The sequence below is a fragment of the uncultured Clostridium sp. genome (assembly GCF_910588715.1).
GTDB lineage: Bacteria > Bacillota > Clostridia > Clostridiales > Clostridiaceae > Clostridium.
This window is the reverse complement of the sequence record NZ_CAJURG010000003.1, coordinates 173,015-230,685: the sequence shown is the minus strand read 5'-3', so window position 1 is coordinate 230,685 and position 57,671 is coordinate 173,015. Positions and strand designations below refer to the sequence as shown.

The 57,671-nt window shown below is 25.5% G+C and carries 42 protein-coding genes (2 of these 42 running past the window's edge); 34 read left to right on the top strand and 8 right to left on the bottom strand.

Annotated elements, in window-relative coordinates; all coding sequences use genetic code 11:
• The 10 genes from QZ321_RS07485 to QZ321_RS07440 form a co-directional block, all read left to right on the top strand.
• On the top strand, positions 1 to 1,592 hold the 3' portion of the coding sequence (locus QZ321_RS07485) for a histidine kinase (protein WP_291747248.1). Its footprint begins 151 nt before the window's first position; the window shows 1,592 of its 1,743 coding nt (coding positions 152–1,743); the start codon falls outside the window, past its left edge; it ends in the stop codon at positions 1,590 to 1,592.
• Positions 1,593 to 1,595: 3 nt separating this feature from the next.
• Entirely contained in the window at positions 1,596 to 2,690 is a 1,095-nt protein-coding gene (locus QZ321_RS07480; RefSeq protein WP_291747246.1) for a response regulator, read from the top strand.
• A 220-nt stretch (positions 2,691 to 2,910) separates the two neighbouring features.
• Positions 2,911 to 3,921 carry an ABC transporter permease subunit gene (locus QZ321_RS07475; RefSeq protein ID WP_291747244.1) on the top strand — a complete coding sequence of 337 codons (1,011 nt, stop codon included), beginning with the start codon at positions 2,911 to 2,913 and terminating at the stop codon, positions 3,919 to 3,921.
• 19 nt (positions 3,922 to 3,940) lie between these two features.
• Positions 3,941 to 4,900 carry a carbohydrate ABC transporter permease gene (locus QZ321_RS07470; RefSeq protein ID WP_291739765.1) on the top strand — a complete coding sequence of 320 codons (960 nt, stop codon included), beginning with the start codon at positions 3,941 to 3,943 and terminating at the stop codon, positions 4,898 to 4,900.
• A gap of 81 nt (positions 4,901 to 4,981) precedes the next feature.
• Complete coding sequence (locus tag QZ321_RS07465) at positions 4,982 to 8,113, top strand: alpha-mannosidase (protein ID WP_291747242.1); 3,132 nt, start codon at positions 4,982 to 4,984, stop codon at positions 8,111 to 8,113.
• 170 nt (positions 8,114 to 8,283) lie between these two features.
• The gene (locus QZ321_RS07460) at positions 8,284 to 11,079 is read left to right on the top strand and encodes a discoidin domain-containing protein (RefSeq protein ID WP_291747239.1); all 2,796 of its coding nucleotides are present in this window, start codon (positions 8,284 to 8,286) and stop codon (positions 11,077 to 11,079) included.
• A 202-nt stretch (positions 11,080 to 11,281) separates the two neighbouring features.
• On the top strand, positions 11,282 to 12,715 hold the full coding sequence (locus QZ321_RS07455) for an ABC transporter substrate-binding protein (protein WP_291739818.1): 1,434 nt from the start codon (positions 11,282 to 11,284) through the stop codon (positions 12,713 to 12,715).
• A 57-nt stretch (positions 12,716 to 12,772) separates the two neighbouring features.
• Positions 12,773 to 13,720, top strand: a complete 948-nt coding sequence (locus tag QZ321_RS07450) for an ROK family protein (protein ID WP_291747237.1) — start codon at positions 12,773 to 12,775, stop codon at positions 13,718 to 13,720.
• A 54-nt stretch (positions 13,721 to 13,774) separates the two neighbouring features.
• Positions 13,775 to 14,266 carry a hypothetical protein gene (locus tag QZ321_RS07445; protein WP_291739755.1) on the top strand — a complete coding sequence of 164 codons (492 nt, stop codon included), beginning with the start codon at positions 13,775 to 13,777 and terminating at the stop codon, positions 14,264 to 14,266.
• Positions 14,267 to 14,499: 233 nt separating this feature from the next.
• Entirely contained in the window at positions 14,500 to 17,085 is a 2,586-nt protein-coding gene (locus tag QZ321_RS07440; protein WP_291747235.1) for an SEL1-like repeat protein, read from the top strand.
• Between the two features lie 155 nt (positions 17,086 to 17,240).
• Here the strand turns inward: QZ321_RS07440 and QZ321_RS07435 are convergent, their stop codons facing one another.
• Positions 17,241 to 18,416: a cation diffusion facilitator family transporter gene (locus QZ321_RS07435; protein ID WP_291739751.1), complete on the bottom strand. Its 1,176-nt coding sequence runs from the start codon at positions 18,414 to 18,416 to the stop codon at positions 17,241 to 17,243.
• A 246-nt stretch (positions 18,417 to 18,662) separates the two neighbouring features.
• Between QZ321_RS07435 and QZ321_RS07430 the strand changes: the two genes are divergently transcribed.
• Positions 18,663 to 19,958 (top strand): M18 family aminopeptidase, encoded by a 1,296-nt coding sequence (locus QZ321_RS07430; protein WP_291747232.1) that lies wholly within the window; start codon positions 18,663 to 18,665, stop codon positions 19,956 to 19,958.
• Between the two features lie 177 nt (positions 19,959 to 20,135).
• Here QZ321_RS07430 and QZ321_RS07425 read toward each other — a convergent pair whose 3' ends face one another.
• The gene (locus QZ321_RS07425) at positions 20,136 to 20,552 is read right to left on the bottom strand and encodes a type II secretion system protein (RefSeq protein ID WP_291739816.1); all 417 of its coding nucleotides are present in this window, start codon (positions 20,550 to 20,552) and stop codon (positions 20,136 to 20,138) included.
• 979 nt (positions 20,553 to 21,531) lie between these two features.
• On the opposite strand from QZ321_RS07425, the gene QZ321_RS07420 reads away from it, so the two are divergent.
• Together QZ321_RS07420 and QZ321_RS07415 are read left to right on the top strand one after the other, a co-directional pair.
• Positions 21,532 to 22,671, top strand: coding sequence for a nucleotidyltransferase family protein (locus QZ321_RS07420; protein WP_291747229.1), 1,140 nt, complete (start codon positions 21,532 to 21,534; stop codon positions 22,669 to 22,671).
• Positions 22,672 to 22,890: 219 nt separating this feature from the next.
• On the top strand, positions 22,891 to 25,221 hold the full coding sequence (locus tag QZ321_RS07415; RefSeq protein WP_291747226.1) for an EAL domain-containing protein: 2,331 nt from the start codon (positions 22,891 to 22,893) through the stop codon (positions 25,219 to 25,221).
• Between the two features lie 79 nt (positions 25,222 to 25,300).
• On the opposite strand, the gene QZ321_RS07410 is transcribed toward QZ321_RS07415, so the two are convergent.
• Both QZ321_RS07410 and QZ321_RS07405 read right to left on the bottom strand, forming a co-directional pair.
• Complete coding sequence (locus tag QZ321_RS07410) at positions 25,301 to 25,468, bottom strand: hypothetical protein (RefSeq protein WP_291747224.1); 168 nt, start codon at positions 25,466 to 25,468, stop codon at positions 25,301 to 25,303.
• Between the two features lie 74 nt (positions 25,469 to 25,542).
• Positions 25,543 to 25,737 carry a hypothetical protein gene (locus QZ321_RS07405; RefSeq protein WP_291742728.1) on the bottom strand — a complete coding sequence of 65 codons (195 nt, stop codon included), beginning with the start codon at positions 25,735 to 25,737 and terminating at the stop codon, positions 25,543 to 25,545.
• Between the two features lie 324 nt (positions 25,738 to 26,061).
• Between QZ321_RS07405 and QZ321_RS07400 the strand changes: the two genes are divergently transcribed.
• The 5 genes from QZ321_RS07400 to QZ321_RS07380 all read left to right on the top strand — a co-directional run bounded on the left by QZ321_RS07400 (position 26,062) and on the right by QZ321_RS07380 (position 32,319).
• Complete coding sequence (locus tag QZ321_RS07400) at positions 26,062 to 27,012, top strand: type I phosphomannose isomerase catalytic subunit (protein WP_291747221.1); 951 nt, start codon at positions 26,062 to 26,064, stop codon at positions 27,010 to 27,012.
• Positions 27,013 to 27,150: 138 nt separating this feature from the next.
• A complete protein-coding gene (locus tag QZ321_RS07395) occupies positions 27,151 to 27,750 on the top strand; it encodes an ATP-binding protein (RefSeq protein WP_291747219.1) in 600 nt (199 codons plus the stop codon).
• A gap of 228 nt (positions 27,751 to 27,978) precedes the next feature.
• On the top strand, positions 27,979 to 28,422 hold the full coding sequence (locus tag QZ321_RS07390) for a MarR family transcriptional regulator (RefSeq protein WP_291747216.1): 444 nt from the start codon (positions 27,979 to 27,981) through the stop codon (positions 28,420 to 28,422).
• Positions 28,423 to 28,589: 167 nt separating this feature from the next.
• The gene (locus QZ321_RS07385) at positions 28,590 to 30,323 is read left to right on the top strand and encodes an ABC transporter ATP-binding protein (protein ID WP_291747214.1); all 1,734 of its coding nucleotides are present in this window, start codon (positions 28,590 to 28,592) and stop codon (positions 30,321 to 30,323) included.
• Between the two features lie 49 nt (positions 30,324 to 30,372).
• Positions 30,373 to 32,319, top strand: a complete 1,947-nt coding sequence (locus tag QZ321_RS07380; RefSeq protein ID WP_291747293.1) for an ABC transporter ATP-binding protein — start codon at positions 30,373 to 30,375, stop codon at positions 32,317 to 32,319.
• 67 nt (positions 32,320 to 32,386) lie between these two features.
• Here the strand turns inward: QZ321_RS07380 and QZ321_RS07375 are convergent, their stop codons facing one another.
• Positions 32,387 to 33,196 carry a hypothetical protein gene (locus tag QZ321_RS07375; protein WP_291747211.1) on the bottom strand — a complete coding sequence of 270 codons (810 nt, stop codon included), beginning with the start codon at positions 33,194 to 33,196 and terminating at the stop codon, positions 32,387 to 32,389.
• A 392-nt stretch (positions 33,197 to 33,588) separates the two neighbouring features.
• Between QZ321_RS07375 and QZ321_RS07370 the strand changes: the two genes are divergently transcribed.
• The 3 genes from QZ321_RS07370 to QZ321_RS07360 all read left to right on the top strand — a co-directional run bounded on the left by QZ321_RS07370 (position 33,589) and on the right by QZ321_RS07360 (position 37,147).
• Entirely contained in the window at positions 33,589 to 35,184 is a 1,596-nt protein-coding gene (locus QZ321_RS07370) for a peptide chain release factor 3 (protein ID WP_291747209.1), read from the top strand.
• Between the two features lie 322 nt (positions 35,185 to 35,506).
• The gene (locus QZ321_RS07365; RefSeq protein WP_291747206.1) at positions 35,507 to 36,283 is read left to right on the top strand and encodes a thioester domain-containing protein; all 777 of its coding nucleotides are present in this window, start codon (positions 35,507 to 35,509) and stop codon (positions 36,281 to 36,283) included.
• 108 nt (positions 36,284 to 36,391) lie between these two features.
• On the top strand, positions 36,392 to 37,147 hold the full coding sequence (locus QZ321_RS07360; RefSeq protein WP_291747204.1) for a CpsB/CapC family capsule biosynthesis tyrosine phosphatase: 756 nt from the start codon (positions 36,392 to 36,394) through the stop codon (positions 37,145 to 37,147).
• A gap of 53 nt (positions 37,148 to 37,200) precedes the next feature.
• Here the strand turns inward: QZ321_RS07360 and QZ321_RS07355 are convergent, their stop codons facing one another.
• Positions 37,201 to 37,812, bottom strand: a complete 612-nt coding sequence (locus tag QZ321_RS07355) for a sigma-70 family RNA polymerase sigma factor (RefSeq protein WP_291747201.1) — start codon at positions 37,810 to 37,812, stop codon at positions 37,201 to 37,203.
• A gap of 538 nt (positions 37,813 to 38,350) precedes the next feature.
• Here QZ321_RS07355 and QZ321_RS07350 point away from each other — a divergent pair.
• Positions 38,351 to 39,001, top strand: coding sequence for a sugar transferase (locus tag QZ321_RS07350; protein ID WP_291747199.1), 651 nt, complete (start codon positions 38,351 to 38,353; stop codon positions 38,999 to 39,001).
• Between the two features lie 172 nt (positions 39,002 to 39,173).
• On the opposite strand, the gene QZ321_RS07345 is transcribed toward QZ321_RS07350, so the two are convergent.
• Entirely contained in the window at positions 39,174 to 39,455 is a 282-nt protein-coding gene (locus QZ321_RS07345; RefSeq protein WP_291747196.1) for a hypothetical protein, read from the bottom strand.
• A gap of 153 nt (positions 39,456 to 39,608) precedes the next feature.
• Here QZ321_RS07345 and QZ321_RS07340 point away from each other — a divergent pair, with 153 nt between their 5' ends.
• The 12 genes from QZ321_RS07340 to QZ321_RS07285 all read left to right on the top strand — a co-directional run bounded on the left by QZ321_RS07340 (position 39,609) and on the right by QZ321_RS07285 (position 55,599).
• A complete protein-coding gene (locus tag QZ321_RS07340) occupies positions 39,609 to 40,424 on the top strand; it encodes an ABC transporter permease (protein ID WP_291747193.1) in 816 nt (271 codons plus the stop codon).
• A 14-nt stretch (positions 40,425 to 40,438) separates the two neighbouring features.
• Complete coding sequence (locus QZ321_RS07335) at positions 40,439 to 42,598, top strand: ATP-binding cassette domain-containing protein (RefSeq protein WP_294196494.1); 2,160 nt, start codon at positions 40,439 to 40,441, stop codon at positions 42,596 to 42,598.
• An 86-nt stretch (positions 42,599 to 42,684) separates the two neighbouring features.
• On the top strand, positions 42,685 to 43,074 hold the full coding sequence (tagD, locus tag QZ321_RS07330) for a glycerol-3-phosphate cytidylyltransferase (RefSeq protein WP_291747187.1): 390 nt from the start codon (positions 42,685 to 42,687) through the stop codon (positions 43,072 to 43,074).
• A 33-nt stretch (positions 43,075 to 43,107) separates the two neighbouring features.
• Entirely contained in the window at positions 43,108 to 44,103 is a 996-nt protein-coding gene (locus QZ321_RS07325) for an NAD(P)H-dependent glycerol-3-phosphate dehydrogenase (RefSeq protein WP_291747184.1), read from the top strand.
• A gap of 127 nt (positions 44,104 to 44,230) precedes the next feature.
• Positions 44,231 to 46,603 carry a glycosyltransferase gene (locus QZ321_RS07320; RefSeq protein WP_291747181.1) on the top strand — a complete coding sequence of 791 codons (2,373 nt, stop codon included), beginning with the start codon at positions 44,231 to 44,233 and terminating at the stop codon, positions 46,601 to 46,603.
• 3 nt (positions 46,604 to 46,606) lie between these two features.
• On the top strand, positions 46,607 to 49,219 hold the full coding sequence (locus QZ321_RS07315) for a glycosyltransferase (RefSeq protein ID WP_294196491.1): 2,613 nt from the start codon (positions 46,607 to 46,609) through the stop codon (positions 49,217 to 49,219).
• Positions 49,220 to 49,307: 88 nt separating this feature from the next.
• On the top strand, positions 49,308 to 49,577 hold the full coding sequence (locus tag QZ321_RS07310) for a hypothetical protein (protein WP_294196490.1): 270 nt from the start codon (positions 49,308 to 49,310) through the stop codon (positions 49,575 to 49,577).
• Positions 49,558 to 51,291 (top strand): DUF6270 domain-containing protein, encoded by a 1,734-nt coding sequence (locus QZ321_RS07305; protein WP_294196488.1) that lies wholly within the window; start codon positions 49,558 to 49,560, stop codon positions 51,289 to 51,291. Before QZ321_RS07310 ends, QZ321_RS07305 begins: the two co-directional genes overlap by 20 nt.
• 68 nt (positions 51,292 to 51,359) lie before the next feature.
• Positions 51,360 to 52,553, top strand: a complete 1,194-nt coding sequence (locus tag QZ321_RS07300; protein WP_291747173.1) for a CDP-glycerol glycerophosphotransferase family protein — start codon at positions 51,360 to 51,362, stop codon at positions 52,551 to 52,553.
• Positions 52,554 to 52,574: 21 nt separating this feature from the next.
• Positions 52,575 to 53,681, top strand: coding sequence for a CDP-glycerol glycerophosphotransferase family protein (locus QZ321_RS07295; protein ID WP_291747171.1), 1,107 nt, complete (start codon positions 52,575 to 52,577; stop codon positions 53,679 to 53,681).
• A gap of 15 nt (positions 53,682 to 53,696) precedes the next feature.
• Positions 53,697 to 54,494: an LCP family protein gene (locus QZ321_RS07290; RefSeq protein ID WP_291747168.1), complete on the top strand. Its 798-nt coding sequence runs from the start codon at positions 53,697 to 53,699 to the stop codon at positions 54,492 to 54,494.
• A gap of 130 nt (positions 54,495 to 54,624) precedes the next feature.
• Positions 54,625 to 55,599 (top strand): LCP family protein, encoded by a 975-nt coding sequence (locus QZ321_RS07285; protein WP_291747166.1) that lies wholly within the window; start codon positions 54,625 to 54,627, stop codon positions 55,597 to 55,599.
• A 51-nt stretch (positions 55,600 to 55,650) separates the two neighbouring features.
• Here the strand turns inward: QZ321_RS07285 and QZ321_RS07280 are convergent, their stop codons facing one another.
• Positions 55,651 to 57,671, bottom strand: the 3' portion of a protein-coding gene (locus tag QZ321_RS07280; protein ID WP_291747163.1) for a glycoside hydrolase family 2 TIM barrel-domain containing protein. 1,003 nt of this gene lie beyond the right edge of the window; the window shows 2,021 of its 3,024 coding nt (coding positions 1,004–3,024); the start codon falls outside the window, past its right edge; its stop codon occupies positions 55,651 to 55,653.

The following is a 57,671-nucleotide window of genomic DNA, read 5'->3' as shown; positions in this document are numbered from 1 at the left end:
AAGATATTGAATTAGAATTAATAAAAAATAATAATTCCGTAGATAGAATAGTAAACGGAATTTATGATCAAAGCTTTATTGCAACTGATCTTGTAAATTTATTAAATAATGATTCAACAACCTACTTAAAAATGAAATTGGATTATTTATCGCAATCGGATTTAGAATTTTATAATGGAATTCAAAGATATGTTATACAAGCTTTTGATACCTATAGGCAAATTGTAAGTATTAAATTTGTATCTTATTCAAGAAAGGAATTAATTAATATTAATACAAGTGGATCAATAAGAAGATGGGAATTAGATAGAAGCATTGTAGAAAAAATGCAAAATCAAAAGATTATATCTAAAGATGATAAAATTTCTTATATAAAAGAAATTAGTAATCCTATAGATTTAAAAAAGGAAGGGTTAATTTTAATAACTTATGATAATAAAATAATTAGGGAAATAGTTAAATCTTATGGAGATAATGCTGTTATAATAGATCAATATGGAAAGGTTATATTTGATTCTGATGATGATTATGATAAGGAAAGATTACTTAACTATATTGGCAAATTATCAATAAGAGATAAAATAAGCTTGGATGGAAATGTTTACTATACTAACGTGCTTATAGACAAGCTTGGTAATATAATTTTAGGTAGAATTAATGGCTACGAAGCTACACGATTATCATTAAGCTATTATGTTATGTTGATATTTATAGATATTTTAGTTTTATTAATCTCAATTTCTATAATTTATTTTAAACTAAAAAATTTAAGTGAGAGAATGAATAATATAATAACTAGTATGGATGAAGTAAAAGCAGGGAATCTTGATATAAGAATTAATATTACTGATGATAAAGATGAGCTTAATTATATTGCTACTCAATTTAATAATATGTGTAGAGATTTAAAAAAGTATATAGAAATTAGCTATTTGGCTGAAATGAATAAAAGGGAAGCTGAACTCAGCAAAAAAAATGCTGAAATGTTATCATTACAAAGCAAAATAAATCCTCATTTTTTATATAATACCTTAGAGTCTATAAGAATGAAGGCTATATCAAACGGAAATAGAGAAGTTGGAAGAATGTTATTTCTTTTAGGAAATTTATTTAGAAATCAGTTAAAGGAAGATGATGTAATAACAATTGGAAAGGAAATTATATATTGTAAGGAGTATTTAGAATTATTTAAGTTTAGATATGACGATAAATTTAATTATTATATAGATTGTGAAGAAGAGTTATTAAATAAAGAAATAATAAAATTTATATTACAACCATTAGTTGAAAATTATACTGTTCATGGAATAAGGAGGGAAGATTATGATAATGAACTTTATATACATATTTTTAAATATGATAATAATATAAAGATTGTTATTGAAGATAATGGTATTGGAATAGATAAAAATAGAATTATTGAAATAAATAAAAGAATAAGAGAAAAGGATTTCTCAGGGAAATCTATAGGAATAGCTAACACACATGAAAGAATAATGCTTCTTTATGGTGAAGGTTATGGAATAAGAGTGGATGAAGAATTTGAAAGTGGTACAAGAATTATTTTAGATATACCAATGAGAGGAGAATAAAAAATGTATAAATTAATGTTAGTTGATGATGAAAAATTAATTTTAGATGGATTAAAATATATTTTAGATTGGAACAGTATGGGTGTAAAGATTGTTCATGAAGCTAAAAATGGAAAAGAAGCTTTAGATAAATTTAAAGAAGAACCTGTAGATATTATAATAACAGATATTAATATGCCTATTATATCTGGTCTTGATTTAATAAGTGAAATAAAAAAAATAAATAATACAGTTAGATTTATAGTTTTAAGTGGATATGATGAATTTTCATATGCACAAAAAGCAATAGGTTTAGGTGTTGATAATTATATTTTAAAGCCGATAGATGATATAGAATTAGAAAAAACAATTAAAGGTATTTGTAAAAATAAGATGGAGCTAGAAAAGAGTAATAATTTAGAGGAACAATTAAACAAACTATTGATTAATGGAAGTTCAAATGATGAAAAGTATAAAAAATTAAGTTTCGAAGAAGAAATAGACAAGCTACATAAATTAATTATGGAAAAGGATAGATTAAAAATTATAGAATATCTAGAAATATTATTTGATAAAAATGAATTATCTACTAAAAATATATTTGATTTATCAGTTAAAATATTTTTATTAATGGATAAAATATCATATGAATTTAAAATTAATAATGTTGTTGAGGATAGTTTAATTAGTAATATAATAAAATTATTTAATGAAAAATCTAGAGAAAATATAAAGTATTTTATAATTTTAGAAGTAGATAATTTATTGAAAATTATGAATGCTAATACGGAAAAGTTTAGCCCTGTTATTCAACAGATAGTAAGAAAAGTTAAAGAGTATTATTATAAGGATTTAAGTCTTAAGGTATTAGCTAAAGATTTTAATATAAATAGTTCATATTTAGGTCAATTATTCACTAAAGAAGTTGGAATGTCATTTTCTGATTATTTAAATAAAGAGAAGAATAGTAAGGCAAAAGAATTAATATTAAATACAAATATGAAAATTAATGATATAGCAAAGCAAGTTGGATATGCAGATACTAGTTATTTTTATAGAAAATTTAAAAAATACTATGGGGTAAGTCCAGCGATGCTTAGAGAGTTGAAAAATTATTAATAAAAAAATCATCTCAATAGTTTAGTAGTGAAATACTATTCTAATGAGATGATTTTTTATTAATTAGATTTATATAAATAAGTATTTTAATGTTTTTTGTTAATAAGTGTATAAACTTTAATTAGTACAATAAATCTGTATATTTTCAACTATTAATAGAAATTTAGCCATGATATATTTTTATTATAGTAAAACGTTTACTAGGGAAGGGGAGTTGAAAATGAATGAAACGTTAGAAATTAAAAAATCTAGAAGGTCTAATATAAAGAAGAGCCAAAATATAAACACGGGTGTCACTTTAAAGAAAAAGACATTCTTTTCTACTTTAAAGGCAAATAAAGAGTTGTTATTCTTAACAGTTCCAGGTGCAATATGGTTTTTAATATTTGCATATTTACCGATGTTTGGAGTTACAATTGCGTTTAAGGATTGGAGAATACATGGTAGCTTCTTTGAAAGTTGGTTAAAGAGTGATTGGGTATGGTTAGATAACTTTAAGTTTTTATTTAAAAGTAGCGATGCTTGGTTAATTACGAGAAATACGGTTTTATATAATCTTGTATTTATTATATTAGGTATAGTATTACCAGTAACATTAGCAATATTACTTAAAGAAATATTTAATAAGAAACTTTCAAAATTCTATCAAACATCAATGTTTTTACCTTACTTTTTATCATGGGTTGTAGTTAGTTATTGTTTATATGCTTTCTTAAGTCCAGAAAAAGGTTATTTAAATACAATTTTTGCATCAATGGGAATGGACAAAGTATCCTGGTACACAGAATCAATTTACTGGCCTTTTATAATAATAATTATGAGTCAATGGAAAGGTGTGGGATATGGTACAGTTGTTTATCTTGCATCAATATGTGGTATAGATAAAACATATTATGAAGCTGCATTAATTGATGGTGCAAGCAAATGGCAACAAATTAAAAACATTACAATTCCTTTATTAAAACCAATAATAATAATTATGTTCATAACATCTATTGGAGGAATGTTTAGATCTGACTTTGGATTATTCTATCAATTACCTAAAAATTCAGGTGCATTATATCCAGTAACAAACGTTATTGATACTTATGTTTATAGAGGACTTATGAATTTAGGTAATGTAGGTATGAGTTCAGCAGCAGCATTATATCAATCTTTTGTTGGAATGATTCTTATAATAACAACAAATGCAATAGTTAAGAAAGTAGATGAAGAAAGTGCATTCTTCTAAAAGAAAGGTTGTGAATTAAATGGAGCTTAATATTAAAGATAAAATTTTAAATAGAAGTAAGGAAAATCTTAATGATACTGAAGAAAGATTTAATAGAGTAAGTAAAAAAACAAATTTTGCTTTAAATATAGTATTTGCACTATTAGCAGCAGCATGTATTATACCATTTTTATTTGTTGTGATTATTTCACTTACTAGTGAAGCATCATTAACAGCTAATGGATATAGGTTTTGGCCAGAAGAGTGGAGCTTAGAAGCTTATAAATATATTTTTTCTTCAGGCAGTCAAATAATTAGAGCTTATGGAATAACTATTATAGTAACTGTAGTAGGAACACTTTTAGGTTTAACTATTATGACAATGTATGCTTATGCATTATCAAGAAAGAATTTTGCGTATAGAAAATTCTTTACTAAATTAATATTTATCCCAATGTTATTTTCAGGTGGTATGGTTGCATCATATTTAGTAATGGTTAATTTCTTACAATTAAAGAATAATATATTAGCATTAATATTACCTTTATGTGTAAGTTCATTTAATATTATAATTTTAAGAACATTCTTTAAAACAACTATCCCTGATGCTGTTGTAGAGTCAGCCAAAATAGATGGTGCAAGTGAATGGTTACTATTTAGAAAAATTATATTACCAATGTCATTACCTGGTATTGCAACAGTTGGATTATTTTTAACACTTGGATATTGGAATGATTGGTTTAATGCAATGTTATATATAGATAGCAATAATTTAATACCAGTTCAATATTTACTTATAAAACTTGAAACATCAATGGAGTTTTTAAGTAATAATGCTACTAGTATGGGAGCAAATGCGATAGAAGTTGCTTCAAAGATGCCTAAAGAAACTGCAAAGATGGCTATTGTTGTAATAACAACATTACCAATAATATTTGCATATCCATTCTTCCAAAGATATTTTGTAAGTGGATTAACAATTGGATCTGTTAAAGAGTAATTAATTTAAGATAATTTTTAGAAATATAGAAGTTTAATAAACAATAAAGAATAAGCTAGATAAGTTTAGGAGGAATATATTATGTATTACTTATTAGAAAGAATTGATAAAATTTGTGGAGAGATATCAAAGAATATTTATAGAGATAGCATATCAATAGATAATTATAAATATATAGATGGGAATTATCATAATATTGACTTAATAAAAGAAGCTCCAGAAGAGGGATGGAGAGAATTTAAAACTGGAGACTTATGGGGTGGAAGAGATGCTCATGGTTGGTTTAAGTGTACAGTAGAAGTACCAGAACGTTTTGCAGGACAAACTATAGCATTAAATTTCAAAACTTTTGATGAAGGTTGGGATGCAACAAATCCACAATTTATACTTTATGTAAATGGAGAACAAATTCAAGGTGTAGATATTAACCATAGAGAAATAATATTAACTCATAATGCTGTTGCTGGAGAAAAGTATGAAATAGATTTACACGCATATGCAGGTATGTTAGCAGATAAATTAGCTACTTTAAGCGGAAATTTAGTAGTTATTGATATGGCATCAAGAGAACTTTATTGGAATTTAAAGGTACCAGTAGATGTTTGTAAAGAACTTGAAAAAGAAGATAAAAATAGAGTTGACATGATAACTGTATTGAATGAAGCAATTAATTTAGTTGATTTAAGAAGACCTAAGAGTGAGATGTATGATGAAAGTGTTAAAAAAGCAAATAGGTTTTTAGATGATAAATTCTATGGAGAATTATGTGGACATGAAGATGTTATAGCAACATGTGTTGGACATACTCATATAGACGTTGCTTGGTTATGGACAGTTGCACAAACTAGAGAAAAGGTTGCTAGAAGTTTCTCAACTGTATTAAAACTTATGGAAGAGTATCCAGAGTATATATTTATGTCTTCACAACCTCAATTATATAAGATGTTAAAAGAAGATCATCCAAAGATTTATGAAAAGGTTAAAGAGAAGGTTAAAGAAGGTGTATGGGAACCAGAAGGAGCTATGTGGCTTGAGTCAGATTGCAATGTAACTTCAGGAGAATCATTAGTAAGACAAATATTACATGGTAAGAAATTTTTTAAAGATGAATTTAATGTAGATAGTAAAGTTTTATGGTTACCAGATGTATTTGGGTATTCAGCAGCATTACCACAAATATTAAAGAAATCAGATGTTGACTATTTCATGACAACTAAAATTGCATGGAATCAATTTAATAAAATTCCTCATGATACATTTATGTGGAAAGGCATTGATGGTACAGAAGTATTAACTCACTTTATAACTACAACTGGACCAGGACAAGAAAGAGAATCTCATTTTACTACTTACAATGGACATATTCAACCAGATGCAGTAATGGGAGCATGGAGAAGATACCAAGATAAGAACTTAAACAATGATGTATTAATTTCCTTTGGATGGGGAGATGGTGGTGGTGGTGCTACTGTAGAAATGCTTGAAAATGCAAGAAGACTTTCAAAGGGTATACCAGGAGCACCAAAGGTTAAGATGGGAACATCTTTAGATTACTTTAAGAGATTAGAAGAAAAGGTTAAGAATAATAATAAATTATCTAAGTGGGATGGAGAACTATATCTTGAATACCATAGAGGTACTTATACTTCAATGGCTAGAAATAAGAGAGATAATAGAAAATGTGAAAATATGTACACAGCTGCTGAAAAGTTAAACTCTTTAGCAATGTTAGAAGGAAAATCTTACCCACAAGAAAATATTAACGATTCATGGGAAACAGTATTATTAAATCAATTCCATGATATTATTCCAGGTTCATCAATTAAAGAAGTTTATGATGTAACAGAAGTTGAATATAAGGAATTATTAGAAAATGCAGATTCAATGATTAATGAGACAAAAGGATTTATAGCTTCAAAGATTAATTTAAATAACAGAAGTGTAATTGTAAATAATACTTTAGGGTTTGAAAGAAGTGATATTGCTACTTTTGAAATACCATCAGATATAACTAATGTTGCTGTAGTTGATGAAGAAGGAAATAAATTAGTTTGTCAAAAGATTGAGGGAAATAAAGCTATATTCTTTGCTAGAGAAGTTCCTGCAAATGGATATAAGTCTTATCAAATAATTGAAGATAAGAATACTAATAGTGATTTAGTTAAATTAACTACTAAAGAAGCTGAAAATAAATTTGTTAAGATTAAATTTGATGAAAAGGGACAAATTATTTCATTTATTCATAAAGATCAAAATAGAGAGTTATTAAAGTCTGGGGCTATAGGAAATGAAATTCAAGCCTTTGAAGATAAACCAATGTGTTTTGATAACTGGGATATAGATATTTATTATAAAGAAAAGATGTGGAAGATTGATAATGTTCAAAGCATTGAAGTTGTTGAGCAAGGACCTGTAAGAAGTACTTTAAGAATAGAAAGAAAGTTCTTAGAATCAACAATAGTTCAAAATATTCATGTTTATAATGATATAGAAAGAGTAGACTTTGAAACAGTTATAGATTGGAAGGAAAAAGATGTTCTCGTAAAGACTGCATTTCCTATTGAGGTAAATACTAATAAGGCAACTTATGAAATTCAATATGGTAATGTTACAAGACCAACCCATAATAATACATCTTGGGAAGTTGCTGCATTTGAGGTGTGTGGACATAAGTGGGCTGACCTTTCAGAAGGGGATTTTGGTGTATCATTATTAAACAATTGCAAATATGGACATGATATTAAAGATGGAAATATGAGATTAACATTACTAAAATCTAGCTGTGATCCAAATCCTGATGCAGATAAAGAAGTTCATTATTTAACTTACTCAATATATAGCCATAATGGAGATTGGAAAGAAGGACAAACTTCACAAAAAGCCTATGAGTTAAATACTCCATTTATTACAACAGTTGAGGAGGCTCATAAAGGAGAATTACCAAGCAAATTAAGTTTAGCAAAGGTTGACAGAGATAATGTTATGATAGAAGTAATTAAAAAGGCTGAAGATTCAGATGATTTAATTATAAGAATGTATGAATTCCACAATAAGAGAAGTAATGTTACATTAGAATTCTTTAAGGATATAAAGGAAATAAAAGAATGTAATCTTTTAGAAAGAGATTTAGAGGAGTTATCTCCAGTTGGAAATAAGGTTAGTTTTATTATTAAGCCTTATGAAATCAAAACATTTAAGTTTAAATTAAGATAAGGATAAAGCAATTTAAGGAATAGCTCAAAAGGATTAATTATCATAAAATATAATTATTAAAATTTGGGTTATTCCTTAAATAATTTTAATTATTAAGTTATTATAAAAAATTTAAAATCTAGTTAATAACATAATTTTATTAGAGATTATTTAAGAAGAGGGGGATATAAATGATAAGAAGAAAAAAATACTTAAATAAACGTATAGTTATATTACCAACAGCAGTAGCCTTTACTTTGGCAGTAATGTTTACTGGATGTGGTGAAGCTAATACAGAAAATAGTAAAGCAGTTTATAAAATAACAGAAGAAGGAATTAATTTTAAGATGCAGAATACACCAATATCATCTTATTGGTTGCCAGAAGATTTATTAGGATGGAATGTTTCAGAAGATAAGGATGCTCCTTATAATGTAAGTACTATAGAATTACAAAAAAGAGTAGATAAAGAAAAATTACAAACAGTAAATGAAACTCAAAACAAAGATACAAAAGTAGTTGCATTATCAATTATGAATGCAAATACTAGTGGTAATCCTACACAGGGATCAAACACTTTTAACTCGAATACGTTTTCGTACTGGCAATATATAGACACTCTTGTATATTGGGGGGGATCTGCTGGTGAGGGAATAATTGTTCCTCCAAGTGCAGATGTTACAGATTCAGCTCATAAAAATGGAGTAGAAGTACTTGGAACAATATTTTTCCCACCAACAGAATTTGCAGGTAGATTAGATTGGTTAGATACATTCTTTACAAAAGATTCAAATGGAAACTTTGTTATGGTAGATAAGCTTATTGAAGTTGCTAAAGCATATAAATTTGAAGGATGGTTTATAAATCAAGAAACTCAAGGTACCGAAGAAAATCCATTAACAGCAGAATATGTACCTCTTATGCAAGAGTTTATAAAACAATATAAAGAAAAAGCAGGAGATTCTCAACAATTAATGTGGTATGATTCTATGACAAAAGATGGAGAAATAGATTGGCAAAACACACTTAATGATAAAAATGATATATTCTTGATTGATGGAGAAGGAAATAAAGTTGCAGATAGTATGTTTTTAAATTTCTGGTGGACAGAAGATAAATATGCTCAAGATGAATTGTTAAAGAAGGCTGAAGAACATGCAAATCAAATGGGATTTGACTCTAAGGAAATTTATGCAGGAATAGATGTACAAGCTAATGGTACAGCTACACCAATTAAATGGGATTTGTTTGAAAAATCTGAAAATGAAACACATACTTCATTAGGGTTATATTGTCCTAGTTGGACATATTTTTCTTCTGATACAGTAGATTCATTCCAAGAAAAAGAGGCTAAGTTATGGGTAAATGAGTTTAATAATCCATCTAAAGCTACTGAAGCAACCGGAACTACATGGAGAGGAATATCAACATATGTAGTTGAAAAATCAGCAGTTACATCATTACCATTTAAAACAAACTTTAGTATGGGGAATGGTTATAATTTCTTTATTGATGGTGAAAAAGTATCAGCTTTAGATTGGAATAATAGAAGTTTGGCTGATGTTATGCCAACTTACAGATGGATAATTGAAAATGAGGGAGAAAATCAATTAACGCCAAGTTTAGATTATTCAACTGCATATTATGGAGGAAATTCAATAAAGTTATTAGGAAAATTAGAAGCTAATAAACCATCTACAATTAAATTATTTAGTGCAGATTTAAAACTTGAAAAAGGTGTAGAATTTACAACAATGGCAAAGGCGGATTCAGAAATAAAATTAGACTTAGTATTAGAATTTGATGATGGAACTGTGGAAACAATATCGGGGGATAAATCTCTGGAAAATGAATGGACAAAAATAACTTATGATGTTGAAAAGTTTATGGGTAAATCAATAAGAACAATTTCTTATAAAATGATATCAAATGAAACTTTAAATAATGTTGCAATTAATTTAGGAAATCTATCTATAGATGATGGAAAGATTGATAAAGCTGTAGATGTTTCTAATTTAAATGTTGAAAGTACTAGTTTTGAAGAGGATAGTACTTTGGCAGGAATAAGACTTACTTGGGATTCTACTGAGGGTGAAGGTGAACATCATTATGAAATATATAAGGTAAATAGTGATAAGAGTAAATCTTATTTAGGATCAACTTATAATACTAGATATTTTATAAACTCTTTAGAAAGAGAAACGGATGAAATGGAAAGCACTTTTGAAGTTGTTTCAGTTAATAATGATAATGTAAGAGGAAAATCAGCAAATGTTAAGGTTGAGTGGCCAGATAACACATTACCAAAGGCTAATTTTAGAGCAAAAAGTACTGTTATAGCACCAGGTGAATCAGTTACATTTGAAAATTTAAGTAATTTAGTATCTGATAATTATGAGTGGAAATTTGAAGGAGCAGATGTAGAAACAAGTACAGAACAAAATCCTACTGTAACTTATTCAAATGAAGGAACTTATGATGTAGTATTAAAAGCTAAAAATAAAAAGGGTGATGACGAAATAGTTATAAATGATTTAATAACTGTTACAAGTTCAGCAAAATCAGGATTAACTAATTTCTCAGTAAATAAAGCAGTAGAAGCATCAAGCTTTGTAAATGATGCAGAAGCACCTAAATATGCTCTAGATGGAGATTCATCTACTAAATGGTGTGCTGTAGGGCCTGATAAACATAATATTACTATTGATTTAGGTGAAGTTAAACAAATAAATGAGGTTCGTATTCAACATGCTGAAATAGGTGGAGAAAATCCAGATATGAATACAGAAGAATATATGATAGAGGTAAGTGAAGATGGTCAAAACTTTACTACTGTATCTTTAAGAGAGGGTAATGCTTTAGGAGAGACTGTTGATTCATTTAAGCAAGTAAATGCTAGATATGTAAAATTAACAGTACTGAAGGCAACTCAAGGGTCAGACTCAGCTGCTAGAATTTATGGCATAGATGTATTTGGACTAGAATAAGAAAATTTTATAAGTTTTAAGATGTTACTAGTTAATTATTTAAATGATTAACTAGTAATTTTTTTTAAAATTTTCTAAAAAATAACGTAAAAGTTTACAAATATGAAATTTTTATATTAAATATAAAATATGTACACTATAAACTATGACAAAATTAATATAAAATAGATTATGTAAACGATATAAATAAAGGGGAGAGGAAATTATGAAAATTAAGAAGCTTATTACTTTAGCAACAACTGCAATTATAGGTGCATCAATATTTACTGGATGTTCTAATACAGCAACAAATAAAAATAGCGATGTAGTAACCTTGAAATGGTATACAATAGGTGCTGAGCCTAAAGATTTACAACTTGTTGAGGACGAAGCTAATAAATACCTAGAAGGAAAAATAGGTGTAAATATAGATATGAATTTTATTGACTATGGTGAATATAGTCAAAAATTAGGTGTAATAATTAATTCAGGAGAAGCTTATGATTTAGCATTTACTTGTTCTTGGGCAGGAGATTATTTAGGAAATGCAAGAAAAGGTGCATTTTTAGATTTAACACCATATCTTGATACTACAGGTAGTGAAATGAAATCTGCAATAGATCAAAGATTTTGGGATGGTGCAAAAGTTGACGGAAGTATTTATGCTGTACCAAACCAAAAAGAAATTAGTACAGCACCAATGTGGGTGTTCACTAAGGAGTATGTAGATAAGTATAATATTCCATATACTGAAATACACTCATTAGAGGATTTAGAACCATGGTTAAAGCTTATAAAAGAAAATGAACCAGATGTAACACCATTATATATAACAAAGGGATTTTCAGCTCCACAATACTTTGAACAACTAGTAGAACCAATAGGAATTGAATACGAAGATAGTAGTCTTACAGTAAAAAATATGTTTGAAACAGATAAAATGAAGTCTACGTTAGAAACATTAAGAAAATATTATGAAGCTGGATATATAAATGCTGACTCTGCAACAGCTCAAGATGATAAAGCAGTTAAAAGATTTGTTACAAAAGGTGATGGACAACCTTATGCAGAAATTTTATGGTCAAAGGATTTAAAATATGATGTAGTAGCAAGCCAAATAACAGATTCTTATATTACAAATGCTTCAACAACAGGATCTATGATTGCAGTATCTAAAAATAGTAAAAACCCAGATAAGGCAGTTGAATTCTTAAATCTTTTAAATACTGATGAAACTATAAGAAACCTTTTAAACTATGGTATAGAAGGAACTCACTATGAAAGTGTTAATGACACACAAATTAAGTTAACAGATAAAGCTCAAGATTATTCTGTTGGTTATTATACTTTAGGAAATTTATTTATAACTAAGGTTTTAGACAATGAGCCAGTAACTAAATGGGATGAGTTTAGAGTATTTAATGATTCAGCTAAAAATTCTTTAGCACTTGGATTTAAGTTTGATACTTCAAAGGTAACAAATGAAATTGCAGCTATAAACAACGTAATTGAAGAATTTAAAGCTACTATATATAGTGGATCAGTTGATGTTGAAGAATACTTAAATAAATTAAATAAGAAATTAAAAGATCAAGGTATTGATAGAGTTATTGAAGAAATGCAAACTCAACTTAATTCATGGTTAGCTGAAAAATAATAATTAAAGGGGGAGAAATCCTCCTTTAATTATATTAGTAGTAAAGGAGAAAATAACATGAGCAAATTATTTATAGGTGTAGATTTAGGTGGAACAAAAATATACACAGCTTTATCAGATGAAAATGGAAATATAATAAAGGAAATTATAAAACCTACTGAAGCAAGCAAAGGATATGAACAAATTGTAGAAAAAATAAAAGAAAGTATAAGATATGTTAGTAGCGATATTGAGAATAATAAAATAATTTCAATAGGAATAGGTTCTCCAGGGCCATTAGATGTTAGTAATGGATTAATAGTAAATCCTCCTAATTTACCTTTTAATAATTTTAATATAGTAGATTGCTTGAAAGATGAATTTAAATTACCTGTATTTTTAGATAATGATGCAAATGCAGCAACATTAGCAGAGTATAAATTTGGAGCAGGAGTTGGAACTACTAATATGATTTTTATAACTGCTAGTACTGGAGTTGGAGCAGGAGCAGTTTTAAACAAAAATATTTATAGAGGAAGTACATCAAATGCTTTAGAACTTGGGCATACTACAGTTGATTATTCGGGAAATAAATGTGGGTGCGGAAATATGGGATGTGTAGAAGCTATGTCATCAGGAACTGCAATTAAAAATCAAGCAGAGGAGTTATTAAAGTTAGATGTTGAAACAAGTTTAAGAAAATATGATCTCGTTACTGCAAAAGAGGTATTTATTGAATCGAGTAATGGAGATAAGCTAGCAAGTGAAGTATTAAGAAAATCGTTAGGATATTTAGGAGTAGCAGTTTCAAATGCAGCAAATATATTTGATCCAGATATGATTGTTGTTGGTGGAGGAGTTAGTGATGGTGGACAAATAGTTTTTGATATAATTAATGAAGAAATGAAAACTAGATGTTTAAGTCCTATATTAAAGCATTGCATTGTTAAAAAAGCACAACTTGGTGGTAAAGCTGGAGTATTGGGAGCAGTAGCTTTAGCTATGATTGAAAGTAAAAATATATAAAAATAATTATAATAAAAAGGCAAGGTAAAAGAGAAGTAAAGGGGAGCAGCAGTCATGGAAGAATTTTATGAACAATATAATGGAAAAGACTATGGAAATTTTCAAAATATAATGAATTCTATAGAGTATGCGTCATTAATATTAGTAGCAGTTTATATATTAGGTTTTAGAACATTACTTATTGGGAGCTTTGTATTTTTAATTTATGTAGGAATAGTTTATTTTAATAGAAAAAAATTTGTTGCATATGAATATGAATTAACATTAGATAGTTTTGTTGTTTCAAAGGTAATGACTGAAAAGAGAAGAAAGAAGTTATTAGAATTTAATTTATCGGATGTTGAATGTGTAAGCAAAACACAAAGAAACGAAAAGAAATGTGAAATGATAAAAGCGTATATAAATGATAAGGAAAGTAATAATCAATATATATATGTAAAAACAGCAAGTGGATTAAAATGTTTGGTTTTAAATATGGATGAAAAACTAATATCTATGTGTTATAAGATAAAACCATCAATTTTTAAAGATTTAATATGTAAATAATTAAAGTTATAAAAGATTAAAATAACTATAAATATGTAAAATAAGTTATATTTTATTGGAATTTTTTAATTCAATAAGATATAGCTTTTTTATTATATAGAATTTATATTAAGGATTATTTTGATATATTCTAATTATTCTTTGTGTATTTTAAGTTATTACTGTATTTTATCGTAATAAAGGAATTATTAATATAATACACTAATAGTATAAGTAATAGCATAGGAGGATGTATGAATATAATCTTCAGTTATGATTTTTTGAAACTAGAATTTAAAGATATATATCAGGATATAGAAGAGTTAAAAAAAGAAACAACTGATGATGGCATAGAAGGAAATATTAATATTTTAATTGATGATATTATTTATTATATATATAAGAAAAATAATATATTATATAATGAAAAAATTAAATGGGATAAAAGATTAAAAGTTTTAAAGGATATAAATATTATATCAAATGAAATATTAGATATGATTATGCTTTTGGGGAAAGAATCAAAAGCAAATACTTCTAAGGTTGGTGAAAGTGAAAATTCTAAGATGAGAATCTTGTATGAGGTTTTGGTTTGGTTTGTAGTTAATTATGGAGAAGAAAATTATTCTTTAATATTAGACAATTTAATAAGTCCTCAAAAAGAGATTTTTGTAAAATATTTATCAGGAAATAAAGAGAAAATTATTAAGGGTGAAATTGAAAATAAAAATGGAGAATTAGAGGAAAAAGATGATATTATACGACAACTTGTTGAAAAGGGAGAAAACTATTATTTTGGTAGGGGAGTTAAGAGAGACAATAATAAGGCTTATAGATATTTTTTAGATGCAGCAAAATATAAAAATGAATATGCTGAAGCTTATCTTGGGTTATTTTATGAAAAGGGTATAGCGGTACGTAAAAACTATGAAATTGCATATCAATGGTATTATAAAGCTGCAGTAAAGGGAAATGCATTTGCACAATATTCTTTAGGAGTTTTGTACTCTGAAGGAAATGGAGTTAATAAGGATTATAATAAGGCATTTATCTGGTTTCAAAAAAGTGCGGAAAATGATTATGTAGGAGCGTATTATCAATTAGGACGAGCTTATTATAATGGATTAGGTGTAGAAAAGGATGAAGAAAAGTCATTTAAATGGCATAAAAAAGCAGCAGAAAATAATCTTCCAGATTCTCAATATGCTTTATCATTAATGTATAAAAATGGAGATGGTTGTGAAGAAAATTTAGTAAGTGCATATTATTGGGTTGAGAAAGCAGCAGAAAATGATTATGAAGATGCTTACTATATAATAGGAAGATCTTATTTAGAAGGAATATGTGTAGATATTAATTATAAAAGGGCATTTCATTATTTAAGTAAGGGATATTTAGCATTAGATACAAATTGTATAGAATCTCTTGCAGAAATGTATTTGAAAGGACTTTATGTAAAAAAGGATATTTATACTGCAATAGAATTATATACTAAAGCAATAGAATTTGGAGATAAAAGTGTTTACTTTAAGCTAGGAAAAGTATATGAAGATGAGGGTTTAATTAATCAATCAATTTTAATATATAAGCAAGGACATGAAGAGGGAGATTTAAAGTGCACTCAAAGGTTGGGTATAATATATTACAATGGAGAGGGTGTTGAAAAAGATTTAGAAAAGGCAATGGATTATATGGAAATAGCAGCGGCTAAAAAAGAACCCCATGCAATGTATGTATTAGCTGTTGCATATTATAGTTTAAATAAATTTGGAGATAAAACAGGAGATGTTGCTAAGGCATTATTAAAAGAAGCTTATGAATTAGGTTCACCTTATGCAGCAGATTATCTAGCTTATATAATTATTAATGAATTAAAAGATGGTAAAAATATAAATAGAAATGAACTTGTAACTTATATAAAGTTTGGGGTAGAAAATAATTTAAAAGAATCAATTTTTAAATATGGATATATATATGAAAAAGGTATTGGAGTAGAGCAAAGTTTCGAAAAAGCATACTATTATTATAATATGGTAGCGGAAAATAAATATGTTAAGGCTATGAATAAATTAGGGGATTGGTATAAGTTAGGAATTTTCTTGGGTAGAAATATAGACTTAGCAATTAAATGGTATGAAAAATCAGCTAAAGAAGATGATGTTGAAGCTATAGAAAAGCTTATAGAAATATATGAAAAAGGAATTGGCGGTAGAAAAAGTGATATAAAAGCTATTTATTATGTATTTAAGCTTATTGATTTAGATGCGTTGAAGGGAAAGAAAAAAATAGTATATTATTGTTTTAAGGGAATAGGAATTGAAGAAAATAAAGATAAGGGGTATGAACTACTTAAAGAAATTGAAGAAATAGATTTAGGAACAGCAAAATATATTAAAGCGTATTTAGGTGAAAATGAATTAATAGATATTAATAAAGAGAAAATTATAAATTTATATAGGGAAGGAATAGACCTTGGAAATTTAGAATGTTATGGTCAACTTGCTACTTATTTATATAATAATGGATTAAGCAAAAATGATGAATATAAGGAGTTATTTGAAATTGCTATAGAAGGAAAGAGCTTAGGTGTAAATAAGTGTAGATATATATTTTTAAAAAATAAATTAAAAGAAGTTCAAACTAGTAGTATAGTTACAGTTGAGGAATTGATAATTATTAAAAAGCTTAGTACATTAATAAATAGTGAAGTTTATGAAGTAATAAATGATTTAATTGAGTGGTATGATAATAGAAAACCGCAAGATAAAAGCATTTATTATGAATTACAGAATCAAGCAATTTATTATAATATTTTAAAGAAGCAAAAAATACTTCAATAAATTAAAAGAAGCTATATTCAATATAATATAGCTTCTTTTAATTATATAAAAATTTTATGAATTTTAATGTAAATCTTCTAAATTTTTAGATTATTTGACTGTTAAATAGTATATTTATATTTTATAAAATATTACTTTAGTAAAGGTGATTTAATTTACAATGCTAAGTCAACAGTAATAATACATTTATATTTTGGAGATTTTTCTTTAATGTCTTTTTCTATATTAGATAATAATTTAGATGAATCACTTTCATTAGCTAAGCACTTTGGAGAAACTTCTATATCAAAAATTAAGTTTTTATTATCTTGCTCTCCAACAACTCTAAAATCATGAAATGATTTAACTTCTTCATATTTTTTTAATATATTTTGAACCATGTTTCTAGCTTCAATTATTTCATCTGTGTCAACACAAATAGGATCCATATGAATAACTAAATAAATATTTAATTTCTTAGAAATATCTCTTTCAGCAGTATCAATAACATGATGTATTTCCATAATATCGATATTACTAGGGATTTCGGCATGAATAGAGGCCATAATTCTACCAGGACCGTAATTATGAACTATTAAATCATGAATACCAGTTATATGTTCATAAGACATTACCATATCTGTAATATCACTAACTAAAGCTGGATCTGGTGGTTCTCCAAGTAATGGACTTAAAGTTTCTTTAATTAGAGAGAAACCGGAGTAAACAATAGCTAATGCTACTACAATACCTATATATCCATCTATAGGAAGTGTGGTGAATTTACATATTAAAAAAGAAATAACAACTGTAGTTGAAGTAAAAACATCACCCATAGCATCAGTTGCAGTTGCTTTTAGAGTAGATGAATTAATTTTATTTCCAATCAATTTATTGAATTTTGAAAGCCAAAATTTAAATCCAATAGAAATGAGAAGTAAAATAAAAGGTAGTAATTCAAAGCTTACTGGAGTTGGATTAATAATTTTTTGAAAAGATGTTTTAACAAATTGTAATCCAACAAGCATTACCATAAAAGAAACAATCATAGCAGTTATATATTCAATACGTCCATGACCAAATGGATGCTCAGCATCAGCTGGTTTGTTTGCCATTTTAAAGCCTATTATAGTTATAATTGAAGAAGCAGCATCAGATAAGTTATTAAAAGCGTCTGCTAAAATTGAAATTGAATTAGAAAATAAGCCTACACATAGCTTTATTATAAATAGCATTAAATTTGTAATTATACCAATTATACCTGCAAGATTTGCGTAAGCTCCTCTTACTTTTACATCTGATACATTATTAGAATCTTTAACAAATTTTCTAATTAAGAAATTTGAAAACATAAAAATCCTCCCATTTATTTTATATTAATAATATTAAGTATATTATTAGTATGCTTAAATTTTTATTAATTAAGCTTATTACAATATGCTAGTTTAATGCCTTAAAAAAGTCAATTGCATATTAATTATAAAATATATTAAAATTAAATATAAGTTTTAACTAGAAGCTTAGAGAAAATAAATAAGTTGTGAAAAAATAGCAAATAAAGTATATTAAAAATAAAAAAGTTAAAAGGAGCAATAGATATGGAAAATAAGTTAGCTTTAGAATTAATAGATTTTTTATATGATAGTCCTAGTGCTTGCCATGGGGTAAAAGCAACACAAAAAATATTAAATGAAAATGGATTTATTGAAATAAAAGAAAGTGATAAATGGGATTTAAAAGCAAAAGGTAAATATTATGTTGTAAAAAATGACTCAGCATTAATTGCATTTGAAATTGGGAGTGGGAACATAGAAGAGACAGGATTAAGGCTTATAGGGGCTCATACTGACGTTCCTGGATTTAGAATAAAGCCAAATCCTCAAATGATTTCTGAAGGAAAATATATTAAATTAAATACAGAAGTTTATGGTGGACCAATACTTCATACATGGTTTGATAGACCTTTATCAATAGCTGGTAAGGTATCTTTAAGAGGAAAATCACCATTAAAGCCAGAAACAAGATTAGTTAATATAAATAAGCCATTATTAATAATTCCAAGTTTAGCTATTCATATGAATAGAGAAGTTAATGAAGGTTTTAAAATAAATAAACAAGTAGATACGATTCCTTTACTAGGGCTTATAAATGAAAAGTTAGAAAAGGAAGATTATTTAATGAACTTATTAGCAGATGAACTTAAAGTTAATAAAGAAGATATATTAAACTTTGAATTAGGTTTATATGAATATGAAAAAGGAATGCTTATAGGAATGAATGAAGAGCTTATTTCTTCAGGTAGATTTGATGATTTATGGATGGTTTATGCAGGAATAAGAGCTTTAATTGATAGTAGTGAAAATGAAGCTACAAAGGTTATGATTTGCATAGATAATGAAGAAATAGGAAGTTTAACTGCTGAAGGGGCTAATTCTACATTATTAAATAATATATTAGAAAGGATTGCAATAGGATTAGGAAAAAATAAAGAAGAATATTATAGGTCATTAGCTAATTCTATAATGATTTCTGCTGATTTGGCTCATGCTGTTCATCCTAACTTAGGAAGTAAACATGATCCGACTAATAGACCAGTTCTTGAAGGTGGACCAGTATTAAAAATTGCTGCTTCTGGAAGTTATAGCACCGATAGTTTTAATGGTGCAATATTTGCTGGTGTATGTGAAACAGCAGGTGTACCATTCCAAAAGTTTGTTAATAGATCAGATGTTAGAGGAGGAACTACAATAGGTCCTGTAACAGCTGCAAATTTAACTATTCCAGTTATTGATATGGGGGCACCGGTTCTTGGAATGCACTCTATAAGAGAACTTGCAAGTGTAAAGGATAATTATTACACTATTAAAGCATTTACGGAATTTTTAAGTTTATAGTTTTAATATTAAGCTGTGTAAAATATTAATTATATTAAAATTTTACACAGCTTTTGTAAAAAGTTTATTGAAATTAAATAAGTTTATTTAAGTGTTCTTAATTTAATTTTTATATATCCTGTTTATAAAATATATGTTATTTAAAATAACATATATTTTTAAATTAATATTTATAGTTTATTCAATTTGTTCTATGGTGCCAATAATAGTATTATCAGTATTTTTAAATATTGAAATACTTTTCTCTTCAGTATTTATTTTAAAGCCATTTGTTTCTGTATCGAGAATTAGTTTACATTGAGATACTGTTGAATTTTTTAGCTTTTTTAATGTTCCTTCTTCAATTGGTAGATTATCTCCTTGAAGTTTTGAAGCAATGGTATTTTCATTAACATTTAATTTATATCTAACTGCTTCGTAAGCAGTAACAACTGATTTAGCTTCATTTAAAACAGCAACTTTTTTAGCTTCATTAATATAATTACCAACTTTAGGAATAAGTGCAGCAGACAAAATTGAAATAACAGCCAAAACAGTAACAAGTTCTAGTAAGGTAAAGCCTTTTTTCTTTTCGGATTTTAAAATATTAAACATTAATCTCAATATATTTTCACTCCTTCGTTAATAAGATTATTAATATTTTATGAATAATTCTTTTCAGATTATGGACTATAAAGAAGCTAGATATTCAAAAATTTAGAAAAAAGTTTTAGAAATCATATTTTTTGTGAAAAGTTATAAAAAAGTGAATAAATTAATCTAAAAAGGGATAAAACAATTAATGGAGATAATAAATAAATTTATTGTTTATAAGTTTTAAATAAGAAATGAATATAATATGTTTGTTGTATTCTATATTTGAGTTTAAAATTTATAAGTTATCTCATTAAGGATTTTAGTCTATTCTTTTCAAAAATAATGTATTTGCACTGTTATTTTTTTAGAAGATAACATAAATATTAATTTTTGAAAGGTATCATTTGTATACAAGAAAAGCTTTATAAATGAAAATGATGGTTCAAGAGAGTATTTTAATATTACAGAAGTTAATATTAAGCATAACTTCGGATATTTCCTATTTAGACATACTGCGATAACAATGATAAAGAAATTTATCAAGAGATGACTAAAGTTATGTTAAATACACTTGTTAACAAGTCATAAACAATAGAGGACTGTCTAGTATATTAACATGATATTTTAAACTTATAGTTTTAAGTTATTAAAAATAAAGTTTAAATAAGATAGATTAAAATCCTTTCATAATATGTAAATAGGGTTAAATAATATTAAATTTTTAAATTTAATATTATTTAACTCTATTTTATTTATATTAAAATTTTTTTATTTATAATTTAAAAAATTATTTTGGTGTTGTTTTTATTTTTATGTTTAATTCAGTTAATATAGTTTCAAATTCGTATAAAAATATAAATTTTAAAGATAGATTAAGTTTAAACCATTAAAAAGTGATTTTAAATAATATATACAAAAAAGAAATATATTGGTATAATTGGTTTAGATAATTATGGAAATAAATGATTTATTTAAGGGGTATTAGGAGGATTATGTTATGAATAATACACAAAAACAGTTTATAGATATTTTATCTTCTGGAATTAGGGGTAAGGATATAGAAAAAGGTTATGAAAATGTTGATTGGGAGCAGATAATAAATTTAGCTATTGAAAATAAGGTAGAGGGAATAGTATATTCTTCATTACATAAAAGTAGTTTAGTTTCAGTAGTTGGTGAAAAGAGAATAAATTTATTAAAACAAAAAGCTGAGGATGCTGAGATAGAGCAATTAAGAAAAATTTCTGAACTATCAGTGGTAATTAAAAAAATTAATAAAGAAAATATACCATTAATTATTTTAAAGGGACTAGCTATAAGAAATTTTTATCCTAAGGCAGAGCAAAGAACTATGGGTAATGCTAATATATTAGTTCATAGGGAAGATGTAAAAAAGGTTAAAAAATTATTAATAGATATGAGATATTCTGTTTTAGAAGAGCATAATAAAATACCACATCACATAACATTAATTCATAATAACTATCCAACCATTAAAATTCATTGGAATTTATTTGATGGACATGGATTCGCTAAGGAGATAATACATTATGAAAAATTAATATGGAAGAGAGCTAAAAATGTTAATTTAGATGATGTAGAAATTTTATCTTTTTCATATGAAGATTTAGCTTCACATTTATGCATGTATATGGCGGAACATCTTACGGAAAATGGCTTTGAAGTAAGACAACTTTGTGATATTACAATACTTGTTGAAAAGTTAGGTAATGAAATTGATTGGAATAGTTTTATAATGAAGGCAAGAATGCACGGTTTTGAAAAATTTAGTTTGATTTTATTTCTAATATGTAATGAGTTATTTGATATGAAGCTGCCAGAAGAATTGGAAGTTAAATATGTAAATAATAAAAAGTATTTAGAGGCATTAATTGATGAAATTTTTGAGTCAAAATTAAAAAGCAAAAAGGTAATTACGAATCAATTTGCAAAACAGATTTCTTTCAGCTTAGATAGGTATAGCTACGCTAAGAATATTAAAATTTTAACACCTATTGCTTGGATTCATCACATTTTTGAATTAATTTTTAATAGTGGTCATAATTTTAAAGATTTAATTAAGGTAAAGGGAAAGGTGATCCATAGAAGTAAATTGATTGATTGGATGGAATTATAAAAATGAGTGTTTTATTAAAATAACTTTTTATACATTATATTTTTTAGAAGGGATTGTACTTATATTGAATTAAAAATTTCAATATAATACAACTCCTTTTTAATAGTTTAATTAATATTTAAAATAAGAAATATAATAAATATTACACTTATATAAGTTGGTACATTTAACAAAATATGATAAAATGTTTATTGAATAAAAAAACAATGAGGTGGCAAAGTGATTTTTACTAAAAAAATTAATTTAAAACTATCATTTATAGGTATTATATTTATGATATTTTTAGTAACTACAAATAAAATACTTATAGATTTTGGTTTAAAAAAGAGTATTGATTTTATATATAATATTAATTATGAAAAATATAAAGAAACATTAATAAATGAAATATCTAGTTTAAAAGATATAGCAAATATAATAGGTAAAGATGATAATTTAATACATATATTAGATAATAATAGATATGGCAGTGAGTTAACTGAAGAAGATTTAAGCCAAGGGTTTGAGAAAATACACTATATCCAAAAAAGTATGGAGAACTTAACTTTATTAAACTCAATTAGCATTATAAATATTAAAGAAAAGTATGTTTTCAATGATGATAAATTAAATGAGATTAAAAATTTTGATGATTATAAGTTTAATGATTTAGCGTTTAATGAAGAAAATTCTAAAATAGTAACACAAATTTATAAAGACCCTTTAATTAATAAATATATGTTTGCGGTAATGAGTCCAATCACTTCGTATAAAAACAATGAATTATTAGGAGTAGTTATTGTAAATGTTTTATTAGATAAATTAATTGAAAATATAAATTCTAGTTTTTATATAGGAGAATTAAATTCATATATAGGAATTGGAAATAATATGTATTATTCTAATCAAGGAATTGTAGATATATATTCTTTTAATAATAAAAATAAAAACTATGTAGTAAAATTAAATAAATTTTTAGATGATAAAATAGACATATTTTTAGAATTTAATAAAGACTCTATAATTTATAGTGAATATATGGAAAAAATTAATAGATTTATAATTTTAATATTTGCTATTTTAGGAGTAATTTATTTATTGATTTTAGCTTCGTTAGTTAGAAGAATATTTAAACCTATTTTAAAATCATTAGATAGGTTAAAGAATTTATCTAATAATTTAGGAAATAAAAATTTAGAATTTGATACATTAGATGAATTCGAACAATTAGAAGTTATATCTACTTCTTTAGGGAAAATAGTTAATAAAAAACTTAAATCTTTTATTTATTATGATGAATTAACACAATTAGCAAATAGAAAGTTATTATACAAATTATGTGGAGATTTAATAGAAGCTAATGAGAAATTTGCATTAATATTTATTGATTTAAATAAGTTTAAGTATATTAATGATGTTTTTGGACACAGTGCGGGAGATGAGGTTTTAGTAAGATTTAGTCAAAAACTTACAAAATGTTTTTCTGATAAGGGGATAGTTTCTAGATATTCTGGAGATGAATTTATAGTTGTATATACAAATTATATTGATAATGATGAATTAGAGGCATTTTACAATAATGTAGTTTTACAGGAGTTTAAAGAGCCTATTGAATTTAATAATGGTAAAAAGACATTTATGGAGTTTTCGGCTGGGGTTTCTGTGTACCCTAGAGATGGAAAAAACTTTAATGACTTAATTAATAAGAGTGACTTTATGATGTATTCTAGTAAAAAAATTAATAGAGGTTCTAAATTAGAGTTCTTTAATGATGAAATTTATAACGAAATAATTGAAATTGAAAATTTGAAAGAAGATTTAAAATTTGCTGTAGATAATAATGAATTTATTTTATATTATCAGCCAATAGTAGATAGAAATAAATCTATAAAGAAACTTGAAGCATTAATTAGATGGAATAATAAAAAATTAGGATTTATTCCTCCAGATAAATTTATAGGATATGCAGAAGAGACTGGAGAGATAGTTAAAATTGGATATTGGATTATAGAAGAGGTTTGTAAAAGCTTTATTGAATTATTTAATTCAGGTTATACGTTACAAGTAAGTATAAATGTTTCTCCAATACAATTGATGGAAATTGATTTTGTAGATAAAATTGAGGAAATTTTAAATAAATATAATGTTACTACTGAAAATTTATGTTTTGAAATAACTGAATCAGTAGTTCTTGATGAAAATATAATAATAAATGAAAATTTATTATTATTAAATAAAAAAGGAATAAAGGTAGCCTTAGATGATTTTGGTACAGGATATGCTTCTTTCAGTTATTTAAAGAAATTTAATCTTGATATTTTAAAAATTGATAAAATATTTATAGATAATTCTTCAAGTGTAGATTTTAAAATTGTAAATAGTATAAAAAATATTGCTCATATACTTAGTATGGAAACAGTAGTTGAGGGAGTTGAAACAGAGCAACAATTCAATGCATTGAGTAGCGTAGGCTGTGATTTGTTTCAAGGATACTATTTCTCACGTCCTTTGCCTTCAAATGAAATAATGGATTATTTAAATAAGTTTAATAAGAAAAATAAACATGATTAATTAAATATAATATAAGTTTAATTTTATAATAAAAATGCGCTGATTATTTTCAGCGCATTTTTACTTTTTAATATTTTAATTAAAATAGAGTATTTTGTATACCATTTTCCTTTTGAATAGTTTCTTTATTTTTATTATTTAAACTACCAAGAGGACTATTAAAGCTATTAAGAGGATTTGGAAGTTCGGTATTACTAGAAGAAATAATACCATTAGTTCTATTTTTTTTATTATTACATTTAGACATAATATTATTCTCCTTTTTATATAAAGTTATCCTATTGAATTGAAATTTAATTCAAATAATATTATTAAGTTTAATTATATATCATCTTCTTCGTCATCATATATATAGGTAAATTCACTATATGCTATATTATTTACTACTATTGGATCTTCAACAGTATTTGCTAATTTTGTATCCACTCCTTCTGGAGAATGACTTACTAATGATTCTTTACTAGGTTCATAATAACTTCTTACATGTGGCAAATAAACATTAGACTTATCTTTCAAGATGCTACCTCCTTATAATATAAATCTTGTAAATACACTATACACAATCTAATCATAATTAAGCTTTAGGAGTAATTTAAGTAAAGGCTGATTGATGTCACAATATTTTATTCCTAAGCATATATATAGTGTTTGAAGGTTGTACAAAAAATATACTTAAAAATAATTAAATAATATATAAATAGCTGAAAAAAAGTCAGTAAATATAAAATTAGTCAAATTGTTTTAAAAAATGTAATAATATAAAATTAATTCAACAGGAAATATAAGGTTATTAATTTATCTTATAAAAAGTATTATGAGGGTATGGAAGGAGAAATTATTATGTATCCAATTAGATTTAAGAATATTTATTATGAGAAAATTTGGGGGGGAAGAGATTTAGAGGATTTTAGAAACAATTTGCCTAATGGAGAAATTGGTGAATCATGGGATATTGCTTGCCATCCAAGTGGAACTGGAATAGTTGAAAATGGCGAATTAAAGGGCAAACGATTTGATGAAATAATATCTGAATTTGGACATGCATTAGTTGGATCAAAAGTAGATACAAAGAAATTTCCATTGCTAGTTAAATTAATAAATTCTAGAGAAAAGCTATCTGTTCAAGTTCATCCTAATGATGATTATGCTAAAAGAGTTGAAAATCAATTTGGAAAAACAGAAGCTTGGTATGTGGTAGATGCAAAGCCTGGGTCAAAATTAATTGTTGGAACAAAGAATTGTAATAAAGAAATATTTGAAAAAGCTATAAAAGAAGGAAAATGTGAAGAATATTTAAATGTTATAGATGTTAAAAAGGGAGACTGTTTTTTAATAAATAGTGGATTAGTACATGCTATATGCGAAGGATTGATTATAGCAGAAATACAACAAAACTCTGATGTTACTTATAGAGTTTATGATTATGGAAGACCAAGAGAAATTCATGTAGAAAAATCTTTAGATGTAATCGATTTCTATTTAAAGGCAGAAAATTTATCAAATAAGGAAGTTATTAATTTTGATGGATTTTCTAAAGTGGATTTTTGTGAAAATGAGTATTTTGGAATGCAAAAAATTAATATAGAAAAAGAATGGCAAGATTTTAGTAATGAAGAAAAGTTCTTTATTTTAACTTGTGTAGATGGGTGTGGAAGTATAGAAGGATGCGATGCTAATAATAAAGGTTTCTATGAAGAAATAAATATGGGGAACAGCTATTTAATTCCAGCTACATTAGGAGAATATATTGTTAAAGGAAAATTATCAATAATAAAAAGCTATCCAATGTAAATATAAGGCGGACTTGAGACGCCTTATTTTTACTCCAAAAATTGTCGTTGAAAATTGACATAATAATTGATATAATATATTTCTCATTAAAACGAATAAAAAAGAAAAATTTTATATAAATATTTGGAGGAGTTACCAATGCCAGTAAGAATTGCTATACTAGGTGGACCAAGATGTGGTAAGACAACATTAATTCAACAATTATATGTAGACTTAAAAATTAGAGACATAAATGTAGGAGTAGCTACGGAATATAGCACTGATTATTTAAGAGATAAAGGAATGATTGAATCTATTTCAGAACAATATGGAATATATTTAGGTCAATTACATTTAGAAAAGAGTTTGGATGGACATGATTATGCCATAACTGACTATGCTACTTTTGTACCTTACATATATGGAAGATTAATGCTTGGAGATAAGACAAGAACTAAGAAGGAAATCGAAATATTAAATGATTTATATAGCTTAGCAATAAGAGATTTACCACAATATGATCATATTTTCTTTGTACCAAGAGAATTTGGTTATAAAAAAGATGGAGTTAGATGGCAAGATGAAGAAGTTGCTCAAGCTGTGGACAAGGCAATATTAGGATTCTTAGATGCAGAAAATGTTAAGTATTCAGTAATAACTGGATCAACTAAAGAAAGATCAGAGCAAATAATGAAAATAGTTGGGATAAATAAATCTATAGTACAACCTATTAAGGCTAAAGAATTAGTAGAAAAATAATATTAATACATATAATTAAATATAAAAATAACAATTAATATTAATATAGAAAAAATTAAAAGAGGGTTCACTTTAGAATCCTTTTTTAGTAAAAAATAATTGTATAAAAATAAATTTGTAACAATACCTTAAAAATGAGTATATTAATAATTATATATTTAAATTTATTGACTTATAAAAAATGAGATGATAAAATACATAGTATGCTATGTATTAGGAGAGATGAAAATGAAAAGATTTGATCCAAAGGAACACATAGGAATATTAATAAAATTTATAAATGGAAAGATTATTAATAAAATTAATAAAAACCTTTCGGAATTTAATTTAACTGGTGTTCAACATGAAATTTTATGTTTTATAGATAGAAATGAATTTGAAAGAGATGTGTTTCAAAAGGATATAGAGAAGTGTTTAAAGCTTACAAATCCTACGGTAACTGGCATAGTAAAAAGATTAGAAGAAAAGAAAATGATAGCTAGATGTCCAAGTAGTACAGATGCTAGGTATAAATGTCTCCATGTTACTGAAAAAGGGAGAGAAATTATATGTAAAAGCTTTAAGTTTGGATCAGATAATATAGAAAAACAATTAGTTAAAGGTATGACTGAGGAAGAAATAAAAATTTTAAAGGATTTATTATATAGAGCACTTAAAAATATGGAGGAATAATTTCCTCTTATTTTTAATTTGAATACATAGCGACCTATGTATTGTTAAATTAATATTAAATTTATTTTATAAAACTGTAAAAAGCATAGAGATTGATATATTAGAGTTAAGGATATTTCAATCACAATGTTTATATAAAAAATGGACATAAAGGAGAGGTGAAGGATATGATAAAAAAATTAGTTCCATATATGAAGAAATATAAAACTCCATTAATTTTAGGTGTTTTATGTGCAGCATTAGAAGCCACTTTTGAATTACTAATTCCATTAGTAATGGCTAAAATTGTTGATGTTGGTATTTCTACAGGAAATATGAGCTATACAATAAAAATGGGATTATTGATGCTTGTGATGGCAGCTATATCGTTAAGTTTTGGTATTGGATTATCAAAGTTTGCAGCTATAGCAGGTCAGGGATTTGGTGCAGAACTTAGACAAGCAGAGTATGAAAAAATTCAAACTTATTCATTTAAGAATATTGAAAAATTTAGTACTGCATCATTAATTACACGTTTAACTACAGATATTACAATGATACAAAATTCATTAACAATGGGAATTAAACTTTTAGTTAGAGCCCCTATGATGCTAATAGTTGCTTGTATTATTTCAGTTACAATTAGTGCAAAATTAGCAATTATATTTTTAGTATCTATGCCAGTTCTTACTATTGCAATTGGATTAATAATTAAAAATGTTAAACCAAGATTTGAAGCAATGCAAGGAAAGATAGATAACTTAAATACTACAGTTCAAGAAAACTTAATTGGTATGAGAGTTGTTAAATCCTTTGTAAGAAGAAATAAAGAAAAAGAAAAATTTAAAGCAAGTAATGATGATTTATTAAAAGCTTCTGAAGGAGCATTTAGTATAGTTGTTTTAAATATGCCAGTAATGCAAGTTGTTGTATTTGCTAGTATTATAGGAATTCTTTGGTTTGGTGGAAATATGGTTTATGAAGGAACATTAACAGTTGGTAAACTTACAAGTTTCATGACTTATTCTTTCCAAATATTAATGTCTCTTATGATGCTTTCAATGGTTCTTATGATGATGTCAAGATCAGTTGCATCAGCAGAACGTATAATTGAAGTTTTAGAAGAAGAACCAGATATAAAAGATCCAATTAATCCAATAACTGAAGTTAAAAATGGTGAAATTGAATTTAGAAATGTTAATTTTAAATATGAAGATGATAGCGATGAAAATAACTTAGAAGGTATAAATATAACTATTAAAGCTGGTGAAACTGTTGGTATAATTGGTAGCACAGGTTCAGGTAAGTCAAGCTTAGTTCAACTTATACCAAGACTTTATGATGCAACTGAAGGTGAAGTTTATGTAGGTGGAGTTAATGTTAAAGACTATCACATTGAAACTTTAAGAAATGAAGTTGCTATGGTGCTTCAAAAGAATACATTATTCTCAGGTACAATTAGAGAAAATCTTATGTGGGGTAATGAAAATGCTACAGAAGCAGATATAGAGGCAGCTGCATCATCTGCATGTGTAGATGAATTTATTGATAGATTACCAGGTAGATATGATATGCATATTGAACAAGGTGGAGTTAATGTGTCTGGTGGTCAAAAACAAAGACTTTGTATAGCAAGAGCTATATTAAAGCACCCAAAGGTGTTAATTTTAGATGATAGTACAAGTGCTGTTGACACAGCAACTGACGCTAAAATTAGAAAAGCATTTGCAGAAGATCTTCAAGATACAACTAAAATAATAATTGCACAAAGAATAAATTCAGTTGCTACTGCTGATAAAATTATCGTTATGGATGATGGTAAGATAAGTGCAATAGGAACTCATGATGAGTTAATGGAAACTAGTGAAATTTATAAAGATGTATACAAATCTCAACAGGAAGGGGTGGGTTTACGTGAATAAAAATAGTTCTAAAGGTAATAAAAAATCAGGACCTCCAAAGCCTAAAAATATGAAAAAAACATTAAGAAGGTTAATGGGGTATTTAGGTAAATATAAATTACAATTAATCATGGTAATGATACTTATAATTATAAATTCAATTGCAATGGTAGCAGGATCATATTTCTTAAAACCATTAGTAAATAATTATATATTACCAGGTGATTTTGCTGGACTAGCTAAGATGCTATTAGTATTAGGAACAATTTTTGCATTAGGTGCATTTGCGTCTTATGGATATTCAAGATTAATGGTTCATGTAGCACAAAATACTATTAGTAATATAAGAAAAGATTTATTTAATAAAATGCAAGAGCTTCCTATTAGTTATTTTGATAGAAATACTCATGGAGATTTAATGAGTTTGTATACTAATGATATAGATAATGTAGGTGAAGCTTTAAATAACAGTTTTACAAATATTTTAGCTTCAGGCCTTACATTTATGGGAACAATAATAATGATGGCTGTTTTAAGCCCAGTATTAATTATAATAACAGTAACATTCTTAGCAATAATGATATTTGTTATAAGTAAAGTTGGTGCTAAAAGTAAATATTACTTTGGAATGCAACAAAAAAATATTGGTGCATTAAATGGTTATATTGAAGAAATGATAGAAGGGCAAAAAGTAATTAAAGTATTTTGTCATGAAGAAGAAGCAATAGAAGATTTTAAAAAGCATAATGAAGAATTAAGAAAGGCATCAACTGGGGCCCAAACTTTTGGTGGATATATAATGCCAATGTTAGGAAACCTTTCTCATATGAATTATGCAGTAACTTGTTGTATTGGAGGGTTAATGACAATAGCAGGTGCATTTGACTTAGGGTCATTAGTATCTTATCTACAATATACAAAACAAGTTTCTAATCCAATTGCTCAAGTATCTCAACAAGTGAATATGATTTTAGCAGCATTAGCAGGTGCTGAAAGAATATTTACAGTTTTAGAAGAAGAAGTTGAAATTGATGAAGGTAAAGTTACTTTAACAAGAGTTGAAGTTAAAGAAGATGGTAAGTTAGTTGAAACTGATAAGTATACAGGTCATTGGGCTTGGAAGGTTCCAGTAGAAGTTGCAAATAAAATGAGAAATAAAGCAGCATCTGAATATGCTTCAATATCAGAAATGGCAGTAACTGATTTAAAAGTAGATTATGAATTAGAATCAGCTGTAGCTCTAAGTGATGAACCTATACTAATAGAACTTACTGGTGATGTTAGATTTAAAAATGTTATCTTTGGATATAATGAAGAAAAAACTGTATTAAAAGATATTAGCTTATTTGCTAAACCAGGACAAAAGATTGCATTTGTTGGATCAACTGGAGCAGGTAAGACTACAATTACTAACTTAATAAATAGATTCTATGAAATCAATTCAGGTACAATAACTTATGATGGAATAGATATTAAGGATATTAAGAAAGATGATTTAAGAAGATCACTTGGAATAGTTCTTCAAGATACTCATTTATTTACTGGTACAATAGCTGATAATATCAGATATGGTAATTTAAATGCAACAGATGAAGAAGTTAAAGCAGCTGCTAAACTTGCAAATGCTCATACATTTATTAAGCATTTACCACATGGATATGATACTGTTATTACAGGGGATGGAGAAGGCTTATCTCAAGGACAAAGACAATTACTTGCAATTGCAAGAGCTGCAATTGCTAATCCACCAGTTTTAATAATGGATGAAGCAACAAGTTCAATTGATACAAGAACTGAAAAACTTATTGCAGAAGGTATGGATAAACTTATGGAAGGAAGAACTGTTTTTGTAATTGCACACAGACTTTCAACTATTAAGAATTCTCATGCTATAATGGTTCTTGAACAAGGTGAAATAATTGAAAGAGGAAACCATGATTCTTTATTAGAAGAAAAGGGAAGATACTATCAATTATATACTGGAAAAGCAAAATTAGATGAAGAAGTAACAGCATAAAAAAATCCCTAGAAGAAAAAGTTAAATACATTTCTTCTAGGGATTTTATTAATTTATAATTGTTATTTTAAGATTCAGACTCATTGGTAGAATTTGAATTATTATCAGAACTAGAATTGATATAAGAATCACTATTACTTTCGCTATTATTATTTCCAGAGTTTATATCAGAATCAATATTATCTTCAGAATTGTTTCCGGAATCACCATTAGATCCTAAATCATTATCGTTATCAGATTCAGATCCATTTCCTGTACTAGAATCTAAATTATTATCTCCATCTGTATTAGATCCACTATCAGAACCATTGTCAGGTTTAGAGTTATTATCGTTATTATTATTGTCAGTATCTAGATTAGAGTCATTATCAGGTTTAGAATCTGTGTCAATACTTGGAGTATTACCTGGATTAGAGCTAGAACCGTTGTCTAAATTATTTCCAGGATTGTTATTTATATTATTTCCAGAAGTATTTATATTTCCACTATTAGAATTATTGTTAGAACTATTCACAGAAGAACTAGGTGCATTAGGGACATAAATAGGATTATAAGAATCTGTATCATCATTATAATCAGGATTATTTATGTTTTCATATTCTTCATCATTATCATACTTGTTATTTTGTATATCAGTATTGGAAGAATTAGTTTCATCTATATTTTCTACTTGTGGAATATCTTCAGCTTTAATATCCTTATCCGGAATATTAGCTTTAATATCTTTATCTAATATTGGAGATTTTTTCTTAATAGAAACAAATTTATTTTCAGTATTTGATTTTGCTTGAATAACATCAACTGAAAGAACTAAAATGATAGCAATAACTAAAAATGCAATAAAAATATTTTGAAATTTTTCTGATTTAAAATTCATATTTTGACTTCACCTCCTATAATAGTCGATTATTTTACAATATAAATAATATTCTATAAATTAAGAGGAAATCCTTCTATAAATGAAAAATATTTCTTGTTTTTTAAAAATATTTAGTTAATTTTATATTAAATTAATATCACCCTAAAGGATAGATTACTTATATAAGTTTAAAAACAATTTAGGAAGAGTAATAAATATAAAAAATTTTAGTAAAAATTGTATTAAAGAATTTTTAGAAGGAAATGCAGAGGGGTTTATTAGAAAATAGACAAGCATTTTATAAACTTAGAGGAATTGTTGTATTATTAAATAAAAAAGTATATAATGAATAAGTTAAATTAAGAATAAAAATTTTAATTATATATAAATAATTTTAGGAGGAAAAAAAGTTGGCTGATTACATAAATGAGATTAAAAAAAGAAGAACCTTTGCAATAATTTCTCACCCTGATGCTGGTAAAACAACATTAACAGAAAAGTTCCTATTATATGGAGGAGCAATAAGACTTGCAGGTTCGGTAAAAGCAAGAAAAGCATCAACACACGCAGTTTCAGACTGGATGGAAATAGAAAAGCAAAGAGGAATTTCTGTTACTTCATCTGTTATGCAATTTAATTATGCAGGACATTGTATAAATATATTAGATACTCCAGGTCACCAAGACTTCTCAGAAGATACATATAGAACACTTATGGCTGCTGATTCAGCAGTAATGGTTGTAGATGCTGCTAAAGGGGTAGAGGATCAAACAAGAAAGCTATTCCACGTTTGTTCATTAAGAGAGATGCCAATATTTACTTTTATTAATAAGATGGATAGAGAAGCACAAGATCCATTTGGATTATTAGAAGATATTGAAGCAGAACTTGGAATTAAAACATATCCAATGAATTGGCCAATAGGTTCTGGTAAAGATTTTAAAGGTGTTTATGATAGACAAAATCAAAGAATTATAGCATTCAATGGTGGAAATCACGGGTCTACCGAAGTTGAAGCTATTGAAGGTTCTGTTGATGATGAAAAGTTTAGAGAAATATTAGGTGAAGCACTTCATGATAAATTAATGGAAGATATTGAACTTTTAGATATTGCTGGTGATGAACTTGATATGGAAAAGGTTAGATTAGGAGGATTAACTCCAGTATTCTTTGGATCAGCTTTAACAAACTTTGGTGTTGAGCCATTTTTAGAACACTTCTTACAAATGACTACTTCACCACTTGCTAGAAATTCAAATATTGGAGAAATTGACCCATTTGATGATAAATTCTCTGCATTTGTATTTAAAATTCAAGCAAATATGAATAAGGCCCATAGAGACAGAATTGCCTTTATGAGAATTTGTTCAGGTAAATTTACTAAAGGTGAAGAAGTATTTCATATGCAAGGAGGCAAGAAGCTTAAACTTGCACAACCACAGCAATTCATGGCTGAAAATAGAGAAATTGTTGAAGAAGCATATGCAGGAGATATAATTGGTGTATTTGATCCAGGTATATTCTCAATAGGGGATACATTATGCTCTCCATCTAAAAAGTTCAAGTTTGAAGGAATACCAACCTTTGCACCAGAACACTTTGCAAGAGTTAGACCAGTTGATACTATGAAGAGAAAACAATTCGTTAAGGGTGTTACTCAAATAGCTCAAGAAGGTGCTATCCAAGTATTTAAAGAAAACCATGTTGGTATGGAAGAAATAATTGTAGGTGTTGTAGGGGTACTTCAATTTGAAGTCCTTGAATACAGACTTAAAAATGAATACAATGTTGATATTAAGATGGATAGACTTGCATTTAGATATGTAAGATGGATTGAAAGCTATGATGGAGATATTGAAAGATTAAATTTAACATCTGATGCGAAAAAAGTTAAAGACTTTAAAGATAGAGACTTAATAATATTCCAAAGTGACTGGGGAATTAACTGGGCACTTGATCATAATAAAGGATTAGTTCTATCAGGTGTAGGTAAAGACGAAGAATAATTTAAATAATATATATAAGTTACAATAAAGTATAATTTATTATAAGAGGAGTTGTATCATGTTGAAAACTTTAATTCAACATGATACAACTTTTTTATTATATATTGAATATATTTTAAAATAAATAGGAAACTAAAATTAGAATATTAGAAGAAAAATATAAATAGTAAATTCTAAATTAGATTTATGAATATATTCTTAAGTAATGATAAAACTAAAATAATACTATTAAGGTATAAATAATAAACTTCATCTTATGTTTAATAAATATATTTATAATACATGGAAAAAATAAAATTATTAATATATAGGAGAGATAACTATGAATAAACATGTAAAAAAATTCATAAAGGCTTTTTTGTTATTAATATCAATTATAAATTTAAGTATTAATATAGAGGCTATGCCAAAAGAAAATATATCCATTCCTAATCACATAAAAATAGATGTTAAAGATAAAATACTTAATATTGTAGAATATGATAATTTTTATTTAGATGCACAAAGAATAAATACAAGTATTGGTCCTGGATACTGTTTAGAAGTGGAAAAGGATTATCCATCAGGGCAAACTTTTAAATTTGTAGGTAAACCAGCAAAGCAAGTTGTTGGTATGATGGCTAATGGATATCCAAATAAAACTCCTCTAGAAATTGGTGTAGATACAGAAGATAATGCATATTTTGCAACGCAAGTGGCAATTTGGTGTGTTACCGAAGGATATTCTCCTTATAAATTTAAATCAAAAGACAAACAATTATTAAAAGCAATTGAAAATATATATGAACAGGGAATTGAATATAAGGGAAATGAATTAGATCATGTTGCTATGGAATATTATTTTAATAATTGTATACAAAGAATAGTTATTTATATTAATAAAGAAATAGAAAATCCAGCAGGAGAAATAGGTGGAGGAAATAATATCCCACCAAGTATACCAGATAATAATAAGCCAGTAACTCCAGATGTACCAGACAATAATAGGCCAATAATTCCAGATGTTCCTGAGGAAGAAATACCAACATTACCGGAAATTCCTGATGATGAAGATACATCTGATAAAGGTGAAAATGTTATTGTTCCAGGTTTAGGATAATAATAAATAAGAAATTATAATCTATATTAAATTGATATAAATTTCCCTTTCACATAAATAAGGTTTTACTATATAATATTTATTATATAAAACCAAGGGGGAAAATTTATGATAGATGTACATTCTCATATAATAAATGAAATAGATGACGGTTCAAAAAGCATTGAAATGACAATAAGCATGCTAAAAAAAGCGGAGCAATCAGGAACTACAGATATAATTGCAACACCTCACTTTATGAGAGGAAGATTTGAAGTTGAGTATAGAGATGTAGTTAAAAGAGTGGAAGAGTTAAAAGATATAGCAATAGAAAATAACATAAATATTAACATATATGCAGGTCAAGAAGTTTACTTTAGTAAAAATATATTAAATTATTATAATGATAAGATGATAGGAACAATTAACAACACAAAATATATGTTAATAGAATTTCCAATGTTAGAATTTAATATTGATGAAGCAATTAATACAATATATGAATTACAAATAAGAGGAATAACACCTATAATAGCTCACCCAGAGAGATATAGACAATTTATTAAAGATCCATCATTAATTAATAGTTTTATAAAAGAAGGAATGTTATTTCAATTAAATGCAGGAAGTATAGCAGGTGGTTTTGGAAAAGATGTTAAAAAAACTGCAACAAAATATTTAGAAGATAATATATATAGCTTTATTGGATCTGATGCACATAGAGATATTGGTAGAGATACTAATATGAAAGATGCATTAGAAATTTTAGGTGAAAATAAAGTAAATGAATTTATTAATAATGGTAGACTAATGCTTGAAAATAAAGATGTACATTTTAAGGGGAGTCTAGTTAAAGAAAAAAAGAAGTTTTTAGGAATTTTCTAAAATGCGAATTACTTAATATAGGAATACTTAACCTATATTAAGTAATTCTTTTTTTAATCTTTAAGTATAGTATAAAGTTTATTTATTATCGAAATTAATTCACGTCTTTTCTTTGGATAATTTAAGTTATTATTTATGCAGTATCTATATAGGGTAATATTAGGAGTTAAATAGGAAATCTTAATTAATTTATATTCATTAGGTGGAAGAGTTTTTAGGATATTTTTTAGTAAATTATTTGTATCAGAATTTATTATATGTTCTTCTAAACTAAAAGAATCACTAATCATATCTGCAATTTCAGTATCTTCATATATAGAAATATTAAGGCTAGATTCGTTATTGTATTTAATTTGGTTACGAGCTAAGTTTTTAAAAGTATTTTTAATAGAATTGATAATATATGAATCTATATATTCATTACCTTTAGATAAATCATATTTATTAATAGCAGTAATTAGAGATATATTTCCTATTTGAATTAAATCTTCTTTATCAAAGTTTTTAATTTTATATTTAAAGGCATATTTCCTTATAAGTGGTTGATATTTTTCTATTAAAAAAGGAATAGCATTTTTATTATTATTTTTGGCTTTACATAATATATTAAATATATCTTTATTATAGTTATTGTTTATTTTATTCTCTGAATTTAAAACTTTCAAAATAATACCCCCTTATTTTATAAATTGTACATAGTAAAAAAACAAACAAAATAATACAAACACATGTTCTAGAGCATGTGTTCATTATAACATAAATTGGATTGGGTGTAATATTAAAATCAAGAAAAAAGAAAATTTATTTTTTATAAGAGAAAAAATGATAAAAAACGTAAGACATTTTTCGACATGATAAAATAAATGAGTAAATACTTTTAAAATTATTTATATTAAGTAAAATTAAAAAAATATATTAAAAAATAAAAAAAGAAAAAGTATTTTTTGCAAAAATATACAAGTAAGTGATGAATAATATTTACAAGGAAAATATATCGTATATACACAACCTTTTATACAAATGCTTTTTATGATATAATAACTAGGAGAAAATTAAGATAATTTTAAGAATTTATATGAATTAAATGAGAAAAATACTTTGATTTATTAAGTTTTTTATATCAAAGTAAATAGTGGAATTTTTATAATAAATATATTATGTAGATTTAAGAAGGTTAATATAGTCTAGGGAAGGGGGATAAAGATGAATGATATAAAATTAGACTGTGAAAAACAATCTATTAACGGATCTGGATTTTATGAATTTACTAAAAGGCTTATAGACATTACCTGTTCTCTTATTGGTCTAATTATACTTAGTCCTATATTTATTATTACTGCAATTATTATTAAGGTTACTTCTAAGGGTTCTGTGATTTTTTCGCAAAAAAGGGTTGGAAAATGTGGTATAGAATTTGATATGTATAAGTTTAGGTCTATGGTATTTAATGCAGAAGAACTTAAGAAAGGGTTAGTATCAAAAAATGAAATGTCAGAACCCATGTTTAAGATGAAGTGTGATCCTAGGGTTACTAAAATAGGAAAGTTTATTAGAAAAACTTCTATTGATGAATTGCCACAGCTTTGGAATGTTCTTAAGGGAGATATGAGCTTAGTTGGACCTAGACCAAGTTTACCGCAAGAGGTAATGCATTTTCAAAAATGGATGTACAAGAGATTAAGTGTTAAACCAGGATTAACTTGTTATTGGCAAGTAAGCGGACGAAATAAGATTGACTATGAGGAATGGATGAAACTGGATGTTAAATATATCGAAGAAAGAAATATTTTTATTGATATTAAATTAATTTTTAAGACTATAGTAGTTTTGTTTAAAAATACAAATGCTTATTAGATTTGTATGTAGGCAATTAGGATAAATGATAAATTTCTATCAGATATTTAAACTGTTTTATATTTTATATACTATAGTACTAATTTTAAATATTATGGTATAGAAAAACTCTATATAAATAACTATATAACAAATACAATTATTCATATAGAAATACTTAAGTGAAAATATATTAATCATATTCATCCATTATGCTATTAGGAAAATAAGAATATGGATTAGAAAATTTATTAGTAGTTTTTTTTTCTTTTAACTTTATTTTAACTTCTTCTGAAGATAATGCACATTCTGGACAACAGTATGAGTAAGTTGTTAAGGAGTTTTTATTAATTATATCTTCTATAATAAATCCATTTTCTCTTTTAAATTCACGATTACAAAAGATACATTCTCTCCAAAATAAGAATGATTTATATCTTTTTACTATAGGATAGCTTTTTCTTTCTCTTATCATAGTATCCTCCTAAAATAAATAAACATTTTATTTGTTAATTATAGCACATATATAAACAAATATGAATTAAGATTATATTTTAAAATTTGAGGTTTAAGAGATGGTTATTTATATATGGATTAAAAGAAACTTAACAAAAGGAGAATATCAATAATGAAAACTTTAATAAATAGTTTGAAATATGTAGTTATTGAAAACATACAAAATATATATAGAACTTTTTGTATTGTTAAATATGAAATTTTAGCAGAAAATAGGGATTCTAAGCTTGGAATGTTATGGAGCATTTTAGATCCTTTAATTCAAATTTTTGCATATTGGTTTTCATTTGGGTTTGGAATAAGAGGAGGAAAGCCTGTTAATGGAGTTGATTATATAAATTGGATGTTAGTAGGGCTAACTCCTTGGTTCTTTTTAAGTGCATCAATAAGATATGGGACAAGTTCTATATATAAAAAAATTAATATAATTACTAAAATTAAGTTTCCAATAAGCATTTTACCAACAACTATAGTATTTAAAGAGTTGTTTAATCATTTAATAATGGTGACGGTAATTATAATTTTTATATTATTTAATGGTGTTAGTTTAAATTTAAATAGTTTTGGAATAGTATATTATATTTTTTGTGCAATAGCATTTTCTATTTCATTAACAATGGTTACTTCAGTAGCAAATATGTTTACTAGAGATGTAGGAAAAGCAATAAATGCATCGATGAGATTATTGATGTTTATTACACCAATATTATGGACTATGGAGAAGTTACCAATTTGGGCTGTGAATATTATGAAATGTAATCCGTTGTTTTACATTATAGAAGGATATAGAAATAGTTTGCTTTTTAATAACAGTATTTTAATATATTCGAAAATGACATTAATATTTTGGATAATAGTAGTACTTCTATTTTCAAGTGGGAGCTTATTAATGTATAAATTTAAGCATAAGTTTATAGACTTAATATAAATGGAGTAAGTAAAATGAAAGAAAATTGTGCTGTAGAATTTAAAAATGTTTGCAAAATATACGATATAAAAAGAAAAGGTAATAAAAAGAATTTTGTTAATAATAAAATAAACCAAAAATTTTATGCTTTAAAAAATGTAAGTTTTTCTATAGATAAAGGAGAAATAGTTGGGATATTAGGAACTAATGGTTCTGGTAAATCAACTTTATCATCGATAATTGCAGGAATATCGGTTCCAACGTCAGGAGATGCAATTATAAAAGGAGAGCAATCTCTGATTTCAATAAATACAGGGCTAAATAATCAGTTAACAGGAATAGAGAATATAAAAGTTAAAGGAGCTCTTCTCGGACTATCAAAATTAAAAATTGAAGAAATAACTCAAGGGGTTATTGAATTTTCAGAATTAGGAGATTTTCTTTATCAACCAGTAAAGAGTTATTCAAGTGGAATGAAATCGAGATTAGGATTTGCAATATCAATAAGCTTAGATCCAGATATAATAATTATAGATGAAGCTCTATCTGTTGGAGATAGTAGCTTTGCAGCTAAATGTATAAATAAAATGGAGGAGTTTAAGCAAAGAGGGAAGACTATATTTTTTGTTAGTCATTCATTATCTCAGGTTAAAAGTTTTTGTAATAAGGCTATTTGGATTGATGGTGGAGAACTTAAGCAATATGGAGATATAGATGAGATTGCTCAAAATTACTTTCAATACATAAAAAATATAAAAGAAAAGTCAGATGAAGAAAAGCAAAAATTTAATAAAGAAATTTTTGAAAAAAGAATAATTTCTGTTGAAAAAAATAGAAGTATTAAACTATTTATTGAAAAGTTAAAAGATAAAACTAATTTAAGAAAATATAAAAATAGATATATATCATTAGTTATAATATTTATTTTTATTATAACTACAGGGGGTATAGGATTAGGAATGAATAAAAATAAATCTAAAACTCCAATAAGTGAGGAAAATTTAATTGTAGATAATCAGGTTGTTGAAAAATCAAATATAATGAAAGATTATAGTTTTTTATTTTTTATTGAAGGTGAGGATGTAGGTGAATATAAAAATTCATATAGAACTTACTTAGATGACAAAAGTGGAAAAACGGTTTATGCAATTACTAATTTTAGCATTACAAGTGATGGCAAAATTAATATTACAAATATTCCAATATCATTGCAAGTTTATTATGATAGTTTAATGATATTTGATGAAATTAGATTTTGTGATTTAGTTGGACAAGAAAGTGCTTTAAATATTATAGAAAACAATATTGTTAATAAAAAAATTGATAATGTTTTTTTTATTAAACAAGAAAATTTAAAAGAATTTATATCTAACTTAGGATTTGAACTACAAATTTCTAATAATGACTTTGTGTTTAAGTGTGATGGTAAAGAATATCAAGTAAATAATAGTATAATTAATAATGATAACACGGATAATTTTAAAGAAATTATTAATTTTATTTTTAATAATTTAATAAAGTTAAATAATGAAGAAAGAGTTGTATTATTATCAAAATTGTTTGGAAATGATAATGAGCAATTAAGAGAAGCTTTAAATATTATTAATGCAAATTCTGGCAATGATATAAATATTAATTTCAATGATTTTAATACAGAAAGGGTTCTATTAAAAGAAATGATTTCTGAAAGTGATTATATGCTGTTAGAAAGTGATAACCTACTTCAAAAGGAAATCGTTGTTTTAAATAAGGATGATGTAAATCAAAATATATGCTATAAGGCTTTAATAGATAAAATAAGAATAATAAAAGAAGAGAATGAGCAAAAGGAAAAGCAAACTATTAGTAATGATGATTTAAATAATTATGAACGTCCATCAACATCACAAAACTCAACTAATGGACAGGGAAATGTACAGAATGGAAGTCAATCACGACCACCAACACCACCAATAGAACCTGAGGTACCTCCAGTTGAAGGTCCGTCAGAAGGATCAGAAGAATCACCGATAGAACCAGAAGAGCCTCCGATAGAACCAGAAGAGCCTCCGATAGAACCAGAAGAGCCTCCGATAGAACCAGAAGAGCCTCCGATAGGATCAGGAGAGCCATCAGTAGGACTAGAAGGAGAATCTGAAAGCTCAAATGAATCAACAACAGGTTCGGATATACAACAAGAAAAATTAGAAGAATAAAATAGTATTGAGATCAAACCTTATAGTAAAAGTTAATAATTAAAAATTAATTTAAATAAAAAATAATAATATAGGGGAGTTTAGAGATGAAAAAGGTTATTACATATGGAACATTTGACTTATTCCATGTAGGACATTTAAATATTTTAAGAAGGGCAAAAGAACTAGGTGATTATTTAGTTGTTGCAGTATCAAGTGATAAATTTAATGAAAGTAAAGGGAAAAAAGCTTATCACTCTGTTGAAGACAGGGTAAAAATATTAAAATCAATTAAATATGTTGATGAAGTAATACTAGAAGAATCATGGGGACAAAAACCAATAGATATAAAAAAGCATAATATTGATGTTTTTGTAATGGGACATGATTGGAAAGGTAAATTTGATGAATTAAAGGAACATTGTGAAGTAGTTTATTTACCTAGAACAAAGGGAATATCAACAACTAAGATAAAAAATGATTTAATGGTAGGATAATATTTTTTTGTAGTATAAATAAAGGAGAATAATATGAAGAAAGTAGCATTTATAGGTGGAGGAAGTTTTGGAACTGCATTAGCCATTTTATTATCAAAAAAGGGGATTCAATCCAATGTGTTTGATATAGACAAAGATGTTGTAGATGATATTAATATAAATAGAAAAAATGATAGATATATAAGGGGACTGTATATTAACGAAGAGGTACGTGCATTTACAGATTTAAATGAAGCAATAGACAATGTAGATTATTTAGTGTTATCAGTACCATCACATGTAGTTCGAAACATATGTAAAGAATTAAATGATAAGTTAAACAGTAATACTATCATAATTAATATTGCAAAGGGAATTGAGAATGAAACATATTTAAGATTGTCAGAGGTAATTGAAGAAGAATTGGAAAATCCAGTAGTAATTTTATCAGGGCCTAGTCATGCGGAAGAAGTTGCTTTTGATATTCCAACTAGTGTAGTGGTGGCATCAAAGAATATTAAAGCGGCAGAGGAAATTCAAGAGTTATTTATGAGTGAAAATTTTAGGGTATATAAAAGTCAAGATGTTATAGGCATTGAGATTGGGGGTGCAATAAAGAATGTTATAGCATTAGCAGCAGGAATATGTGATGGAATTGGTTATGGAGATAATACAAAGGCAGCACTTATATCTAGGGGAATGACAGAAATAGTAAGGATAGGAACAAAATTAGGTGGGAACTTACAAACTTTCTTTGGATTAACGGGAATTGGAGATTTAGTGGTTACTTGTGCAAGCAGACATTCTCGTAATAGAAAAGCTGGTTATTTAATAGGCAAAGGAGTTAATATTGATGATGTAATAGATGAAGTTGGAATGGTTGTTGAGGGAATAAAAGCAACAAAGGTATTTTTTGATTTAAAGGAGAATTTAAATATAGAAATGCCAATAATAGATGCAATATATAAAGTAGTATTTGAAAACTTAGAAATAGATAGTGCAGTTAAAATGTTATTAACGAGAGATAAAAAAGATGAAGTATTTATATAAAAGTCTTTTTAATATTAATATAGTGAAATATTTAATAAATTATTATAGAAATATAAAGAATAATAAAATTATAATTTTTTTTAGAGTTATATTAAAATATTTAATCTATAAAGAGTATAGAAATTTAGTGAAGTATACAAATGACTATCAAAAAAATTTGATACTTGATAATACAATACTATATCAATCTTTTGATGGAGAAAGAATGGGGGATAGTCCATTTGCAATTTTTTTAGAGTTAATATCAAATGCTGAGTATGCAAGTTATACTCATATATGGGTATTGAATGATATTAAAAATTGTAAGGAAGAGTTTAAAAATTTAAAGAATGTAAAGTTTGTTAAATTAAATAGTAGAAAATATTTTAAGTTTTTAGCTACTAGTAAATATTTAATTAACAATTATACTTTTCCTAATTGTTTCATAAAAAAGGATAATCAAATATATTTAAATACTTGGCATGGTACTCCTTTAAAGTTTTTAGGAAAAGATATGGATGGAACAGTAGGCCAATATAAAAATATTCAAAGAAATTTATTGCAAACTACACATTTGGTTAACTCAAATAAATATACTGCAGATATAATCTTGGATTCTTATGATATAAGAGGATTATATTCGGGATATTTATTGGATTGTGGATATCCAAGGGTAGATATAACTCTAAAGTGTGATAGGATTAATTTAAAAACTAGATTAAAAATTAATAATTATAAAAAAATAATACTTTACGCTCCTACTTGGAGGGGAGAATTAGGAAAAATTAAGGATAATATAAATGAAATAATTAATGAATTTAAAATAATCAGAGATACATTAAGTGAGGAATATTTAGTTTTATTAAGGGTTCATCCATGTGTTACGAAAATAATTAAACATTATGGATTAGAAGAAAATATTATTCCTGATTATATTGATACAAATGAATTAATATCAATTGTTGATATACTAGTAACAGATTATTCCAGTATCATATTTGATTTTATGATTACTAAAAAACCAATATTATTTTATGCTAATGATATCGATGAGTATATAAAAAATAAAAAATATTATTTAAATTTAAAAGATATGCCAGGAAAAATATGCTCAACATTTTCAGAATTAATTAGTTCAATAAGAAATATAATTCAAATATCAAGTGATTATGAAGAAAAATATAAAAAATGTTTGAATAATTATTGCTATAACGATGATGGAAATTCAACTAAAAAAGTAATAGATATGTTATTTAAAGGTAATTTAAAAAATACATATAAAGTAAAAAATAATAAAAAAAATATAATAATGTATTGTGGTGGGTTTTTAAATAATGGAATAACAACATCAGCAATAAATTTACTTAATAATATTGATTATAGTAAATATAACGTAGTTATTATTGAAAATGGCAAGAGAAACGTTATAAGTGATGGTAATATGTGTAAGATAAACAAACATGTAAATATTATTTTTAAATCTGGAAGAATGAATGTTACATTGAGAGAAGATATGGCTAAACGTAAATTATATAGCAATCTAAATAACGTAGAAGATTCAAATACACTTAAAAGCCTATATTCTAGAGAAGCAAAAAGACTATTTGGAAATATAAAATTTGATATATGTATAGATTTTTCAGGATATGTAAAACATTGGGCATTATTTTTTGCTTATGGAAATTATGAGAGAAAAGTAATATACCAACATAATGATATGATGGCTGAATACAACAAAATAATTAATGGTAAATATAAGCATAGAGATAACTTAAATATTATATTTAAGTTGTATAGGTATTTTGACTGTATAGTCAGTGTTTCAGAAGAAATAAGAAAAATAAACTATGAAAATATATATCTTATTTGTCCAGAAATAGAAAATAAAACTTTTTGTGTGAATAATTCTATAAATTATGAAAGAATTTTAAATTTAAAAGATAAAAATATAGGTTACACTAATGATATTATAAGAGACTATTTTAATAATCATGAATTAAAATTTTTAAATATAGGTAGATTATCACCAGAAAAAGATCAGGAAAAATTAATAAGAGCCTTTAAAAGAATATCTTTAGAATATAAAAAAGCATATTTATATTTATTAGGGGAGGGATATTTAAGAGAATATTTGAATCAAATAATAGTAGATTTACAACTAGAAGATAGAGTATTTTTTTTAGGTCAAGTAGAAAATCCATTTCCTATAATAAAAGAATGCAATTGTATAATATCATCGTCTGTCCATGAAGGACAACCAATGGTATTACTAGAAGCATTGGTATTAAAAAAGAATATTATAGCTACTAATATTGAAGGAAATAAAAGTGTCTTAAAAGATAGATATGGACTCTTAGTGGATAACTCACAATATGGATTATATTTAGGCATGAAAAAATATATAGTTGAAGGATTAAATAATAATGAGTTTAATTATATTGAGTATAATAAAAATTCAATGAATATGTTTTATAAAAACGTATGTAAAGAAAATAGTTATCTAAAGGTAGGAGAAATATAGTTTATGAAAAAAGTAGTAGTAAAAGTAAAGAAAAAAATGAAAAAAGAAATTAAAAAAGCTATAAAAGTTATTAAAAGGTATACTAAAAATGAAGAAAAGGTACTGAAAGTAGAAGCAAAGAAACCAGCAGCACCTAAAAAGGATAAGGTTAATCAAAAATTGACAACATCACAACAAAAGTATAAAAGTGATAAAAATTATAGATTACTTGTTGATTATACAAATCATTGTAATAAACTAAAATTAGATGATAAAACAGTATTATACGAAGCATTTCATGGAAAAAATATGTCAGATAGTCCTTTAGCTATATTTAAAAAGTTATTAAATAATCCTGAATATAGTGATTTCACTCATATATGGGCACTGAACGATATAAATAACTGTAAGGAAGAATTTAGAGATTTACCAAATGTTAAGTTTGTTAAGGTAAATACTAATGATTATCTTAAAGCATTAGCATCTTCAAAATATTTGATTAATAATACAACATTTCCTCCATATTTTATAAGAAAAGAAGAACAAGTTTATGTAAATACATGGCATGGAACACCTTTAAAGACTTTAGGAAAAGATATGAAAGGAAGTATTGGACAACATAAGAATATTCAAAGAAATTTTTTACAATCAACACATATGATTAATCCTAATAAGTATACAAGTGATGTTATAATAGATTCCCATGACTTAAGAGGTCTTTATTCAGGTTATATAACAGATTTTGGATACCCAAGAATAGATTTAACATTGAATTGTGATAAAGAAATATTAAAGGAAAGATTATCTATTGATTCTAATAAAAAAGTATTATTATATGCACCAACTTGGAGAGGAGAGGTTGGTAAGGTAGAAGGAGAAATAAATAAATTTATTGCTGATTATAAAAAAATGAAACAAGAATTAAAGGATCAATATATAATTTTATTAAGAGTACACTCATTAATGTATAAGTATTTAAAAGCTGAAGGATTAGAAAAAAATGTAGTGCCTGAAAGTATAGATACAAATGAGCTATTAGGAATAGTAGATTTGTTAGTAACAGATTATTCAAGTATAATGTTTGATTTTATGGCTACTAAAAATCCATTGTTGTTTTATGCATATGATAGAGAAGAATATGAAAGTAGTAGAGGAACATATTTAAATTTAGAGAATATGCCAGGGGAAATATGTAAAACTATTGATGATGTAATTGATAGTGTAAAAGATATTGAAAAAATTATTAATGAAAATAAAGAAAAATATATTAGTTGTATAGAAAAATATTGTTATAATGATGACGGTTTAGCTACGGAAAGAGCCATAGATTTTATTTTTAAGAATGACATTTCAAGAGCATATAAAGTTACTGATAATAAGAAAAATATAATAATGTATTGTGGAGGTTTCTTAAATAATGGAATAACAGCTTCGGCTATAAATTTATTAAATAATATTGATTATGATAGATACAATGTTGCAATTGTAGATAAGGATAATTATGATGAAGAATCTAGTTTTAATTTTAATAAAATAAATAAAAATGTTAAAAAAATATATAGGGTTGGTTCTATGAATCCTACTATAGATGAGAGTTATAGACAATTAGTAGTTTTTAAGGACGGTTTAAAAACTACTATTGAAAAAGAGAAGAAGTTATACAGCCTATATAAACGTGAAAATAGGAGATTATTTGGAGATACTAAATTTGATATTGCTATTGATTTTTCTGGATATGTTAAGTTCTGGACTTTAACATTACTTTGTGGAAACTATGACAGAAAAGTTATATATCAACACAATGATATGATGGCTGAGTACCATAAAAAAATAGATGGTAAGTATGTTCATAGACAAAATATGAAGGTCATATTTCCGTTATATAATTCTTTTGATGCAGTTGTTTCTGTAGCTAAACATACTAGGGATTTAAATGCTACTACATTACAATATACTGTAAAAAAAATAAAAAGTAAAATTTGTTATGTTCATAATTCTATTAATTATAATAAGGTTTTACAGGATTCAAAAATATCTGAGTTTTATAAATTTGACAATGAAAATTACTATATACTAGACAAGGAAATTGAAAATAATAAATTAAAGGTAAATGGAGTATTAGCACCAAGTAAAAGTGATGTTAACTTTGTGAATGTTGGAAGATTGTCACCAGAAAAGGATCAGGCAAAGTTAATAAGAGCTTTTGAAAAGATTTCTAAAAAATATGATAATACAAAATTATATATTTTAGGAGATGGAGTTCTTAGAGGCGAATTAGAAAAATTAATATTAGAATTAAATTTGAAAGAAAAGGTAGTAATGCTTGGACAAGTCAAAAATCCATTCGCTTTTATAAATCAGTGTAATTGTTTTGTATTATCTTCTAATCATGAGGGGCAACCAATGGTGTTACTTGAGAATTTAATATTAGGGAAGGATATAATTGCAACAGATATAGCTGGTAATAGAAGTATATTACAAAATGGATATGGGCAACTAGTTGATAACAGTGAAGAAGGATTAATTACTGGATTAGAAAACTATATTGAAAATAGGCCTAAATATAAGAGGTTTGATTATATAAAATATAATATAGATGCAATGCAAATGTTTTATGAGAAGGTGTGTGGAGAATAATACTTTATTATAAATAAGTTTATAGAAAGTCGTACATTTAAGATAGTGTACGGCTTTCTAAATATTTTTAATCTACAAGGGAGAAATTATGACTGTTATAATTAATAGAATTGAATTTGATTATAAATCGGGGAAATTTGATTTTCAAGGTAAATTTAATAAAAAAAGTGAATCTAATAGATTTGCAAAACTTTGTTTTATAGAAAGACGAATAGGGGCTGGGAATAAAATATTTAATCCTAAGAAGGTATTTTTTGATATAGATGTAAATGAAGATGAGTTTTTTATAAATATAAATTTAACTAATGATTATGAGTTTTGTAAAGGAGTGATATGGGATGCATATATATATACCTAATGACGAAATGTATGTAAGATGTGAAATTTTGGAAAGTTTAAAATTTAAAGCTAATTTTTCAAAATTTAAATTAATAAATAGGTATATAAAACCATATAAAACTCAAAATAATAAATTATCTATTCATAGTAAATATTTAATAAATGATGATGATACTGTAGCTCTTAAATATGATAATAATGGGTGTATATTATTTAATAATGATATTCTACAAAAGGTTAATGAACCAATAACTTTAGTGGCAAGAAAAAGAATAAATGGTAAACTATTTAGCAATTTTAAAGAAAATGTTATAGAAATTTTATTATTAAATAAAAACTATAATATAAGTGAAGCTAAAATTACTAAGGATATTAATGATGGTGATATTTTAGATTTTTTTATAGTAATAAATATAAATACGGAATATGAAGAAGAATATAGATTAAGAATTGATAAGTGTTTTAATGATTATAGAAATTATAATGAAATATTAAGTTATAAGTTCTATAAAACTAAAAAAAATACTTTAGCGTGTTACTTTAAGGGAATAAATCGTTGTGAAATAACTAGTATTTCTATAGACAACAATAATGAATTATTATTAAATATTAAAAATAGCAAATTGAATTTTAATTATATTAATATGGAAAAATATATTACCTTTTATAATTCTATAAATAATTTTTATTTAAGAGAAGGTATAAGAGTTAAGAGTAATAGTAGGATTATTTCGAATAATATATTACAAATGAAATTAAAATTAGATGATATTATAAATTGTAACTTGGAAAATGAAGTCATTATACAATTAGGGTTTAAAAGTGATTTAAATGAAAATATTATTAATTATTGTAGTATGACATGTAGTGATGAGAATTTAATTGAAGAAAATAATAATTACAGTGTAACATTAAAGAGAAACATTTTTCATGAGGCTGTGTTTAAAATTAAAAAGAAAATGGGAGTAAATAAAATAGCTATACTTGGAAGTTGTTTTTCTAGATTAGCATTTACTTCTAATGAATATTTTAATTTAGAGTATAAGAATAAATACGAAGTAGTATATACACAATTTTATTCTTCACTTATATCTATTATGAATTCAATAAAAAAGGATTTTAATGAAAGTTTATTTAGCAAATTAAATGAAAAATCAAAGAGATATGTACAAAATGATTTTAATAAAAGTTTTTTTGAAAATATATTATTAAGTAAACCTGATTATTTAATAATAGATTTTTATATTGACTCTCAAAAAGGTATAATACAATTTGTTGATGGTACTATTATATCCGTAACTCCATATATAGAAATTAGTGACTTTTTATATAATTTAGATTATAATGATAAAGTTTTATGTTCAAGTGATATAGAATTATATCTTCCTATATGGATAAATGCAGCACAAAAATTTGCACAGGAGATTGTTAAATATATCCCAGAGGATAAGATAATAATTAATTATATTAAAGGTACGGAGAAGTATAGAAAAGTAAATGGAGATATAGGAGAATTTAGTGAGCATATTGAATTTATAAGGAAGTCAAACTCTATGGTTCAATGGATGAATGAATATATGCAAAGATTGCTTCCAAAGTCTCAAGCAATTTATTCTAATAAGATAAACTGTATTGGATACGAGAAACATCCATTTGGAAACACTTCAAACCACTTTGAAAGTGAATATTATAAGGAATTTTTAAATTTACTTGATAAAAAAATACAAAAGTAGTGTAATGTTTTATAAGACTATCAATTCTTCTATAAAATTTTGAAAGTTAATAAAATATGGAGAGGTATATGAATTTAGTATATAATATAAAAAAGTATATATTTAGACTTATAAAATTACTTTATAAAATTTTATATAAATATATACCAATAAATCAAAAAATGGTTATATTTATATCTTATCATGGGAAAGGTTATTTATGTAATCCTAAATATATACATAAATATATGGAGTCTAGAGAGGAATATAAAGATTATAAATATATATGGGCTGTTAAAAATGTTAAAAATGTTAACATAAATAACGCTAAAGTAGTAAAATATAATGGAATTTTATATTTTTACTATATGGCTAGAAGTAAATACTGGATTATAAATTGTAAAATGCCTAGTTATATATTGAAAAAAGAAAGTCAAGTATATGTTCAAACTTGGCATGGAACCCCATTAAAAAGATTAGCTCATGATATAGATATTGGAGATGATAAGACTTTTTATAGAGCAAAAGTAACTAAAGGAGAAATGACTAAATCATATGATACAGATGTGAAAAGATATAATTACTTTATATCACCTAATAAGTTTTCAACTGAAAAGTTTATTACAGCTTTTAGAGTAGATAAAAGTAAAATTATAGAAACAGGGTATCCAAGAAATGATTATTTAAGTAATATAACAAAAAATGAAATTTTAAATTTAAAAATTAAATATAATATTCCATTAGAAAAAAAGGTTATACTTTATGCACCTACATGGAGAGATAATTCATTTAATAATAAAGGATATATTTTTAATTTAGAAGTAGATTTTTATTATTGGAAGAAGAGGCTTGGAGAAAAATATGTAATATTATTTAAGCCACATTATTTAATAACAAATAAATATAATAATGATGATTTAAAGGGATTTCTTTATTTAGTAAATGAAGATGAGGATATAAATGAATTATATGTAATTAGTGATATTTTAGTAACTGATTATTCAAGTGTGTTTTTTGATTATGCGATATTAAATAGACCTATTTATTTTTATATGTATGATTTAAAGGATTATGAAGAAAATTTAAGGGGATTTTATTTAGATATAAATAAAGATTTACCAGGGGAAGTAATTACAAATGAAGAAAAGTTATTAAATTTAATTAAGGATAATCAGGGATATTATAAAGAAAATAAAATAAGGATTAGTAAATTTAATGAAAGATATAATAACTTTCAAGATGGAAAATGTAGTGAAAAGGTTATTAAATATATATTTAATTAATAAAGAGAAGGACACTATAAGATGAATAAAATAATGGCTTACATGATATTGTCTGTTATAAACTGCATATTATATTGGGTTAAAATACAGGAAAATAAAATAACTTTTATTTCATATAAGAGTGAAAAGCTTGAAAATGATTTTAAATTAATTGCAAAAAAATTAGAAAAAGAAGATAGATATAATTTAGTCTATGTATTAATTAAATATCAGAATACATTAATTGGAAACATTAAATATTTATTTAATTGTGTAAAGCAGTTATATCATATTAATACATCAAAAATAGTGATTTTAGATTATAATAATTTTGTTGTATCAAATTTTAAGCCAAAAAAAACTAAGGTAATACAAGTATGGCATGCTAGTGGTGCAATTAAGAAATTTGGAAATGATATAAAAAGAAAATATGAAATAAAAAATTATGATTATATATTAAGTTCTTCTAAAATTTGGATAAATATATATAGTAGTGCATTTAATGTACCAAAGGAAAGTGTTATACCACTAGGAATTCCTAGAACTGATATTTTATTTAATTCTAAGAAATTAAAAAAATATAAAAATGATATATTAAAAAAGTATCCTAAAATAAGGAATAAAAAAGTAGTTTTATATGCTCCAACTTTTAGAGGGGATCCAATAAATAGTGTAAGCTATCAAAAAATTGATTTGAAATATATAAAGAATAAATTAGGTGATGATTATATTATAATTTATAAGTTACATCCATGGCTTGAAGAAGTAAATATGTATGATGAAAATGATGATGGAATTATAAATGGAAATAAGGAAAGTATAAAAAAGCTATTTGCTGTTACAGATTATTTGATATGTGATTATTCAGCAGTTATTTTTGATTTTTCTATATTAGAAAAGCCTATGATATTTTTTGTACCTGATTTACAAGAGTATAAAAATGATAGGGGAATGTATGAAGAATACGAAAAAATTATGCCAGGTCCTATATGTAAAAATGAAGAAGATATTTTAATGGCAATAGAAAAAGACTCTTTTAATCTAGAAGAATTAAAAGAATTTAAAAATAAATACTTTGATTTTAAGGATGGAAAATCTACAGAACGTGTTGTAGATTTTATAAAAAATTTAATTTTAAATATTAATTAATAAAATAGGTGAAAAATGGATAAGAGTAAAATTATATTAACATTAGGGGTAGGGTATCTATGTACTAAGTTACCTAATATTAAAAAGGTAGATATAAGAGATAAATTAATAATGAGTACAGATGTTGAAGGCACAGATATAGCAGTTTTTATAACTGATAATAATGTATGTGATAGCATTGTAATTGTACGTATTAACTCTAAAAAGTCTATTATTAAGTTAATAAGCTTTAAAAATGAAATTAAAATAGACAATTATGAGATAAGTGATATTTTAAAAGAAAGCAAAATAGTTGATAGTATAAATAAATTAAATGAAAAATTAGGACTATCAATAAATCAATATATTAAGTTGGATTATTTTGTTTTAGAAGACATTATTAATAGTATTAATGGGGTAAAGATAAAGTTAAATTACAATGATAAAAAGTTCATGGGATTAGAAGATGATAATGAAATATATATATTAAATGGACAGCAAGTTATACAATATATTAAGTTTAAAGGTGATAAAGGGTGTACAAAAAAATCAACTAGGCAGAAAACTATAATTAATACTATAATTAATGATTTAACTGATAAGGGAATAAAAGAATTCTTAAATGTAGTATCTAAGAGTATAAAATGTATTGAAAGTTCAATGAGTACTAAAGAATTAGTTTCAACGGGGTTTTCTGTAATTAAGATAGGAACAGATAATATAGAAAAGTCAAGTTTTCCTAAAACAAATAAGTTAAATTTTTCAGATATGGATAAATATGATTTAATAACTTATAAAGAAGATATTAAATCATTCTTATTAATAGGAAATTAAATAATCATAAGGATAAAAAAACTTATCATCTGTATTTATTAGTTTTTTAATTATATAGATTTATTAGTATTAGTTAGATTAAAAATAAAGAACAATTAAATATTAAGTTATTTTATGAGAGGAAGGAAAGATGATTAAAGCTAAAAGGATAACGATTTGGATTTTAATGATAACTATGATGTTAATTTTAGGAATTGTAGGTGGAGTTTATGCTTACGGAAATCACTTATTTAATAAAATTGAAAAAGTAGAAATAAACAAGGAAGATGTAGGAATTAAAGAGGAAGTACAAGAAAAATTATCTGAATATAATGGGAATATAATTAATATTGCTTTATTTGGAATTGATACAGGGGATGGAATTGTTGGAAGATCTGACTCTATAATGATAGCTACTATAGATACAACTCATAAGAAATTAAAATTAACATCAATAATGAGAGATTCTTATGTTGAAATTGATGGTCATGGAAATGATAAGATTAATCATGCTTATGCTTTTGGAGGGCCACAACTTGCAATAAAAACTTTAAATGAAAATTTTGATTTAAATATAGAAGATTTTGCAGCTGTTAACTTTAAAACGTTACCTAAAATAATAGACAAGGTTGGCGGAATAGAATTAGATATTGATTCAGAAGAATTAAAATATATAAATAATTATATAAGAGATATAAATAAAAAAAATGGAACCAATGTATCGGAAATAACTACAACAGGACTTCAACACGTAAATGGTACACAAGCTCTAGCTTATTGTAGAATTAGATATACTTCCGGTGGAGATTATAGAAGAACTGAAAGACAAAGAGAAGTCTTAACAGAAATATTTAAAAAGGTAGAATCTATGCCAGCAACATCATATCAATCATTATTATCAGATATATTACCTATGGTTAATACAAGTTTAGGATATAATGAGATATTAAACTTAGGAATGGATGTTTTAAAACTTGGTGATGCAAACTTAAGCCTAGAAAGATTCCCACTTGATGATTATAGTCAAGGAAAAACTATTAATGGAGTATATTACTTAACATTTAATAAGGAAGCAACTGTTAAGCAGTTACATGATTATATTTTTGATGATAAAATTACATGGTAATTAAAGTATAACTAAACCCCAAAGATTATTTTAAGTCTTTGGGGTTTATATTTAATATTTTATAAATTTTAAATAAAAGTTATATGAAAATTCTTCTTCATTAAATCTATACTCTTTAGGTAAATCAGGTCCACAGCTATTTGATCCAATTCCACTTTGTTTATAATCTATAATTAAATAAGTAAAATCTTCCTCGTTTAAATCAAAGTTATGATTAGTATTAGTTAATTGGCAAGTAGAAAAATGTGAAGCATTAAAAGCAAAGTCATTTTCAGATAAGGCATATATTTTTCCGGAAGTGTTGTCGATAGATACTTCTTTGCAGAAATGATGACTTCCATTTTCTTGAGGTTTTATATAATCCTCATACATTTTAGTAACTTTTGAATTAAATCTACCTAAATAACAAGAAGAATTTTTATCTATATAATTTTCATAAGGACCAAAACCAAAATAACTTACATTTTCATAGGATTTATTTAATTTAAGTTCCATTCCAAAACGTGGTAAGTATGGAGTTTTCATATTTTTATTTACTTTAACATCACATTTAATTAAGCCAGATGAATAAATAGTATATTTAACCTTTATATCAGCTATTCTTTCTCTATAAGGTGGAATTAAAGTTAAAAAACTGACTATTTCTAATTTATTTGATAATTCTTTAATTTCGGTTTTATATACATGTGTAGTAATTTGATTAAATCCAGCTTCAATCCATTGAAGCTTTATTTTTCTATCATTATCAGTAGGTGCTCTCCATATAACAAATTTCATTGGATTATCTATAAATACTTCTCCTAGTGATTCAATAAATTCAAAACTTCCTGTATTTTTATTAAATATATAAGTAAAGTTTGAATTTATAATTTTAATTTTATTAAGGGATTCTTCTATATAAAATTTTTCATCAGTATTATTAATCTTAATTAAATCATTTATTGATTTTATATTTTTTACTTCATTTTGTATAATAAATTGATCGTGACCTAATATTGTGCCTTTTTTACAAAGATAAGTAGAAGTTTTTAAACTATATTCAAATAATATAGTAATAAAATCCTCTGATAAGTTTGGTAAATTTAAATCAAACCATTTTTCTTCTTTTGGATTTAAGTTATCTAATAGTAATTTGTTTGATGAAATAACTTCCCCATCTATACATATTTTATAAGTTATATTAATAAATTTATTAGCATTTGTAAAATCAAGCATATTTTTAAGTTTAACCTTTTTATTAACTTGGTTAAATTCTAAAGCTCTTATTGGTCTATTAATATTTTTATATTCTAATAATCCAGTATGAGGAGTTCTATCAGGATAAACTAAACCATCAACGCAAAAATTTCCATCATGGTTTTCTTCTCCAAAGTCTCCACCATATCCATATAATTTTTTACCATTTTCATTTTCTTTTATAAAAATAGCATGGTCACACCATTCCCAAACATAAGCACCTGCAAATTTATCATGTTTTTGTATAAGGTTATCATATTCAATTAATCCACCAGGGCCATTACCCATTGCATGTGCATACTCACATAATATTAGTGGTTTATCTATGCCATTTTTAAAATAATCTTCAATTTCATCTAAGCTTGGATACATACGACTAATAACATCAATATTACTAAAATCATTTTTTTTGTTCTTATTAGCGTAATATGCACCTTCGTAATGAATTGGTCTTGTGGAATCTAAATTTTTTGCGTATTTTGCACCAATTTCAAAATTGATTCCAAATCCAGATTCATTACCAAGGGACCACATAAAAATACAAGATCTATTTTTAAATGGAACAATTGATGAATCAATTCTATCAACTATGACATTTTCATAAGTTTTATCATCAGCTATCAAATTATAATTATCTAAATAACCTGATCCATATAACTCAACAACTCCATGAGTTTCTATGTCAGCTTCATTCATAACATAAAAACCAAATTTATCACATAATTCATAAAAAATTGGTGATTTAGGATAATGTGAAGTTCTTATAGAATTAATATTATTTTCTTTCATCAATTTTAAATCTAAAATAAGATCATCAATGCTAACTGCATATCCTT

Bases quoted from the DNA above. Each gene is read 5' to 3' on its own strand.
- QZ321_RS07480 (WP_291747246.1), top strand. From the start codon at position 1,596: ATGTATAAATTAATGTTAGTTGATGATGAAAAATTAATTTTAGATGGA.
- QZ321_RS07475 (WP_291747244.1), top strand. From the start codon at position 2,911: ATGAATGAAACGTTAGAAATTAAAAAATCTAGAAGGTCTAATATAAAG.
- QZ321_RS07470 (WP_291739765.1), top strand. From the start codon at position 3,941: ATGGAGCTTAATATTAAAGATAAAATTTTAAATAGAAGTAAGGAAAAT.
- QZ321_RS07465 (WP_291747242.1), top strand. From the start codon at position 4,982: ATGTATTACTTATTAGAAAGAATTGATAAAATTTGTGGAGAGATATCA.
- QZ321_RS07460 (WP_291747239.1), top strand. From the start codon at position 8,284: ATGATAAGAAGAAAAAAATACTTAAATAAACGTATAGTTATATTACCA.
- QZ321_RS07450 (WP_291747237.1), top strand. From the start codon at position 12,773: ATGAGCAAATTATTTATAGGTGTAGATTTAGGTGGAACAAAAATATAC.
- QZ321_RS07445 (WP_291739755.1), top strand. From the start codon at position 13,775: ATGGAAGAATTTTATGAACAATATAATGGAAAAGACTATGGAAATTTT.
- QZ321_RS07440 (WP_291747235.1), top strand. From the start codon at position 14,500: ATGAATATAATCTTCAGTTATGATTTTTTGAAACTAGAATTTAAAGAT.
- QZ321_RS07435 (WP_291739751.1), bottom strand. From the start codon at position 18,416: ATGTTTTCAAATTTCTTAATTAGAAAATTTGTTAAAGATTCTAATAAT.
- QZ321_RS07430 (WP_291747232.1), top strand. From the start codon at position 18,663: ATGGAAAATAAGTTAGCTTTAGAATTAATAGATTTTTTATATGATAGT.
- QZ321_RS07425 (WP_291739816.1), bottom strand. From the start codon at position 20,552: ATGTTTAATATTTTAAAATCCGAAAAGAAAAAAGGCTTTACCTTACTA.
- QZ321_RS07420 (WP_291747229.1), top strand. From the start codon at position 21,532: ATGAATAATACACAAAAACAGTTTATAGATATTTTATCTTCTGGAATT.
- QZ321_RS07410 (WP_291747224.1), bottom strand. From the start codon at position 25,468: ATGTCTAAATGTAATAATAAAAAAAATAGAACTAATGGTATTATTTCT.
- QZ321_RS07400 (WP_291747221.1), top strand. From the start codon at position 26,062: ATGTATCCAATTAGATTTAAGAATATTTATTATGAGAAAATTTGGGGG.
- QZ321_RS07395 (WP_291747219.1), top strand. From the start codon at position 27,151: ATGCCAGTAAGAATTGCTATACTAGGTGGACCAAGATGTGGTAAGACA.
- QZ321_RS07390 (WP_291747216.1), top strand. From the start codon at position 27,979: ATGAAAAGATTTGATCCAAAGGAACACATAGGAATATTAATAAAATTT.
- QZ321_RS07385 (WP_291747214.1), top strand. From the start codon at position 28,590: ATGATAAAAAAATTAGTTCCATATATGAAGAAATATAAAACTCCATTA.
- QZ321_RS07380 (WP_291747293.1), top strand. From the start codon at position 30,373: ATGAAAAAAACATTAAGAAGGTTAATGGGGTATTTAGGTAAATATAAA.
- QZ321_RS07375 (WP_291747211.1), bottom strand. From the start codon at position 33,196: ATGAATTTTAAATCAGAAAAATTTCAAAATATTTTTATTGCATTTTTA.
- QZ321_RS07365 (WP_291747206.1), top strand. From the start codon at position 35,507: ATGAATAAACATGTAAAAAAATTCATAAAGGCTTTTTTGTTATTAATA.
- QZ321_RS07360 (WP_291747204.1), top strand. From the start codon at position 36,392: ATGATAGATGTACATTCTCATATAATAAATGAAATAGATGACGGTTCA.
- QZ321_RS07350 (WP_291747199.1), top strand. From the start codon at position 38,351: ATGAATGATATAAAATTAGACTGTGAAAAACAATCTATTAACGGATCT.
- QZ321_RS07345 (WP_291747196.1), bottom strand. From the start codon at position 39,455: ATGATAAGAGAAAGAAAAAGCTATCCTATAGTAAAAAGATATAAATCA.
- QZ321_RS07340 (WP_291747193.1), top strand. From the start codon at position 39,609: ATGAAAACTTTAATAAATAGTTTGAAATATGTAGTTATTGAAAACATA.
- QZ321_RS07335 (WP_294196494.1), top strand. From the start codon at position 40,439: ATGAAAGAAAATTGTGCTGTAGAATTTAAAAATGTTTGCAAAATATAC.
- tagD (WP_291747187.1), top strand. From the start codon at position 42,685: ATGAAAAAGGTTATTACATATGGAACATTTGACTTATTCCATGTAGGA.
- QZ321_RS07325 (WP_291747184.1), top strand. From the start codon at position 43,108: ATGAAGAAAGTAGCATTTATAGGTGGAGGAAGTTTTGGAACTGCATTA.
- QZ321_RS07315 (WP_294196491.1), top strand. From the start codon at position 46,607: ATGAAAAAAGTAGTAGTAAAAGTAAAGAAAAAAATGAAAAAAGAAATT.
- QZ321_RS07310 (WP_294196490.1), top strand. From the start codon at position 49,308: ATGACTGTTATAATTAATAGAATTGAATTTGATTATAAATCGGGGAAA.
- QZ321_RS07305 (WP_294196488.1), top strand. From the start codon at position 49,558: ATGCATATATATATACCTAATGACGAAATGTATGTAAGATGTGAAATT.
- QZ321_RS07300 (WP_291747173.1), top strand. From the start codon at position 51,360: ATGAATTTAGTATATAATATAAAAAAGTATATATTTAGACTTATAAAA.
- QZ321_RS07295 (WP_291747171.1), top strand. From the start codon at position 52,575: ATGAATAAAATAATGGCTTACATGATATTGTCTGTTATAAACTGCATA.
- QZ321_RS07290 (WP_291747168.1), top strand. From the start codon at position 53,697: ATGGATAAGAGTAAAATTATATTAACATTAGGGGTAGGGTATCTATGT.
- QZ321_RS07285 (WP_291747166.1), top strand. From the start codon at position 54,625: ATGATTAAAGCTAAAAGGATAACGATTTGGATTTTAATGATAACTATG.